At 31.3% G+C, this 57,671-nt stretch carries 61 protein-coding genes, 1 tRNA gene and 1 pseudogene (2 of these 63 only partly in view); 29 read left to right on the forward strand and 34 right to left on the reverse strand.

Features of this window, described 5'->3' with window-relative positions:
- Together ACXIHB_RS05265 and aroC are read right to left on the reverse strand one after the other, a co-directional pair.
- On the reverse strand, window positions 1-896 hold the 5' portion of the coding sequence (locus ACXIHB_RS05265; RefSeq protein ID WP_394421698.1) for a PA0069 family radical SAM protein. Its footprint begins 169 nt before the window's first position; 896 of the gene's 1,065 nt are visible here — the first part of the coding sequence; the start codon lies at window positions 894-896; its stop codon lies beyond the left edge, outside the window.
- 211 nt (window positions 897-1,107) lie between these two features.
- Window positions 1,108-2,169, reverse strand: a complete 1,062-nt coding sequence (aroC, locus tag ACXIHB_RS05270; RefSeq protein ID WP_462099113.1) for a chorismate synthase — start codon at window positions 2,167-2,169, stop codon at window positions 1,108-1,110.
- A gap of 294 nt (window positions 2,170-2,463) precedes the next feature.
- Here aroC and ACXIHB_RS05275 point away from each other — a divergent pair.
- Window positions 2,464-2,548 (forward strand) — tRNA-Ser (locus ACXIHB_RS05275).
- Window positions 2,549-2,663: 115 nt separating this feature from the next.
- On the opposite strand, the gene ACXIHB_RS05280 is transcribed toward ACXIHB_RS05275, so the two are convergent.
- From ACXIHB_RS05280 to ACXIHB_RS05300, 5 genes are all read right to left on the reverse strand, one after another.
- On the reverse strand, window positions 2,664-3,236 hold the full coding sequence (locus ACXIHB_RS05280) for a phosphatase PAP2 family protein (RefSeq protein WP_462099114.1): 573 nt from the start codon (window positions 3,234-3,236) through the stop codon (window positions 2,664-2,666).
- A gap of 2 nt (window positions 3,237-3,238) precedes the next feature.
- On the reverse strand, window positions 3,239-4,288 hold the full coding sequence (locus ACXIHB_RS05285) for a peptidylprolyl isomerase (RefSeq protein WP_462099115.1): 1,050 nt from the start codon (window positions 4,286-4,288) through the stop codon (window positions 3,239-3,241).
- Between the two features lie 88 nt (window positions 4,289-4,376).
- Complete coding sequence (locus tag ACXIHB_RS05290; RefSeq protein ID WP_159494562.1) at window positions 4,377-5,102, reverse strand: FKBP-type peptidyl-prolyl cis-trans isomerase; 726 nt, start codon at window positions 5,100-5,102, stop codon at window positions 4,377-4,379.
- Complete coding sequence (gene gldI, locus ACXIHB_RS05295; protein WP_047790442.1) at window positions 5,099-5,638, reverse strand: gliding motility-associated peptidyl-prolyl isomerase GldI; 540 nt, start codon at window positions 5,636-5,638, stop codon at window positions 5,099-5,101. Before gldI ends, ACXIHB_RS05290 begins: the two co-directional genes overlap by 4 nt.
- Complete coding sequence (locus tag ACXIHB_RS05300) at window positions 5,628-6,656, reverse strand: DHH family phosphoesterase (RefSeq protein ID WP_047790443.1); 1,029 nt, start codon at window positions 6,654-6,656, stop codon at window positions 5,628-5,630. Before ACXIHB_RS05300 ends, gldI begins: the two co-directional genes overlap by 11 nt.
- Window positions 6,657-6,737: 81 nt before the next feature.
- Here ACXIHB_RS05300 and ACXIHB_RS05305 point away from each other — a divergent pair, with 81 nt between their 5' ends.
- The gene (locus ACXIHB_RS05305) at window positions 6,738-7,745 is read left to right on the forward strand and encodes an alkaline phosphatase D family protein (RefSeq protein ID WP_349264314.1); all 1,008 of its coding nucleotides are present in this window, start codon (window positions 6,738-6,740) and stop codon (window positions 7,743-7,745) included.
- 108 nt (window positions 7,746-7,853) lie between these two features.
- On the forward strand, window positions 7,854-8,273 hold the full coding sequence (locus ACXIHB_RS05310) for a nucleoside-diphosphate kinase (protein WP_028892988.1): 420 nt from the start codon (window positions 7,854-7,856) through the stop codon (window positions 8,271-8,273).
- 137 nt (window positions 8,274-8,410) lie between these two features.
- On the opposite strand, the gene ACXIHB_RS05315 is transcribed toward ACXIHB_RS05310, so the two are convergent.
- The 4 genes and pseudogenes from ACXIHB_RS05315 to ACXIHB_RS05330 form a co-directional block, all read right to left on the reverse strand.
- Window positions 8,411-8,878, reverse strand: a complete 468-nt coding sequence (locus ACXIHB_RS05315; RefSeq protein WP_462099116.1) for a hypothetical protein — start codon at window positions 8,876-8,878, stop codon at window positions 8,411-8,413.
- A gap of 51 nt (window positions 8,879-8,929) precedes the next feature.
- A complete protein-coding gene (locus ACXIHB_RS05320; protein WP_047790444.1) occupies window positions 8,930-9,160 on the reverse strand; it encodes a YodC family protein in 231 nt (76 codons plus the stop codon).
- A gap of 86 nt (window positions 9,161-9,246) precedes the next feature.
- Window positions 9,247-9,723, reverse strand: coding sequence for an Hsp20/alpha crystallin family protein (locus ACXIHB_RS05325; protein WP_047790445.1), 477 nt, complete (start codon window positions 9,721-9,723; stop codon window positions 9,247-9,249).
- 400 nt (window positions 9,724-10,123) lie between these two features.
- Window positions 10,124-10,295: pseudogene (locus ACXIHB_RS05330) on the reverse strand (IS110 family transposase); the annotation flags it as partial.
- A 524-nt stretch (window positions 10,296-10,819) separates the two neighbouring features.
- Between ACXIHB_RS05330 and ACXIHB_RS05335 the strand changes: the two are divergent.
- The 4 genes from ACXIHB_RS05335 (at window position 10,820) to ACXIHB_RS05350 (ending at window position 13,752) form a co-directional block, all read left to right on the forward strand.
- Window positions 10,820-11,266, forward strand: a complete 447-nt coding sequence (locus ACXIHB_RS05335; RefSeq protein WP_462099117.1) for a hypothetical protein — start codon at window positions 10,820-10,822, stop codon at window positions 11,264-11,266.
- Window positions 11,267-11,400: 134 nt separating this feature from the next.
- Window positions 11,401-12,228: a hypothetical protein gene (locus tag ACXIHB_RS05340; RefSeq protein WP_462099118.1), complete on the forward strand. Its 828-nt coding sequence runs from the start codon at window positions 11,401-11,403 to the stop codon at window positions 12,226-12,228.
- Window positions 12,229-12,398: 170 nt separating this feature from the next.
- Window positions 12,399-12,959: a hypothetical protein gene (locus ACXIHB_RS05345; RefSeq protein ID WP_349264318.1), complete on the forward strand. Its 561-nt coding sequence runs from the start codon at window positions 12,399-12,401 to the stop codon at window positions 12,957-12,959.
- A gap of 109 nt (window positions 12,960-13,068) precedes the next feature.
- Window positions 13,069-13,752: a hypothetical protein gene (locus ACXIHB_RS05350; protein WP_462099119.1), complete on the forward strand. Its 684-nt coding sequence runs from the start codon at window positions 13,069-13,071 to the stop codon at window positions 13,750-13,752.
- 584 nt (window positions 13,753-14,336) lie between these two features.
- Here ACXIHB_RS05350 and ACXIHB_RS05355 read toward each other — a convergent pair.
- A complete protein-coding gene (locus ACXIHB_RS05355) occupies window positions 14,337-14,636 on the reverse strand; it encodes a DciA family protein (RefSeq protein WP_047790448.1) in 300 nt (99 codons plus the stop codon).
- Between the two features lie 37 nt (window positions 14,637-14,673).
- Window positions 14,674-15,753 carry a DNA replication/repair protein RecF gene (recF, locus tag ACXIHB_RS05360; protein WP_437824148.1) on the reverse strand — a complete coding sequence of 360 codons (1,080 nt, stop codon included), beginning with the start codon at window positions 15,751-15,753 and terminating at the stop codon, window positions 14,674-14,676.
- Window positions 15,754-15,866: 113 nt separating this feature from the next.
- On the opposite strand from recF, the gene ACXIHB_RS05365 reads away from it, so the two are divergent.
- From ACXIHB_RS05365 to ACXIHB_RS05420, 12 genes are all read left to right on the forward strand, one after another.
- Window positions 15,867-16,652 carry a tetratricopeptide repeat protein gene (locus tag ACXIHB_RS05365; RefSeq protein ID WP_437824146.1) on the forward strand — a complete coding sequence of 262 codons (786 nt, stop codon included), beginning with the start codon at window positions 15,867-15,869 and terminating at the stop codon, window positions 16,650-16,652.
- Window positions 16,652-17,158, forward strand: a complete 507-nt coding sequence (gene ribH / locus ACXIHB_RS05370; RefSeq protein WP_047790451.1) for a 6,7-dimethyl-8-ribityllumazine synthase — start codon at window positions 16,652-16,654, stop codon at window positions 17,156-17,158. Before ACXIHB_RS05365 ends, ribH begins: the two co-directional genes overlap by 1 nt.
- A gap of 177 nt (window positions 17,159-17,335) precedes the next feature.
- Complete coding sequence (locus tag ACXIHB_RS05375; RefSeq protein ID WP_462099120.1) at window positions 17,336-17,614, forward strand: riboflavin synthase subunit beta; 279 nt, start codon at window positions 17,336-17,338, stop codon at window positions 17,612-17,614.
- A 4-nt stretch (window positions 17,615-17,618) separates the two neighbouring features.
- Window positions 17,619-19,472: a DNA mismatch repair endonuclease MutL gene (gene mutL / locus ACXIHB_RS05380; RefSeq protein WP_047790453.1), complete on the forward strand. Its 1,854-nt coding sequence runs from the start codon at window positions 17,619-17,621 to the stop codon at window positions 19,470-19,472.
- An 8-nt stretch (window positions 19,473-19,480) separates the two neighbouring features.
- Window positions 19,481-20,206 carry a rhomboid family intramembrane serine protease gene (locus ACXIHB_RS05385; RefSeq protein ID WP_047790454.1) on the forward strand — a complete coding sequence of 242 codons (726 nt, stop codon included), beginning with the start codon at window positions 19,481-19,483 and terminating at the stop codon, window positions 20,204-20,206.
- A 42-nt stretch (window positions 20,207-20,248) separates the two neighbouring features.
- A complete protein-coding gene (locus ACXIHB_RS05390; protein WP_462099121.1) occupies window positions 20,249-21,109 on the forward strand; it encodes a rhomboid family intramembrane serine protease in 861 nt (286 codons plus the stop codon).
- Window positions 21,110-22,123 carry an endonuclease/exonuclease/phosphatase family protein gene (locus tag ACXIHB_RS05395; RefSeq protein ID WP_073184842.1) on the forward strand — a complete coding sequence of 338 codons (1,014 nt, stop codon included), beginning with the start codon at window positions 21,110-21,112 and terminating at the stop codon, window positions 22,121-22,123.
- A 55-nt stretch (window positions 22,124-22,178) separates the two neighbouring features.
- Complete coding sequence (locus ACXIHB_RS05400) at window positions 22,179-23,324, forward strand: geranylgeranyl reductase family protein (protein WP_159494571.1); 1,146 nt, start codon at window positions 22,179-22,181, stop codon at window positions 23,322-23,324.
- Between the two features lie 211 nt (window positions 23,325-23,535).
- A complete protein-coding gene (locus ACXIHB_RS05405) occupies window positions 23,536-24,552 on the forward strand; it encodes a helix-turn-helix domain-containing protein (RefSeq protein WP_462099122.1) in 1,017 nt (338 codons plus the stop codon).
- Between the two features lie 149 nt (window positions 24,553-24,701).
- Entirely contained in the window at window positions 24,702-25,454 is a 753-nt protein-coding gene (locus ACXIHB_RS05410) for a hypothetical protein (RefSeq protein WP_462099123.1), read from the forward strand.
- 157 nt (window positions 25,455-25,611) lie between these two features.
- Window positions 25,612-26,337: an aspartyl/asparaginyl beta-hydroxylase domain-containing protein gene (locus ACXIHB_RS05415; protein WP_462099124.1), complete on the forward strand. Its 726-nt coding sequence runs from the start codon at window positions 25,612-25,614 to the stop codon at window positions 26,335-26,337.
- Between the two features lie 22 nt (window positions 26,338-26,359).
- Window positions 26,360-27,355 (forward strand): SAM-dependent methyltransferase, encoded by a 996-nt coding sequence (locus ACXIHB_RS05420; protein ID WP_437824134.1) that lies wholly within the window; start codon window positions 26,360-26,362, stop codon window positions 27,353-27,355.
- Here ACXIHB_RS05420 and ACXIHB_RS05425 read toward each other — a convergent pair.
- The 5 genes from ACXIHB_RS05425 to ACXIHB_RS05445 form a co-directional block, all read right to left on the reverse strand.
- Window positions 27,352-27,894 carry a hypothetical protein gene (locus tag ACXIHB_RS05425; protein WP_462099125.1) on the reverse strand — a complete coding sequence of 181 codons (543 nt, stop codon included), beginning with the start codon at window positions 27,892-27,894 and terminating at the stop codon, window positions 27,352-27,354. The genes ACXIHB_RS05420 and ACXIHB_RS05425 overlap by 4 nt on opposite strands.
- A 165-nt stretch (window positions 27,895-28,059) precedes the next feature.
- A complete protein-coding gene (locus tag ACXIHB_RS05430; RefSeq protein ID WP_047790461.1) occupies window positions 28,060-28,479 on the reverse strand; it encodes a hypothetical protein in 420 nt (139 codons plus the stop codon).
- A gap of 37 nt (window positions 28,480-28,516) precedes the next feature.
- The gene (locus ACXIHB_RS05435; protein WP_047790462.1) at window positions 28,517-28,858 is read right to left on the reverse strand and encodes a zinc-ribbon domain-containing protein; all 342 of its coding nucleotides are present in this window, start codon (window positions 28,856-28,858) and stop codon (window positions 28,517-28,519) included.
- A 108-nt stretch (window positions 28,859-28,966) separates the two neighbouring features.
- Entirely contained in the window at window positions 28,967-29,611 is a 645-nt protein-coding gene (locus tag ACXIHB_RS05440; RefSeq protein WP_159494576.1) for a response regulator, read from the reverse strand.
- 3 nt (window positions 29,612-29,614) lie between these two features.
- Window positions 29,615-31,468, reverse strand: a complete 1,854-nt coding sequence (locus ACXIHB_RS05445; RefSeq protein ID WP_462099126.1) for an ATP-binding protein — start codon at window positions 31,466-31,468, stop codon at window positions 29,615-29,617.
- 228 nt (window positions 31,469-31,696) lie between these two features.
- On the opposite strand from ACXIHB_RS05445, the gene ACXIHB_RS05450 reads away from it, so the two are divergent.
- From ACXIHB_RS05450 to ACXIHB_RS05470, 5 genes are all read left to right on the forward strand, one after another.
- Window positions 31,697-31,930 (forward strand): thioredoxin family protein, encoded by a 234-nt coding sequence (locus tag ACXIHB_RS05450; protein WP_167714128.1) that lies wholly within the window; start codon window positions 31,697-31,699, stop codon window positions 31,928-31,930.
- A 68-nt stretch (window positions 31,931-31,998) separates the two neighbouring features.
- Window positions 31,999-32,262: a DUF2024 family protein gene (locus tag ACXIHB_RS05455; RefSeq protein ID WP_047790466.1), complete on the forward strand. Its 264-nt coding sequence runs from the start codon at window positions 31,999-32,001 to the stop codon at window positions 32,260-32,262.
- A complete protein-coding gene (locus ACXIHB_RS05460; protein WP_462099127.1) occupies window positions 32,262-32,864 on the forward strand; it encodes a MarR family winged helix-turn-helix transcriptional regulator in 603 nt (200 codons plus the stop codon). The genes ACXIHB_RS05455 and ACXIHB_RS05460 overlap by 1 nt, the downstream gene beginning before the upstream one ends.
- A gap of 89 nt (window positions 32,865-32,953) precedes the next feature.
- Window positions 32,954-33,697 (forward strand): AAA family ATPase, encoded by a 744-nt coding sequence (locus ACXIHB_RS05465; RefSeq protein WP_462099128.1) that lies wholly within the window; start codon window positions 32,954-32,956, stop codon window positions 33,695-33,697.
- Entirely contained in the window at window positions 33,672-34,406 is a 735-nt protein-coding gene (locus tag ACXIHB_RS05470) for a YggS family pyridoxal phosphate-dependent enzyme (protein WP_462099129.1), read from the forward strand. Before ACXIHB_RS05465 ends, ACXIHB_RS05470 begins: the two co-directional genes overlap by 26 nt.
- Here the strand turns inward: ACXIHB_RS05470 and ACXIHB_RS05475 are convergent.
- Genes ACXIHB_RS05475 through ACXIHB_RS05490 form a run of 4 tightly spaced genes read right to left on the reverse strand, consistent with a single transcriptional unit; the run spans window position 34,403 to window position 37,323 of the window.
- Complete coding sequence (locus ACXIHB_RS05475) at window positions 34,403-36,034, reverse strand: ABC transporter substrate-binding protein (protein ID WP_462099130.1); 1,632 nt, start codon at window positions 36,032-36,034, stop codon at window positions 34,403-34,405. The genes ACXIHB_RS05470 and ACXIHB_RS05475 overlap by 4 nt on opposite strands.
- Complete coding sequence (locus tag ACXIHB_RS05480; RefSeq protein ID WP_047790469.1) at window positions 35,991-36,503, reverse strand: DUF4442 domain-containing protein; 513 nt, start codon at window positions 36,501-36,503, stop codon at window positions 35,991-35,993. The genes ACXIHB_RS05475 and ACXIHB_RS05480 overlap by 44 nt, the downstream gene beginning before the upstream one ends.
- A 2-nt stretch (window positions 36,504-36,505) precedes the next feature.
- On the reverse strand, window positions 36,506-36,826 hold the full coding sequence (locus ACXIHB_RS05485) for an antibiotic biosynthesis monooxygenase family protein (protein ID WP_047790470.1): 321 nt from the start codon (window positions 36,824-36,826) through the stop codon (window positions 36,506-36,508).
- Window positions 36,823-37,323: a GNAT family N-acetyltransferase gene (locus ACXIHB_RS05490; RefSeq protein WP_173360427.1), complete on the reverse strand. Its 501-nt coding sequence runs from the start codon at window positions 37,321-37,323 to the stop codon at window positions 36,823-36,825. Before ACXIHB_RS05490 ends, ACXIHB_RS05485 begins: the two co-directional genes overlap by 4 nt.
- A 127-nt stretch (window positions 37,324-37,450) precedes the next feature.
- On the opposite strand from ACXIHB_RS05490, the gene mtaB reads away from it, so the two are divergent.
- From mtaB to ACXIHB_RS05515, 5 genes are all read left to right on the forward strand, one after another.
- On the forward strand, window positions 37,451-38,785 hold the full coding sequence (gene mtaB, locus ACXIHB_RS05495) for a tRNA (N(6)-L-threonylcarbamoyladenosine(37)-C(2))-methylthiotransferase MtaB (RefSeq protein ID WP_159494584.1): 1,335 nt from the start codon (window positions 37,451-37,453) through the stop codon (window positions 38,783-38,785).
- A 36-nt stretch (window positions 38,786-38,821) separates the two neighbouring features.
- The gene (locus ACXIHB_RS05500) at window positions 38,822-39,568 is read left to right on the forward strand and encodes a DUF6438 domain-containing protein (RefSeq protein WP_462099131.1); all 747 of its coding nucleotides are present in this window, start codon (window positions 38,822-38,824) and stop codon (window positions 39,566-39,568) included.
- Window positions 39,568-40,233, forward strand: coding sequence for an alpha/beta hydrolase (locus ACXIHB_RS05505; protein ID WP_462099132.1), 666 nt, complete (start codon window positions 39,568-39,570; stop codon window positions 40,231-40,233). Before ACXIHB_RS05500 ends, ACXIHB_RS05505 begins: the two co-directional genes overlap by 1 nt.
- Window positions 40,234-40,269: 36 nt before the next feature.
- Complete coding sequence (locus ACXIHB_RS05510) at window positions 40,270-41,172, forward strand: lytic transglycosylase domain-containing protein (protein WP_047790474.1); 903 nt, start codon at window positions 40,270-40,272, stop codon at window positions 41,170-41,172.
- Between the two features lie 212 nt (window positions 41,173-41,384).
- The gene (locus ACXIHB_RS05515) at window positions 41,385-41,960 is read left to right on the forward strand and encodes a helix-turn-helix domain-containing protein (protein ID WP_047790475.1); all 576 of its coding nucleotides are present in this window, start codon (window positions 41,385-41,387) and stop codon (window positions 41,958-41,960) included.
- A 34-nt stretch (window positions 41,961-41,994) separates the two neighbouring features.
- On the opposite strand, the gene ACXIHB_RS05520 is transcribed toward ACXIHB_RS05515, so the two are convergent.
- The 12 genes from ACXIHB_RS05520 to nadC all read right to left on the reverse strand — a co-directional run.
- On the reverse strand, window positions 41,995-43,809 hold the full coding sequence (locus ACXIHB_RS05520) for a hemopexin repeat-containing protein (RefSeq protein ID WP_462099133.1): 1,815 nt from the start codon (window positions 43,807-43,809) through the stop codon (window positions 41,995-41,997).
- Between the two features lie 142 nt (window positions 43,810-43,951).
- Window positions 43,952-44,617 carry a phosphonatase-like hydrolase gene (locus tag ACXIHB_RS05525; RefSeq protein WP_281980677.1) on the reverse strand — a complete coding sequence of 222 codons (666 nt, stop codon included), beginning with the start codon at window positions 44,615-44,617 and terminating at the stop codon, window positions 43,952-43,954.
- 8 nt (window positions 44,618-44,625) lie between these two features.
- Window positions 44,626-45,777, reverse strand: a complete 1,152-nt coding sequence (locus ACXIHB_RS05530) for a TIGR03364 family FAD-dependent oxidoreductase (RefSeq protein ID WP_462099134.1) — start codon at window positions 45,775-45,777, stop codon at window positions 44,626-44,628.
- Complete coding sequence (locus ACXIHB_RS05535; RefSeq protein ID WP_462099135.1) at window positions 45,767-47,029, reverse strand: DUF5690 family protein; 1,263 nt, start codon at window positions 47,027-47,029, stop codon at window positions 45,767-45,769. Before ACXIHB_RS05535 ends, ACXIHB_RS05530 begins: the two co-directional genes overlap by 11 nt.
- A gap of 75 nt (window positions 47,030-47,104) precedes the next feature.
- Entirely contained in the window at window positions 47,105-49,960 is a 2,856-nt protein-coding gene (locus ACXIHB_RS05540; RefSeq protein ID WP_462099136.1) for a TonB-dependent receptor, read from the reverse strand.
- 313 nt (window positions 49,961-50,273) lie between these two features.
- On the reverse strand, window positions 50,274-50,966 hold the full coding sequence (gene folE / locus ACXIHB_RS05545; protein WP_047790480.1) for a GTP cyclohydrolase I FolE: 693 nt from the start codon (window positions 50,964-50,966) through the stop codon (window positions 50,274-50,276).
- Window positions 50,967-51,013: 47 nt separating this feature from the next.
- A complete protein-coding gene (gene hisS, locus ACXIHB_RS05550) occupies window positions 51,014-52,378 on the reverse strand; it encodes a histidine--tRNA ligase (protein WP_462099137.1) in 1,365 nt (454 codons plus the stop codon).
- A gap of 116 nt (window positions 52,379-52,494) precedes the next feature.
- On the reverse strand, window positions 52,495-53,430 hold the full coding sequence (locus ACXIHB_RS05555) for a YihY/virulence factor BrkB family protein (RefSeq protein WP_047790482.1): 936 nt from the start codon (window positions 53,428-53,430) through the stop codon (window positions 52,495-52,497).
- A 153-nt stretch (window positions 53,431-53,583) separates the two neighbouring features.
- Window positions 53,584-53,961, reverse strand: a complete 378-nt coding sequence (locus tag ACXIHB_RS05560) for a four helix bundle protein (protein ID WP_047790483.1) — start codon at window positions 53,959-53,961, stop codon at window positions 53,584-53,586.
- 103 nt (window positions 53,962-54,064) lie between these two features.
- Window positions 54,065-54,634: a pentapeptide repeat-containing protein gene (locus ACXIHB_RS05565; RefSeq protein ID WP_462099138.1), complete on the reverse strand. Its 570-nt coding sequence runs from the start codon at window positions 54,632-54,634 to the stop codon at window positions 54,065-54,067.
- A complete protein-coding gene (locus tag ACXIHB_RS05570; RefSeq protein ID WP_462099139.1) occupies window positions 54,635-56,737 on the reverse strand; it encodes a M3 family metallopeptidase in 2,103 nt (700 codons plus the stop codon).
- Window positions 56,738-56,820: 83 nt separating this feature from the next.
- Window positions 56,821-57,671: the 3' portion of a carboxylating nicotinate-nucleotide diphosphorylase gene (gene nadC, locus ACXIHB_RS05575; RefSeq protein WP_462099140.1), read on the reverse strand. Its footprint extends 10 nt past the window's final position; only the last 851 of its 861 coding nucleotides appear in the window; its start codon lies beyond the right edge, outside the window; it ends in the stop codon at window positions 56,821-56,823.

The following is a 57,671-nucleotide window of genomic DNA, read 5'->3' on the forward strand; positions in this document are numbered from 1 at the left end:
AACGAGCCTTTATGCGTGTCTTCTATTTGATGTAGTATTTTGTTTGCTCTATCTGGGTAGGTTTTTCTTACCCAATTGGTAAAAATTTCCCCTATCGCTCCATTCAAACGTACTATTGTATATGCAACTGATGTTGCTCCTAACTCACTTACTTTTTTTACTAATGGTAATATTTCATGACTATTGATTGAAGGTATAATTGGCGCCATCATAACATTAACTGGAATATTATTTTCCGCTAGCGTCTTAACTGTTTCTAATCTTTTTTCGATTGTTGCTGTTCTTGGCTCTACTACTCTTCTTGTTTCTTCTAACAACGATGTGATTGATATATTCACTCTCACTAAATTCATAGCTGCCATTTCTTTTAAGATATCTAAATCACGAAGTATTAGTGCATTTTTTGTTATCATACTTGCTGGATGCTTTAACTTTAACAGCACTTGTAGCATTTTTCGTGTGATTTCAAGCTTCTTTTCTATTGGTTGGTAACAGTCTGTATTTCCTGAAAACATAATATTTTGGGGTTGCCAATTACGACTTCGCAGTTTTTTCTCTAATAGTTCTGGTGCATTTGTTTTATACAATATTTTACGTTCAAAATCTAATCCTGCTGAATACCCCCAATATTCATGCGTGTTACGTGCATAGCAATATATACATCCATGCTCACAGCCTTGGTATGGATTCATTGAATATGAAAATCCAATGTCTGGACTTTTTACTTTATTTAAAATTGTTTTGGGATAAATTTCTAAATAGGTTGTTTTATTATTATCTGCTGATTCATTTTCAGCTTCGCAATAATTTAAAAAGTCATCTAACACCTCGTGTTGATGTTGTATAAATTTATTGTGCGTGTTGTGTTGTGCACCACGCCCTTTAATATAGTCCATAATCATATCTAAATAAAATATTATAAAATTGTCTTTAGAATGACTTTATCGAGAACAGGTTCGTATAAACTTCTCGATACAATTTCGATAGAGTAACGAAATCATCCGAAGTGACTTTGTAAAGTTACTTTAAAATAAAATGATTTATTTAACAATAGGTAAAATTGTTATAAACAAAAAACACCATTTTAAAAAAATGGTGTTTTTAATTTTAAATTCTTCTAGTTTTATTCATTAACCAAAAATCGGCGAGTACTAAAGCTGTTAATGCCTCTACAATAGGTATTGCTCTTGGTACTACACAAGGGTCATGTCTCCCTTTTCCGTGTATCTCAGTAGCCTCTCCTTTTGAGTTTGTTGTTGCTTGATTTTGCATTATTGTCGCTACGGGTTTGAATGCTACCCGAAAATAGATATCCATTCCGTTAGAAATCCCTCCTTGAATTCCTCCTGACAAGTTAGTTCGTGTTGTTCCGTCTGGATTAAAAATATCGTTATGCTCAGAACCTTGCATTTTTGCTCCACAGAAACCACTTCCAAACTCAAATCCTTTTACAGCGTTTATAGATAACATGGCTTTTCCTAACTCTGCATGTAATTTATGAAAAATAGGTTCTCCTAAACCTACAGGTACATTTTGTGCTACACATGTTATTGTTCCTCCAACAGTATCACCTGCTTTACGTATTTCATGAATTTTAGCAATCATCTTTTCTGCTGATACTTCATCAGGACAACGGACAATGTTACTTTCAATTTTAGAAAAGTCTAAATCTTGATATGGCTTTACCATAAAAACGTCTCCTACTGATGATGTAAATGCATTTATATTAATGTGATTGATTAATTGCTTTGCTAGCGCTCCTGCCACAACCCAATTGGCTGTTTCTCTTGCTGATGTTCGTCCACCACCTCTATGATCTCTAATTCCGTATTTTTTATCATACGTGTAATCGGCATGTGAAGGACGGTACACATCTGTATTATGGTTATAATCTTTACTTTTTTGATTTGTATTCTTTATTGCAAAACCTATTGAGGCTCCTGTAGTCACTCCATCAAAAATACCCGACAAAAACTCAACTGTATCTGGTTCTTTACGCTGTGTTACTATTTTAGATTGCCCTGGCTTACGACGATCTAACTCTTGCTGAATAGCATCAAAATTAACTTTTACTCCTGCAGGGAATCCATCAATCACACCTCCAATCGCTATTCCATGAGATTCACCAAATGTAGTTAACTTTAAAATATTTCCGAATGAATTAAACATACCTTACTATTTAATAAGACGAAGGTAGAATTTATTTACTAAAAACGATAATTTTCATTCTTATAATTATCGATTAATCCATTACCTCATCCTATTATGTATTCAGTTTATTTTTTATTTAAATTTTTTTTAATTTTATTTCACACCAAACTTATTGATAGCAAAAGCATTACGTTTCACAACACTTTTAAAGCTTAAATTTTATTAAAAAAAGTATCAAAAAACTTTTTTAGAATTGAAAAAAGGTCATATATTTGCACCCGCAATCAGGAAATATATCTGATGAGGCACTCAGGAGAAATGGCAGAGTGGTCGAATGCGGCGGTCTTGAAAACCGTTGTCTGTAACAGGACCGGGGGTTCGAATCCCTCTTTCTCCGCAAGTCCGAAGCGAAAGCTTCGGATTTTTTTTTAGGGGATTAAAGAAAAAAAGCTTACAAATTTGTAAGCTTTTTTTATTAATTAGAAACAGTAACGTTTCTTATAATCTTAATACTATTCTTTCCCTAACCCAACTCTCTTCTCAAGAGCTAAGTATCCAAAATAAAATAATGTTCCTAAAATTATACCTGAAATATATCCTGTAGCGACGTCTACTGGAAAATGTACACCTAGGTATATCCTACTGTATCCGAAAATCAAAGGAAATAAAACCATTAAATAAATTAACCTAATGTGCTTTCTCAACAATAGAATTATAAAAGTTGTTATTGTAGTAGATAACGAAGCATGACCAGACCAGAAACTATACCCTCTTGGCCTATATGTAAAGTTTCTCAAATACTCTTTCAAGCCTTCAGTATTACATGGTCTAATTCTTTCAGTAGAATTTTTAATCAAGTTTGTAAATTGATCAGAAAAAGCAACAATAACCGTTATAAATAATATCGTAAATAATCCTTTTTTCCACCCAAACTGTTTAAACACTAAAAACAGCAGAAAAGCGAACAAAGGTGTCCAAGTAAATTGATTGGTTATTGTTAACCAAAAACTATCCCATTGCTCATTTCCTAAGCTATTAAGATAAATTAAAAGCTCTTTATCTTTTTGTATAATATTTTCTATCACGATTACTTTCCTACTTTTAATACTTCTATTTCAAAAATTAAATCCGATTTTGGAGGTATCGGTCCTACTCTACGGTCTCCATATCCTAGATAAGAAGGTATAAACAATCGTACTTTATCTCCTTCTCTCATTTTTCTCACTCCTTCTTTCCAACCTGCTATTAATGGAAAGTTTTCGTCATCTACAGTAAAAACAAAAGCTTCTCCTTTATCTAAACTAGAGTCTATTTTTCTTCCATCTGCTAAATACAGCGTATAATGCGCTGTTGTTGGTAATGCTGGATTTACTTTTTTTCCACTTCCTTTTTGTAATGACAAAATTTTCAAACCAGAATCAGTTGTAATTGCATCATTAATTCCTTGTTCTTCTTGATACTTTTGTTTTAACTCTTCTAGCTTTTTCTTTCTCTCTTCTTCTTTCTTTTCAACGTTTGCTAATTCATTTTCAAAAACTACTGGAGCATCAAACTTAGCCGCCTCTTCTCCTATTCTTAAAATTTCTATCTGTTTTATATAGTCATTTTTCTGAATGGCATCTACTACTGACTGACCTTGCAAAACACGACCAAAAACCGAATGCCCACCATCTAACCAAGGTGTTGCTTTGTGTGTAATAAAAAATTGACTGGAATTGGTAACTGGTCTTGAGTAGTTTGCCATAGACAACACCCCTGGTCCGTCGTGCTTATACAACAGCTTTCCTTGTTCATCCATTGGGAATTCATCAGCAAATGTATAACCCGCATCACCAGCACCTGTTCCTGTTCTATCCCCTCCTTGTATCATAAAATCTTTAATAACCCTATGAAACTTCGTTCCATCATAAAACGGTGTTCCTTTTAACGAATCTATCATTTTAGGATGTGTTCCTTCACTCAAGGCTACAAAATTCGCTACTGTCATTGGAACTTTATCATAAAAAAACTTTACTAAGATATCTCCTCTGTTTGTTTGGATATCTGCATACAACCCGTTTTCTAAATTAGGGTATTTCGCTGATTTACATGATACAAACATTATCAATACAACAAATACAATTTTAAATAATTTCATTTATTTCGTTTTTATTTTCTCATATAAACAATTAATTAGGTTAACAACAAGTGCTAACCTAATTAATTATCAACTATTTAAGTTTTATTTATTTTATCTCTAATAACTCTACTTCAAAAACTAAAGCTGAAAAAGGCTTAATATGTTGTCCTCTTTGTTGCGCTCCATAGGCTAATTCTTGAGGAATAAAGAATTTATATTTTGCTCCTGGCTTCATTAACTGTAAACCTTCTGTCCATCCTTTAATTACTTGTCCTACTCCAAATTCAGTTGGTTCACCTCTTTCTACTGAGCTATCAAACACAGTTCCATCAATTAAAGTTCCATGATAATGAACTTTTACTCTAGAGTTTGCTGTTGGAACTTCGCCTTCTCCTTCTTTTAAAACTACATACTGTAAACCACTCTCTGTAGTTTTTACTCCTTCTTTAGCTTTATTTGTTGCTAAAAACTCTTCTCCTGCTTTTTTGTTATCTCCAAATTCAGCTTCTGCTTTTTTAGCTTGCTCTTCTTGCATTTGTTTCATTTTTTCTTGTTGCTTCTTTTGAAAAAATGCTCTTAAAATATTGTTTATATCTTTTGACTCTACTAATAGGTTTGTAGAATCCATACCATTTTTAAAACCTTGCACAAATAAATCCTGATCCATATCATCAAAATTCATTTTTATTTTATTAGCCATATCTAAGCCTAAAGCGTAGCTTACAGAGTCTACTTCTGTTGCTAATGAACTTTTTTGTTTAAACTGACCGTTACTGCATGAAACAATTGATAAACCTACAACTGTAGCTGCTAAAATGTTGGTTAATTTCATTCTTCTATTTTTGATTTTATATCGATTAATGTTACTGTACTTTGTATTGGCTGATTTACAGCTATTTTATTTCCATCTCCAGTAACTCCAAAAGCTCTGTATGATGGAATGACAAATGTAATAGTTTCTCCTTTTTTCATCAACTTTATTCCATCTTGTAATGCAGGAATAAAATCTTCTTTATCTACTTTATAACTTCTCTCCTTTGTTTCATAAAGAACATCTCCATTCAGACTTACTATATTGTAAGACAACATAACTAAATCTTCAAACTTCGGAGAACTTGAGTTTAATGTATCTTTAGTAATATATGTATACCAAAAACCGTTAGGTGAAGTTTTATATTCTTTAAGAGTATCTTTAGCCACCCATTCTTCTAAACGTTTTTTTTCTAAAGCGTTTAGTTTCTTATTCTCTTTAAGAACTTCTTTATAAAAATTTGTTGTACCGTGTTGCTTTGGTCTTCTTGCTTGCGGCTCTTTACAAGACACTATAAGTATAGCTGTAAAAACAAAAAGTATTATTTTATGCTTCATACGATTTTTCTAACTCTTGTTGGTATGTAGGTAATAACGACTTAAATCTTGCTATCGTATTTTCCAAGCTATCATCACTTCTACCTCCAGCTGCATTATCATGTCCTCCTCCATTAAAATAATTACGTGCAAACTGGTTTACAGAGAATTTTCCTTTTGAACGAAAAGATATTTTCACAATTCCTTGTTCTTCATCTTCAATAAAAATGGCAGCAAATACAATTCCTTTCAAAGATAATGCATAGTTTACTACCCCTTCTGTATCTCCTTTTTCGTAATTAAATTTTCTCTTTTCTTCCTCAGTAAGTGTTATAAATGCTGTTTTATATTCTGGTAAAACTTTCATATTACTAAGTGCTTGCCCTAACAACAATAATCTATTGTAAGAGTTTGCATCGTGTACATTACTGTGAATCTTATCATTTTCAGCTCCTTTATCTATTAAATTTGCTATAATTCTATGAGTGGTACTTGTTGTAGATCTAAAACGGAAAGAACCTGTATCGGTCATAATACCCGTATATAAGCAAGTTGCTATATTTTTATCTATTAACTCTACATCTCCCATCATTTCAATAAAGTTGTATACCATTTGACAAGTTGAAGACATGGAAGTATCTGAATACATATACATGAAATCGTCTGGTTGTTGATGGTGATCTATTAAAGCAAAATCGTTTTCGTATTGCTCTAAAGTGTTTTGCATATCACTTCCTACTCTATGTAACGCATTAAAGTCTAGTAAGAAAACAATGTTAGACTTCGCTAAAGCTTTGACAGATTGGTTGTTTTGACGATCAAAACGCTTAACAGTTTTTGACCCTGGAACCCAATGCAAAAAATCAGGATATTCGTTTGGCATTAACACTTGTGCCGTATGTCCTTTTTTGTCTAAATAATGTTTTAAACCTAATGTTGAACCAATTGCATCTCCATCTGGGTTTCTATGTCCAATTATTACAATATTCCTAGGTTTAGATAAGAACTCTTTTAATTCTGTAAAATGCTTTAAAATCATAAGTGGCGAAGATACAAATTAATGCTATATTAACCTTTTTATGTATTGCTTTTTGTTTCTTTGCTATAAAATTAAAACTTAATGAAATATACTAAATTTATTACCCTATTAACCTTTTTGCTAAGTATCCCTTTTCTATCTTTTAGTCAAGATACATTTTCCATTGCTTTTGGATCTTGTAATAACCAAAAACTTAACAATCCTTTTTGGGAAAACATTCTATCACTTCAACCCGATGTATGGATTTGGGGTGGAGATAATATTTATGCAGATACTAATAACATGCGTAAAATGAAACGCATGTATAAAAGTCAAAAAAAGGTTAAAGGATATAAAGAACTAACTACCAAAGTTCCAATTCTTGCTACATGGGATGATCATGATTATGGTAAAAATGATGCAGGTGTAGAATTTGAAATGAAAGACGAAAGTCAACAATTATTTTTAGATTTTTTAGATGTCCCTAAAGATTCTCCTAGAAGAAAACAACGAGGCGTTTACCACTCTAAAACTTTCAACACAAAAGATGGTAGTGTTAAAATTATTGTTTTAGATACTCGCTATTTTAGAACTTCACTTACTAGAGGTACTAACGGACAACGTTTTCAACCTAACGAATACAACGAAGGTACTGTTTTAGGCGATACACAATGGAAATGGCTTACAAATGAACTTACAAACTCTACTGCTACTTTTACTATAATTGTAAGCAGTATTCAAATCTTATCAAAAGAACATGGTTTTGAAAAATGGGGTAACTTTCCTCATGAAGTAGCTAATTTATTCAGTTTAATTAAAAAAGCTAAAAACACCAACGTAATTCTTCTTTCTGGAGATAGACATATTTCTGAGTTTTCTAAAACAACTATTGAAGGACTTGCTTATCCTCTTATAGATTTCACTTCAAGTGGGTTAACACATGCTTATTCTTCATTTTCTTCAGAAGAAAACAACTTCAGAATAGGAAATGTTGTAAATTCTTTAAGCTATGGAACGTTGCTTTTAGATTTAAAAACTAAAAAAGTAACCTTTCAAATGCGTGGTAAAAACAAATCTATCTTACAAGAAATCAACCAAGTATACCCTTAACTTGCTAATAACATTAAAAAGTGTATTTTTGCGCCGATTTATGCAAAGTTTGCATAATCAACAACAATTAAGAAATTTATCATATACTGATATTTATTACATTTAATAATGGCAACAAATAGAACTTTTACAATGATTAAACCAGATGCTGTTGAAAACGGACATACTGGTGCAATTTTAGAAAAAATTAATGCTGCAGGTTTCAGAATCGTAGCTATGAAAAAAACACAAATGACGAAGCGTGATGCTGAGACTTTTTACGGGGTACACAGCGAGCGTCCTTTCTTTGGTGAGTTAGTTGAGTTTATGACTCGCGGACCAATCATCGCTGCTATCTTAGAAAAAGACAACGCTGTTGAAGACTTTAGAACTTTAATTGGTGCTACAAACCCAGCTGAAGCTGCTGAGGGAACTATCCGTCAGTTATATGCTACTTCTATTGGAGAAAATGCAGTACACGGTTCTGATTCTGATGAAAACGCAGCTATCGAAGGTGCTTTCCACTTTTCTGGTAGAGAAATGTTTTAATCTTTAATTTAGATTACTGAATTTATAGATATTATAAAGGCTCGCTACAGTTTTGTAGCGAGTTTTTTTATAAATATTTCTCTAATTATTTTCCCTTTACTAAGCAAAATGCATCCTTTTAGCTAATTTAAATTAGCTTATTTAGGGTTTATAAATTCAGACTGATATTTTTCTAAAAACTTCTTCTGCTTATCTTCCATTTGTTTTATTATTTTATCTATCTCCATAAACTCTCTACCAAAATTACTTTTAAAAAAATCATTACTAAAATAATGTTTACTAAAAAGAGAGTCTTCAGAAAAGACATCTTCAAATCCTTGCGCTTGAAATTCTGAAAAGTTTGTAAAAAATTTAGATTTAAATGATTTTAACAAACTATCTCTGTCTATAGAAGAAAGATTTGTTTCATTGTTGTTAAGTGACCAGGTATAAATACTATCATAACGTATCAAGTTTCCAATTTCATCAAACTCTTTATCAACTTTCCAACTTCCTTTAGGTTGTTTTTCTATACGCTCAACACTTTCTTTTTGTCTGTGTTTTTGACCATTGCAACTAATAGTTGACAAAGCCAAGACCATACATAACATATACTTTCTCATCATTTTTAATTTTTTGTTAAACAATTCGTAAACTCAATAAGGTTAATTAAACTTCTACACCTTATATAAACCTCCTGTTTCTGGTGACTTCACTAAATTGTTTTGATGAAATATTTTTGATTTTCGTTCACCTTCTTTATACCAAACACACTCTAAATAAGTATCATTATTATTCACCCCTAATAAGGCATCCTTCTTTAGGATGTATTTGAGCACTTCCATCTTTGGAGTTTTATTACTACCTTTTAATCTCACCCAATCTCCTGATTTAAATTTTCTAGGCATATGATTGTATATTAAATTAATAGGAAAATATTTATAAAGAAGGCTGATAATTCAGCCTCCTTACCTCCTTTAAGGATAAAAAACCATTATGAAATTTTAATTGTTCTAGCTGGTTTTTGTTTTGCTTCATCTTTTTTAGGTAAAAAGATGTTTAAGATACCATCTTTGTAGCTAGCATTAATCTTATCATCATTCACGCTTTCTGGTAGCGTAAATGTTCTTTTAAACGAAGAATATCCAAACTCTCTACGAGTATAGTTTTCTTGTTTTTCTTCATTTGTTTCTTTTATTTCTGTGCTAATAGATAATATTTGATTATCAATATTTATATGAAAATCAGATTTGCTTAAACCAGGAACAGCCATTTCTACAATATAACTATCTGCTGTTTCTTTAATGTTTACTTTAGGTAAAGTAATTCCTGTATTAAAGTTTGATGTAAACACAGCTGGAAGATCTCTATTAAACACATCATCTAGCCAACTAGACAAGTTAGGGAAGTTTACGTTTGAATTAGTGCTTGTTAAACTTCCGTTTTTAGGAACATTAATTAAATTGCTCATAATTACAAAATTTTAATTAAACATTATTTCAAATACGAAACCTTAAGTGATTTCAATCACCTATTTTGCAAATAATGAGCCAAAATAAAAAACGACACAACTTCTTTTATTAACTTTTAATTTTCTTTAACATACGACTGTTATTTTTACAGTCACCTATTATTTTTTATTAAAAAAAGGTCATTTTGTCATATTAAAAACTTATCAACACACTAAAAAACAGACACTTAGCTTGTTTTAAATTTAATTCACAATAACTTCGTTAGTATTGAGCATAAATCATTAAAACGGATTCGGGTTCTTAAAAAATTGTCATTAATTTAAAAAATAGTGTGAGAAAAATATTACTATAGTAGTATTAGGAAGAACTGAAGTAAAAACAAGTAAATTTTATTTTTTTTTAAACCAACGTGCTTTTGTAATTTTCATCATAAGGCAAACCACTTTTTACTATTGCAAAAGCTTGTTTTAGTAGCTTATTACACACCGCTATTAAAGCAAGTTTTTACTTTTACCCTAGCAATAATTCGGTCATAAAGCTCTCTACACTCTTTATTGTACTTACATATTGATGAGGAAAGCTCAACGAAGCTCGCTAATGGTTTCGTTGCCTTGAGGAAAGACCAGCGAAGCTCGCTGATAGTTTCGTTGTGTTGAGGAAAGCTCAGCGAAGCTCGCTGATGGTTTCGTTGCCTTGAGGAAAGACCAGCGAAGCTCGCTGACGGTTTCGTTGTGTTGAGGAAAGCTCAGCGTGACGCGCTGATGGTTTCGTTGGGGAGTATTCAATAAAGTGTGTCAACAGCTAGATATAGCACTGTTGCTACTCCGTAAAACATCTTTTATCCCCTAAATAACTTAGCTTATGGTATTCCGTAAGATTTTGGACACATCTTGTAGTAAGTTTGTTGGAGTTGTATAACTAATTAACAAATAGTAATAACTCGTTAATAACTTTATTTTAAGTAACCTGTTGATTTTAATATATTTGAAAACGTATAAAAATTGCTAAAAGTTCCGCTTATCCTACCGTTAAGAGAATGTAACAGTAATTTCATTACGTATATAAACTAGTTACCCAACATTTGACCAATCAACAATGAGAAGGAAAAGACTTCAACATCATACAGATATTTTTTGCGATATGTTCGCAGGTTGGAAACTAGTGAACGATATGAGATCTTTGGTTGAATTGGAAAGTGGAATTATTGAATTTGATTTCCTGAATAGAACTCAAAAACTCAACAATGCGGAATCGAAAACTGACTTTAATATGTTTTATGAAATTTCGGAATGGTTTGCGGACGATTTAAAAAAGCACAATATCGAAACGGAATTTATTAAAGAAGCAAAAGTAAAAGCCGAATTTAAAGTTGAATTCACTACTGGAAAAATGAAGTCTCGAACGAAAGGAATTACAGAACTATATCTGAATTTAAAGTCTTGGATACTAACGGACGAAAAAGAATATAAATCGGAAAAGGAAGAAACTCAAGAATTTCACCATATTGAACGGAAAGAAAAAACGTTGGGTAACAATGTATAACCGCAATTACGGCGGATTCGACTACGTCCGAATCCACTCAGAATTGCTTAAACTAGTAAATAACTAAAAACTTTTGGCTAAATTAGTCCGATAACTGACGGGTTATACGAAGCCGTTGGGCACAATTAAAGAAAATGAAATTTGAATCAATAGAACATATAAAAGAGGAGTTCGAGCTGAATGGAGTTGACAAAAACGACATCAAATCTGAACTTAAAAAAAAATTAGCAGAAGCACATCCAGATAAAGTTGGTGAGGAAAATTTTGATGGCGAATATTTTGAAAAAATTAAAAGCGGGCTTGAGTTTTTCAGTAATTCTACTTCGACTGATTTAGTAACCACTGAACAAGTTACTGACTTAATAAAAATTGTAAAGGATTTAACCGCTAGCAATTCTAACAATGTAGCAGAAAAACAGTTTGCAGATAGTCTGAATGAATACTATAAAGAGAAAAGAGAAGCTCTTTTGCTTCCGAAAATATCTTTATCAGTAGTTACAGGGCTGTTATCATTTCTTTGGTTATTTCCTCAAACTGTTGAAGACCATCCTGTACTCAGCAAGTATATACGTTTTGAGAATAGCACATCTACATTGATTTGGGCTTTGATTTTAGTTTACACATTAATGTTTTGGATGCTAATTTCAATGAAAGAAACAAGGGAGAAAAACCTTTCCAAGAGACTGAAAACTGAGAGAACTCAGAATAAAATACTTAATGACTTTAACAAAGAAAACGGAAACTTAGTATTCTCGAAATCAGACTTGACCGATTTCATTCTTGAAGAATATGGTGCTCGAAGACAACAGCCAATTTGGATTGCATTCATGGGAAGAGCAGGTATTGACCAAGAATCTGCCGAAAGCTTAGCTAATCATTTAATTGGGAAAGCCGAACGCAAAGGTTTAATAAAGGAAATTAAGGAAAGTAGAACACTTGATGAATCGTACAAATGGGAATAAAACTGTGCCCAACAATGGCTATAAACAATTGGGGTGAAAGTGATAAAACGAAAGTATAAACATGTAACAAAGGTCGGTGCAAAACTGAACAGTTAAGGCTTGAAATCCCCAACTGCTCATAGCCCAACCGTTAGATGTAATTAAAACCACATATAAATCGAAATATAAATATGGATTTTATAAGAGAAAACTGGGATTGGATTGCCGAAAATATTGGGAAAGTGATCACAATTGCAACAATATTTTTTGCCGCAGGTTGGGGACTTGCAGCTATATTTTATAAAGAAAGAATAGAGATATTAAAAGAGCAAATAAATTCAAAAGAAGATAGTCCTTCAAGTGATGACCCAAGTGAATTTGTATATCCAGAAACAGGAAAAAATGGTAGAAATATACTTGCAAATTCAACGTTAAGTGTCCAAAAAGGCGAGAAAGTTTCTTTGAGGGCAATTATACCAAAAAATGAAAAAATACTTGTAGAATTAAAAGGACCTAAACGACTTCACAAACAAGACGACGGTGCATCATGGAATTTTTCAATAAGTCAAATACGAAATTGGACTGCAAAAACCTATGAACCTGAAAATGGAGGAAGACAGGAATTTGATGCCGAGTCTGGAAGTGCTGATATGGAAGTAGCATTTCAAAGGGAAGGAAAAGTAATTATTTCTGTCTTTGAAGGTGACATTCGTTCTAATATATGGAAAAAAGAAATAACCATTAGAAATTAAATAACTACACCTAATAAGGTGTATAAAACATAGCTAATAAGTGCTTATTAACTCCCACACTAATTATATCCAAAACCGTTTGCTGTAATTAAAAAATAAAGAGAAAAAGATGCGATTAGCAGAAATAGCAAAACAATTAGGAACAAATAAAGAAATAATGGATTCATACTGGGAATACCATGAAAAAAAACAGAATTGGTTTTTTTCTCCAAATCCAAATTTAGATGGAGCTACAAGAAGACCTATGTTTCCAAGTCTTATAGATTGGAAAAAATTAAAATCATCTGAGAGAAAACGAAAATGGAATAACCTTAGTATGAAGCAACGAATGACAATTTCAACTCTTGCTGGATTTGGATATGAAGGGAGAGGAATTAACTTAGACAATATATCTCACTTTTCTAGATTAAGAGAAGCTTGTATGAGTAAATGGAAAATAAACTTATACAGTGTGTTCTGGAGTGATTTAGGAAACGGAAAACGTTGGCTTTGTAATGTTTTTGTTGGTGATGCTATTTATTTATACGGTTTAAATAACTTTACTTCATCAAATAATCATTATTATGACCCAGAACAAATCTATATGGGTAAATCTTCTTTAAGAAAAAGAAAAAATTATAAAGATGTTAAAGTTGGAGATATTGTTGTTTTTGGAAAAGGACATGTAGAAATTATTACAAGTATTCAAAAATATTGGGTTGCTGATGATGGGTTTTGCTCTATCGGCGCAGGCAGAGGTAGGGGTAGATCTTATATGGGGAGTATAGAATGTGATGGGGCATTAACACTTTAAGGAAAAAGAGAACTAAATAATAGCAATCACACATACTTTTATATACAGAATGCGAAAATTTTATTTTTTATCTTGTTTGTCTAATTTTCTAATACTGCTTTTAGTTGGACAGTTTGTTTTTCCTTTAATCGAAGGAATACTTAGTAATCACATAAAAGAATTTACCGAAATCAGTTGTTACGTAAATTATAGTTACTATTTCTATTTTTTTATGTTTTGGTGGCTTGCACCACTTTCAATACTTTTAATAAAAAATTACTTAAAACATTTATTACTTTTTATTACAATAAATATATTATTAGCGGTCATAATTTTAATAAGCTCTTTTAAATATGGTTTTGAAATAATTTTATATGACCTACTGTTATTTATAGTGCCAAGTATGGTAATTTCTATTTCGGTTTATTATTCTCAAATGATAATTGGAAAAAAACTACTACCAACAAAGTATAAGCGTAATGCGGAGTAGAGTGTTAAATACGAAAAATAGACTATTATAACCTTAAGGTTAAACAAAAGTGAAGTGCTCCTAACCTCGCACTACGCTTATACAATCACGTTAGCTATAATACACACATTATACCCTACACCAACATCAATTTTTTAACAAGCTCCTCTCCTATTTCCTCATTAATCATACGTATTATCTTATCTTTACCGTAACTTAACTCTTCTCGTAGTACCGAGGAAGACAAACGAACAATTAAAGTGCCGTTTTGTAGTTTTACTTCACTGGTATACGAAGCCACTCCTGCACCCATCAATTTTTCCCAAGCTTCGTCAATATGAATTTTTTGAAATCCTTTTTTCAACTTATTATTCTCTTGAATAAAGCTTCCCATTAAATCTTTGATTGAAAAACTATCGTTTTCTCTTTTAGCCATTTGATTTGCTTTTTGCCTTGTTTTCTTGCAACTAAGATTATAATTTAAAAATCTGATACTCTTGGTTACTCTTTTTTATCACTTCCTCTGTTCTATCGGCATGTGTATCTGTAATAAAAATTTGTCCAAATTCATCACTATTCACTAAATCGACGATTTGAGCAACACGGTTTTCATCTAACTTATCAAAAATATCATCCAATAACAAAATAGGGGTTACATTAGATTGCTTTTTAATAAACTCAAACTGCGCTAATTTTAATGCTATTAAATACGATTTTTGTTGTCCTTGTGAACCAAATTTTTTAATAGGATGTTCCTCTATTTCAAAATTTAAATCATCCTTATGAATTCCAACAGATGTATACTGCAGCATCTTATCTTTTTCTAAGTTTTGTTGCAACAAAACTTCTAAAGACACCTCGTGCAACTGACTTTTATAACGTAAATTTACCTCTTCGTTTGCTCCAGAAATAATTTTATGCTTATCGTTAAAAATAGGCACAAACTCTTCTAAAAAAGCTTTTCTTTTGTTATAAATAACCGTTCCATACTCAATTAACTGCTCATCGTATACTTTTAAATTTAACGCATCAAATGTTCTATTGGCAGCAAAATACTTCAACAATGCATTTCGCTGACTCACCGTTTTAGTGTACGAAATTAACATTTGCAAGTACTTTTTATCTTGTTGAGAAATTACTCCGTCAATAAATTTACGACGAGTTTCGCTTCCTTCAACAATTAAATCCCTATCCGCAGGAGAAATAATCACCAACGGTAGCTGCCCTATATGTTCAGAAAATTTTTCGTAGGCTTTTCCATTGCGTTTCAATACTTTTTTCTGACCTCTTTTTAAGGAACAGATAATTTTTTCTTGTCGGTCGTTTAACAAATAATCTCCTTCAACCATAAAAAAATCTTGACCGTGTCGGATATTCTGTCCTGCAATCGAATTAAAGTAACTTTTAGCAAATGACAAGTAATAAATTGCGTCTAACACATTGGTTTTTCCAATACCGTTATTTCCTACAAAACAGTTAATTTTCTTTTGAAAATCAAAAGTTTGAGATTCAATATTCTTAAAGTTTACCAAAGAAAGTTTTTGTAAATACATGAATGAGCCCTGTTACTAAAAGAAAGCGCAAATTATCGAAAATTTACGAAAAAACGACTTTTAAAATCCAATTAAAAAAACTATTTTTGTCGCCACTAATTTTTTAAGCAATTATGGCTACATACAAGAAAAGAGGTTACAAACCTAAGAAAGAAAAGGTTACACAAGAAGTAGAAGAAACATTTGATGAATCTCAAAGTACTACTGCTGAAGTATTTAATACTTTAGATGATACGGCGAATAAATCAGAAGAATGGATTGAAAAAAATAGCAAGCCATTATTTTACGGATTGGTAGCTGTTGCAGCTTTAATTTTAGTGTACTTAGCTTATAACAAGTTTATTGCTGAGCCAACACAACAAGAAGCTTCTAACGAATTAGCATACCCTAGAGCTTTATTTGATGAAGCTTCAACTTTTGCTGGAGCCAAAGCTGATTCTATCTATAACCTAGCTCTTATAGGAGGAGTTAATGGAAAATATGGTTTTATTGATATTGCTGATCAATTTAGTGGCACAAAAGCAGGAAACTTAGCAAACTATTATGCAGGTATTTCTTACCTAAAAATAAAAAAATACGAAGAAGCTATAGAGTATTTAAGCAGCTTTAGTTCAGATGATGAGCTATTAGGGCCTACTGCTTTAGGAGCTATTGGTGATGCTTTTGCTGATATCAATCAGCCAAAAGATGCTTTAGACTATTACCAACAGGCAGCTAATAAAAAAGACAATCAATTTACTACGCCTTTATTTTTATTCAAAGCAGCTCAAATTGCAATGGATTTAAAAGAATACAGTAAAGCTGAAAAATTATACACAACCATTAAAGAAAAATACGCTGATTCTGATCAAGGAAGAGATATTGAAAAGTATATCAACAGTGCAAAATACGCTCAATAATGGCAACAACAAATTTATCTTATTACGATAAAGCAACAATCCCAAATGCGAAGTCTTTTCGATTTGGGATTGTTGTTTCAGAATGGAATCCTGAAATCACTAAAAACCTTCATAAAGGTGCTATTGAAACTTTATTAGATTGTGGAGCTACAGAGGAAAATATTGTTTCTTGGGATGTTCCTGGTAGTTTTGAATTAGTGTACGGATGTAAAAAAATGATCGAAACACAAAAATTAGATGCTATTATCGCCATTGGAAATGTTATCCAAGGTGAAACCAAGCATTTCGATTTTGTATGTGAAGGAGTTACTCAAGGAATTGTAGATTTAAACATTAAGTACGATGTTCCTGTAATTTTCTGTGTATTGACCGATAACACCAAACAACAATCTATTGATCGTTCAGGCGGTAAACTAGGTAACAAAGGAATTGAATGTGCAGTAGCTGCAGTTAAAATGGCAGCAATTAAAAATCAAGAACGTCCATCAAAATCATTAGGTTTTTAATTAATTCTGTTATAGTTAAATATTATTAAAAAGCGTTTAGATTTTGGAATCTAAACGCTTTTTAACTTTAATTTATACACATTTTTTGACCACCTCTCTATAATTCAGTAACTTTGGAATTCGTCTTATTTGGTGTGATTTTTGTTCCACTTAAGCTATTAAAGAAGCAACAATTTTATGGGATTTATCAAAAGAGAAAATAAAAAGTTCGATTACAAACCTCGTTATTATCAAGGAGAAGGAAATCCTTATGAGATAAAACAAAAGTTTGATGAATACAGAACTACTGTTGGAAAAAGAAAAAGTTTAAAGGGAAAGTTTAATGCTGCTTTTGACGAATTTAAAGAGTCTGGTTACAAACTGAATAAAACTATAGTTATTATAGCGTTAGTTTTAACGCTTATTTTCTTGTTTATTATCGACTTTGATCTTACAATCTTTTTCCCTAAAAAATAATTAAATGTCAGATATTATACAGTTACTACCTGATCATGTTGCAAACCAAATTGCTGCTGGAGAAGTTGTGCAACGCCCTGCTTCTGTAGTAAAAGAATTGATTGAGAACTCTATTGATGCTGGTGCTACTTCTATCACCTTATTGTTAAAAGATGCTGGAAAAACTTTAATTCAAGTAATTGATGATGGTAAGGGAATGAGTGCTACGGATGCTCGTTTAAGTTTTGAACGTCATGCCACTTCAAAAATTAAAGATGCACAAGATTTATTCAACCTAAATACTAAAGGTTTTCGTGGAGAAGCTTTAGCTTCTATTGCTGCCATTGCGCATGTTGAGTTAAAAACGAAACAAGAAGATGACGAGTTAGGAACGCAGATAAAAATTGAAGGTAGTGAAATAACTTCTCAAGAAGTGGTTTCAACTGCAAAAGGAACTAGTATTGCTGTTAAAAATTTATTTTTTAATATTCCTGCACGTCGTAACTTTTTAAAATCTGACACTGTTGAAACCCGTCATATTGTTGATGAATTTCAACGTGTAGCCTTAGCGCATCCTACTATTTCTTTTTTATTACATCATAACAACAACGAGGTTTATCATTTAAAAAAGAGCAACTTACGTAAACGTATTGTAGCTATTTTTGGAACTAAAATGAACGAAAAATTAGTTCCTATTAATGAGCAAACAGATATTATAACTGTTAACGGTTTTGTTGCTAAACCTGAATTCGCAAAGAAAAAACGTGGTGAACAATTCTTTTTTGTGAATGACCGTTTTATAAAAAGCTCGTACTTAAATCATGCTGTAGTAAATGCTTTTGAAGGTTTATTAGAAAGTGGTTCGCATCCTTCTTATTTCTTGTATTTAGAGGTGCCTCCTAATACAATTGATATTAACATTCACCCAACAAAGACGGAAATTAAGTTTGATAACGAAAAAGCATTATACGCTATTTTACGTGCTACTGTAAAACATAGTTTGGGGCAATATAATGTAGCTCCTGTATTGGATTTTGACAGAGATGCTACTTTAGATACTCCTTACGATTATAGCAAAAAGAGTAACTCATCTGTTCCTCCAATAACTGTTGACCCTACATTTAATCCTTTTAAAACGGAAACTAATTACAAAGAGCCGTCTAATACAAATAGCTCACCTAAAAGTAGCACAACGCACAGTTATCAATCTAACTTTAAAAAAGATACTGGAAGTTGGGAAGCTTTATATACAAATACTGAAACCATTGAACCTATTCAACAAGAACAACTTTTTGAATCTGAGCAAGAAACTGAAACTGGAAAAACCTTCCAAATTCAAAAAAAATACTTGTTGAGTTCTATAAAATCAGGCGTGGTATTAATTCATCAATCTTTAGCACACCAACGTGTTTTGTATGAAGAATTTTTAGAGAACATTACTGTTAAAGAAGCAAGTAGTCAACAATTGCTGTTTCCTGTAAATATTTCTTTTTCTTCATCTGATATAGAAATGATATACAGTATAAAATCTGATTTAGAGAGTGCTGGTTTTATGTTTGATGAATTCACCAAAGAAAGTGTGGTAATTGCCGGAATTCCTACTTCAATAAGTGAAAGTCAAATCACCCTTATTTTAGAACAGTTATTAGACGATATTAAACTCGAAGTACCTGATAGTAGTTTTAGTCACTTTGACGTGATGGCAAAATCATTTGCTAAATCATTAGCTATAAAAACAGGAACTTCTTTAAGTGCAAAAGAACAAGAAAATTTAGTAAACAACTTATTCTCTTGCAAAGAACCTAATATTTCACCCTTTGGCAAACCTACATTTAAAACATTAGCTTTAAATGAAATTGATGCCATTTTTAATAAATAAAAAGTAATATGCCTAGATTAACACAAGCCATAAAGCATTTAATAATCATTAACGTGATTATGTATTTTGCTCCGCAGTTATTAAACATGGATTTAACTAATCTATTTGCTTTACATTATCCCAAAAACGAACATTTTGGGGTTTGGCAATATGTTACACACATATTTATGCATGGCGGACCAGCACATTTACTTTTTAACATGTATGGTTTATGGGCATTTGGTACCCCACTTGAACAAATGTGGGGACGAAATAAATTTTTATTCTTCTATTTTTCTGCAGGAATTGGTGCAGGTTTAATTTACACTTTCGTGAATTACTATCAATTCAATGGAATATACGAACAGCTAATTGGTATGGGAGTTTCTCCTGCTGAAATTCAAAATATTTTAAGTTCAGGTCAGTATAACGATAGCTTAATAACTTTGTCTAATAAAACTATGAGTGAATTTTATAGTTTATACCACACCCCTGCCGTTGGTGCCTCTGGTGCTATTTATGGAATTTTAGTTGCGTTTGGGTTAACTTATCCTGACGCTAAACTAGCATTGATTTTCTTCCCTGTTCCTATTGCTGCCAAATACTTTATTCCTTTAATTATTTTAAGTGATTTATTCTTTGGTATGACTAGTTATTCAATTGGTAACATTGCGCATTTTGCGCATATTGGTGGTGCTATTATCGGTTTTATCATTGCTTGGTACTGGAAAAAAAATCAATTTAAATTTCGTTAATTTAGTATCTTAACTTGTCTTTATTCAAGAAGTCATAAAAATATGAATATACTCGAAAACTTAAAATATAGATTCAAACATGCTGGAATTGTTGAACAATTAATTTACGTAAACTTAGCTGTTTTCTTACTTGTTTTTGTGACCAATACTTTTGGGTTTCTTTTTCAATCAAAAACAAACTTTTTAGTAGAATGGCTTGCGTTACCTGCTAACTTTGATGATTTTATTGTTAAACCATGGACAATTTTCACTTATGGCTTTCTACACACTCGTTTCATACATATCTTGTTTAATCTTATAATTTTATTCTTTGTTGGTAATCTTTTTTTAGATTATTTCACACAAAAGCAACTTTTAACTTTTTACTTACTAGGAACACTCTTTGGTGGACTTGTTTTTATTTTAAGCTATAATTACTTTCCTGCATTAGTAAACAGCTCCCATATTAATCTTTTATTAGGAGCTTCAGCAGGAACATCTGCGATATTAATTGGAATAGCAACTTACATCCCTAATTATTCATTTAAAATTCCTTTAATTGGCTATGTTAAATTATGGCATATAGCAGCATTTTTGGTTCTAATAGACATAATACAAATTGCGGGGAATAATACTGGCGGGCATCTAGCACATATTGGAGGCGCTTTGTTTGGTTTTTTCTATGTTCGTAGTGCTAGTAATAAAGAGTTGGATATTTTTAAATCGATAAACAAACTTTTTTCTAAAAAAGAAAGAAAACTCAAAACAGTTTATAAATCTGGTAATAAAACACCAAAACCTAACGTTGATAAGACTAGAAACCAAGAAGAAGTTGACGCTATTTTAGATAAAATTAGTAAATCTGGATACGATACTTTAAGTAAAAGTGAAAAAGAGTTTTTATTTAAACAAGGAAAAAATTAGATGAAAAAGTTTTCGATAGCTCATAAGTTTATATTCTTTATCAATTCAGTTTTTGCAGCTGTTTTATTGCTATCATATGCACTTCCGTACGTATCTCCACAAACAATTCCTTTCCTTTCTGTTTTTGGGTTGTTTGTTCCGTTTTTAGTTATCGTAAACATTGCTTTTTTTGTGTATTGGCTTATTAAAATGCATAAAAATGCTTTTTTATCATTACTTGTTTTAGCCATAGGATGGTTTGTTTCTACTCCATTAGTTAAGTTTTCTAATAAGGAGGTAATTTTAAATGATGATTTAAAAATAATGAGCTACAATGTCCACTTGTTTAATCATTATAAACATGAAGAAGATGTTACTACTGAACAAAAGATTTATGAGTTCATCAATAATGAAAATCCAGACGTTATTGCTGTACAGGAATTTTACAATTCTAAAATGTTAGATATTAAACTTCCTTATAAATACATCAAAACGAAAACGAAAACGAATAAATTTGGATTAGCTATTTATTCCAAACACCCAATTATAAACTCTGGTTCTCTTGATTTTAAACAAAGTGCTAACAACACCATTTTTGCCGATATTCTTGTAAAAGATGACACCGTTCGTGTTTATAATGTGCATTTAGAATCATTAAAACTAAATCCGAAAAAAGAAAATTTTGGAGAAAAAAGTTCTGAGCGTTTATTTAAACGTTTAGAAAATGGTTTTGTAAAACAAGTAAGTCAGGTTGAATTAATTCAACAGCATGAGTATTCATGGAAAGGTAAAAAAATTGTTTGTGGCGACTTTAATAACACCGCTTATTCTTGGGCTTATAAACAATTGGCTTCTGATAAAAAAGATGCTTTTATTGAATGTGGAATTGGTTTAGGCAAGTCTTTTAGGTACATTTATCCTATGCGAATCGATTTTATTTTAACAGATAAAAAAGCTACTGTGAATCAATTTAAAACCTACGGAGACATAAAACTATCTGACCACTACCCTGTTATGACTCGTTTACATTGGTAAATTAATTTTTAATTCGGTATAAAAGTGTATTTTTAACCGAACTAAAAATAATACTATGAAACAGCATTACCATGTTGCTATTATTGGCAGCGGACCATCAGGAGCTTCAACAGCTTTTTACTTAGCTCAAAAAGGAATTTCAACAGTTATTATTGAAAAAGAAACTTTACCACGCTATAAAACATGCGGTGGAGGTTTTGTTTTTAGAGGTCGCAAAAACTTACCTTTTGATATTAAAGAGGTCGTTGAAAAAGAGTTTCATACTGTTGATATTTATTTGGGAGAGAAACTTCACTTTAAAACGCATAGAGAAGAACCAACTATTTCTATGATTATGCGTGATTCTTTTGACAATCTTATCACGCAAAAAGCAAAGGAGTTTGGTGCTACTTTACTAGAAAACCATAAGCTAAAAGGACTAACTTTTTCTGATGATATTATTACTCTTGAAACTTCTCAAGGTAATTTTACTGCTAATTTTGTTATCGCTGCCGATGGTGCTTTGAGTCCTACAGCTAAAATGGCTGGGTGGAAAGAAGATACTCGTAAATTAATTCCTGCTTTAGAATATGAAGTAGAAGTTTCTGACGAAGACTTTAAACGTTTATCAAAAGAAGTTCGTTTTGATATTGATGCTATTCCTTACGGTTATGCTTGGAACTTCCCAAAGAAAAAGCATTTATCTATTGGGGTTGCCTCTGCTAGAAGAACTAAAATTAACTTGAAAGAATATTATCAAGAATACTTAAAAACATTAGGAATTACAAATATTGTTAGCGAATCACAACATGGTTTTCAAATTCCTGTTGCTCCTCGTACAGATGGTTTTGTTAAAAATAATGTGTTTTTAATTGGTGACGCTGCTGGTTTTGCTGATCCTATTACTGCTGAAGGAATTTCTAATGCTATTTACAGTGGTAAATTGGCTGCTGAAGCTATTATTGAGAGTGAAAAAGAGCCTGAATTAGCTACTAAATTATATTTAGAAAAAATATCAGAAAGCCTACTTCCTGAAATAAAAACTGGTTTATGGCTTTCAAAATGGTTTTACGAGCAAAAGAATATCCGAAATATTGTATTAAAAAAATATGGTCAGCAGTTTAGTGAAGCGATGGCCGATGTTTTTCACGGGGATAGAAGTTATCCTAAAGATATTAAAAAAACAATTACGAATCGAATTAAAGATTTAGTTTCATATTAACAAAGAGATTGCTTATAGCTACTATCATTTTTGATTAGCAATACAGTTTTAAAATTTAAATACTATTATTTACACTTCTTATTTGTAAAGAAGAATATCTAATTTTGTGTTTAATTAGAACAGTATTATGAATCTAGATAGTTACTTAATTCCTATAATTTATTTACTCGGCCTTATTCAAGGAATTATATTTAGTATACTTTTAATTTACTTGGATAAAAAAAATAATCGCCCTACATTACTTTTAGGGTTATTTATTTTTGCTTACTCCATAAATTACCTTAAACCAATAGCTAAACTTTTAGATTTAGATAAAAATTACTCTTTTTTAAATAATCTTCCTGTTGATTTTACTTGGTTACTATTCCCTCTTTTTTATGTTTATATAAGAAATATTTCTATACTACCTAAATCTAATAAAGTCTATTTTTATTTATTACCAGGTTTGTTAATGTTAATTATAGATATATTGGTTTATCTTAATTTATCATCAGGGTTAGAACAGTTAAAACTTTCAAAAGAATTTCGTTTTGTAAATCATATAGGTGGGCATTTATATGATATTTTTATATACTACAAAACTTATACTTTTATAAAAAAACATACCGAAGAAACTAACAATCAATACACTTCTACTACAGGTAAAGAGCTACAATGGGCTAAAACATTTATGTCAATTGGTCTCTTTTTTACGCTCACACTTCATTTTTTACCTGAAATAACAAATAAAACTCTCAATTTATTTATTATTTTAATTGATGTTGGGCTTTTATACTGGATTAGTATTTATGGGCTACAACAACAAACAATTAAAAACTTGACTCAACAAAAAGACTCTAAGATTGAAAAGAAGAACAATTTTAATAGCGAGAATAAAATAAGTAAAGTTGATACAGATTTATTTAACCATATTCAACAAACTATAATTTTACATAAAAAATATAAAGATCCAGATTTAACCATTGCTGATGTAGCTAATATTACAAATCAACACCCTAAAAGAATTTCTTTTGTTATTAATGAAATTTCAAATAAAAACTTTAAAACTTTTATAAATGGTTTTAGAGTTAATGAAGCTATAGAAATTTTAAAAAGTAATAATTCAAAAAACTATAGTATTGAAGGTATTAGTTTAGAGGTTGGTTTTAAAAGTAAAAGTGCTTTTTATAGTGCCTTCAAGAAAGAAACTGGTACTACTCCTACTAATTATAAAAATAGCTTTTTCTAATATTTAACCTATAAAAACCTGTTTCTTTCATTTAAAAAAGAGTTAATTAAAGTTCTATTTTCTGATTTTCGAACTCATTATCTCTTTATCTTTCATATTTAAATGATTTAAAATATTGAGTTTTGCAAAAAATTAAAAATTAAAACTACATGAAAATTAAACATTTTTTAAAACCTCTATTTTTTTTATTTATCTCTATTATGCTTACTAACTGCTCTAGTGAAGAAAACGAAATAGAAATAATACCAACTAGTTTCAATACTAGTAATGATTTTAATTATTTTATTAACCACAATAATACTCTTAAAATATATTTAAAAGGCACTTTTAAAGATGGTAATGATTTAGCTGATGTAACTGATAGAGGATTTGTATATGGAAAATCATCAAACCCTATTCCTAATAGCAACAATACTGTGGTTGCCGCAGGTCCTGCTGACAATATTACTGGTATAGTCGACAATTTACAAAAGGAAACAACTTATTATATTAGAGGTTATTTTAAACTAAGTGATAACACATATTTCTATGGAAATGAAATTAAAATAAACACTAGTATAGACGCTAGTGAAAGTAGGTCAATTAACATGATAATCAAACCGAAACTATTCTTTAAAAATTCAGAAGGTATTACCCCAGAATTAGAAGTAATTTCTATAGAAAAAGAATCTCCTAAAGAAATTGGTTTTGAATATAGTTTAAATGAAGATTTTTCTAACAGCTCTATAGCCTTAGATACTGATGTATCTGGTAATATTTTTAAAAATATTTATACTGAATTTATTGAAGAATTAACACCTGAAACCACTTATTACTTTAGACCTTATGCTAAATACAATGATGGTAGTGTTACAAATGGAGGAACTAGTGTTGCTTCTTTTAAAACAAATAAAGCATTTTAATTAAAAAATATTTTCTGACTAGTGCTAAATAATTATTATAGTTATTTAGTACTGGTCGTTATTTTTTCATTTATGCCTAAAAAATAAACACCTATTCTAAAAACGATTTAATCTACAATTTTTCTAGTAACTTGCTGTAGAACAATTACACATACAAGTGAAAGAAATTAAAACTACTACTTTTTTAAAACTTCCTTTTCTGTTTGATACAGATAAACTATTACATGATTATTCTTTAGTTGTAAATCAACATTGGATTCCTCATTTCAACACATCTGGATATCAAGGTGAGTGGAAAGCAATCTCTTTGTATGCTGGCAATGGTGATGCTTCTAATATTTTTGCTTTTCAAAATGATAATAGTACTATTAAGGAAACTCCGATAATGAATGATTGCAATTATTTTAGAGAGGTTATCAACTCTTTTCAATGCCCTATTTCATCTGCTCGCTTACTACGTTTAAATGTTGGTTCAGAAATTAAACCTCATCGTGACTACAAACTAGGTTATGAAGATGGCAACTTTCGCTTACATATTCCGATTATTACGAATAATAAAGTTGAATTTATTTTAGATGATGAACAATTGAAAATGTTACCTGGTGAGTGTTGGTATACGAATGTAAATTATATACATTCAGTTACTAATAAAGGAAATGAAGACCGTATTCATTTAGTTATCGATGCTGAAAGGAACGAATGGTCTGATACTTTATTTTTTTCTCTTGCTCCAAAAGAAAGTTTTCAACCTAAACAAGAAGAAATTGATTCACCAGAAACAATACACCTTATCCTAAACGAGCTAAAACGTAGCAATGAACCTGCTTCGAAAAAACTTATTAATGAAATGGAACAGAAGTTATCAAAGCTTACATCAAAATAAACAACTCTTATAATAGCTTGTAATGAATTTAAAAAAAGAGTTACTACATATTACTTCTAAATTCTTTGATGAAACATCTAATTATTCTTCTTCTTTAAAAGATTATAAACAATTACTCTTTAGAATTTCAAATGAAGCTATAAATCATGAAGAGCATCGAAATAATGTTCAACTTGAAAATGGTGTAGCAATAGGTACTTTATGGGCAGCTAATTGCCTTGATGATTTAGAAAGAACTCTAAAATTTATCAAAGGAATTGATATTGCTATTCAAGAGAAAATCTATCAAAAAGACTCATTACATATACTTTATGCTGGTACTGGTCCTTTTGCTTCGCTTATACTTCCTTTTATATTAAAGTATGCTGATTTGAATATAACATACTCACTTTTAGAGATAAACCCTCTGAGTTTTGAAACTTTAAAAAGTACAATTAAAAAATTAGATTTAGAAAACCATAATATCAACTTTATAAATCAAGACGCTACAAAATATAAATTCCCTAAAAACTTTTCTCCAGATATTATTTTAAGTGAGACGATGCAACGTGCATTGGATAGTGAGCAACAAGTTTCTGTTTTTTATAATTTAATGAAGCAGTCTAATTCAAATACTGTTTTTATTCCTGAGAAAATTACATTAGCTATTGGTACTAGCTCATACAAAAACGATGAACCTAACATTCAACAAAAATATTATCGTGAACATCATAAGGTTTTTGAAGTTAGTAAAAAAGCACTGAATTCGAGTGAGTGGTTGTTTGAAAAAAATTCAAACAATTTAAATTTTATTGAAAAACGTACAGTTTTAAGAGAGAAAGAACTTTCTACAGCTAGTGAAATTGTGGTGATGACAGAAATTACAATTTATAAAAATGAGAAGCTTATGATAAATGAAAGTGGCTTAACTGTTCCTAAGTACATTCAGGATGTTTCCAACAACGAAAAAGGATTCTTAACTATCAAGTCTAGATATATAATTGGCTCTAATCCTAAACTTGAGTTAAAAATTATTTAAACAAACTTTAAGTTTACTCCTTTTTTCTCAGCATATTTTTTTGCTGCTTCTTCTAGCTCTAAGTTTTTTTCTTTAAACTCTTCAAAACTTCTTAATTTAAACTCTTTTATTAACTGATTAATTTCTTGTTGAGTTTTTCCTTCATCGTACATATATGCTATTTCTGCATAGTCTTTTTTATAAAAGTCTATACAAAACTCAAACAATTCAATTGAAGCATTTATTAAATCTTTTGAATCTTCGTTTACTTCTAACTTCTGAATGTCTCTTAAACTTCTTTCAAGGTTTGGTATTGTTACTCTGTGAAGATATTGAGAGTATGTTGCGGAATATTCTTCTCCATCATTATCATAATACTTTAAATATTCATTTTTTTGTAATTCTTTAAGTTGTTTAAAATATCCTATGCCATAATTAACAGTTAATAAATTGGCTTTGAGTACTGTTTTTTCAACTACCTTTTGCGGAGTTTCTTTCTCACACCCTGTTAATAAGATACATACTACAATAATTCCTAGAATATTTTTTATACTTTTCATTTCAACTACCTTTTATTGTTCTAAAAAATAATTTCAGTTTTATACAAAAACATTGCAAACAAGGCTTTTTTTTGATTTTTTGATAGAAACCCCACACCCCTACCTTATTTAAGCCTTCGTTTACAATGTTATATTTTATGTTTTCTCTTTCTTTATTTTGTTAGTTTATATGAAAATGAATGAAGCTACAATCATCCATATTCCAACAACGATTCCTAATAATCCTAATTTTCCTTGTTTCGGTGCAATCTTCCCTCTCAATATTTCTGCTTTTTCTCTAGCTTCTGGATTTTTTGATAGTAATAATTTGTTTATCATTCCGTATCCTAACATAAAACCTAACCCTGCTTCTACAATGCTTCCTGCTAAAAAGGTTCCCCACCATATTGGTGCTGTAGTTAACCAACCTAAGTTTAAAATAGCTGAAATAATTCCCCAAATTCCCCAAATACAGAAAATAAGACCAATCCATCCTTGGTAAGGCTCTATTTTTTCTAATAATTCTTTAGCATTAGGCTTTTTTGATAAAATTAAAGATGGTACCGCTACAATACTTAAAAATACTAATGAGATTCCGTAAATCATGTTTGATTAAAATTTAAATGGTTTATATTGATTTTTATTATTTATGTATTAAAAGTGCTGAAGAAAATATAAACAGCATTAAAAAAGTTACGATGATAAGCCCCGAAAACATCCACCAAGGAGTTTTACTTGTTTGCTTATATTCTTTCGCCTTTCGTTGTAAGTCTGGTGGCATTTGGCTTTTGCTCATTTCCAGTTTACAATGACCACAAATACTATATGTTTTTTTGTATAAAGGAATAACAGGAATCCAAAATACATGTACATACAATCTATTTACCTGAATAAATAAACGTTCTGGTGTATTGCAATAACTACAACTATGATTGTTTACTGGCTGTATACTTATTTTGGCTTCTCGCCATCCAAAAATGACCATAACTTTATTACTTAATAATTATGGTACAAAGATGCGTTGGATGTGATTCTTAAAATAGACTGAAACTAGTGAAAGTTACTACCCTGTTTTCAGGGGGTGGTAAAATTACTACTCTACTAAGCCCAGTTTTATTGCGTATTTTGTTAATCCTGCAAGGTTTTTTACGTTAAGCTTAGATATTAAGTTTTTTCTATAACTCTCAATAGTATGCTTGCTTAAAAAGAGTTTATCTGCAATCTCTTGTGTAGTATATTCTTCTGCAATTAATTTAAGTACATCTTTCTCTCTAGCTGTTAACATTATTGACGTTTCCTTTTTTTTATTAAAAACATTTTCCATGTAAGCTTCTCGCACAGATTGTGAAAAATATTTTTCTCCATTAAGAATAGTTTGTACTGCTTTTAGTAGTTCAGATTGAGTTGCATTTTTAGATAAATATCCGTCTACATTATTTTTGATTAATGTATCTATCATTCCAGCATCTGTATGCATGCTAACAATTAATGTTTTAATATCCGAGCGTTCTTTTTTTATATAATCGTTTAACGTAATACCATCTATATCTGGCATAGAAATATCACTAATAACAATATCTATATGTTGATTCGGATTTGTTTTTATGTACTTTATTACATTTTCACCATTATTTGCTGTAAGCAAGATATTGTACACATCTTCATTTTTAAAAATATTTACCAACCCATCTAAAAACATTTTATGGTCGTCAACTAAAATAATATTGTAAGTCATCATATATTAATTTAAAGGTACATTAATATCTATCACTGTTCCTCTACTTGGAAAAGAGTTAATTAAAATATTTCCCTTAACTGTTTTTAATCTGTCTTTTAAATTCTGAAATCCTAATCCATATTTTACTTTTTCTTGATCAAATCCAACACCATCATCTTCAAAAAGTAGTTGTATCGTGTTATTAAACAGAGAAAGCTGAATATCTATTTGTGTTGCCTTCGCATGTTTTAATGCATTGGTTAATAATTCTTGAATTATTTTATAAAGCTCTACTTTTAAATTCTCATTTATTTTATCTACCTCTTCCGTTGGATGGATTTGTAACGTTATTTGTTCTTTAGATAGCGCTTTTACATTATTTATATATTCTGTTATTATTGTTGTAAAAGCAGAATCTTTAAACTTTTTAGGCATTAAGTTATGAGATAACTCTCTTACCTGATTATAGGTTTCATCTACTTGTTTAATTATGCTTTCTTCCTCTAATTTACTCTTGTTTGATAGTTGTAACTTTATGGTTGCTAAATTCCCTCCAATACTATCGTGTAGCTCTCTGGCAATACGTTTTCTTTCATTATTCTGCCCTTCTAATGATGCTTTTACTAACTTTAATTCTTGGTCTTTAAGTAACGTAGTTATTTTTTGTTGGTTTACTTCTTCTAAAGTCTTATTAAGTTTACTTTGTGTTTGAAGCTTTTGATAGTACACATATAATAAAGCAAGTACAGGTATTAATACTATAAGAAAGGCTATTAGTATGTATGCTTTCATTGTTTTTTGTCGCTCAATCTCTTGCTTTTGCTCCAGTGTTTTATACTGTACTTCAAGCTCATTTACTTGCTGTTTATTTTGACTTACTAAAATTTCATTATTAACACGATTTAATTGCGTCATTAAAGCATGTGCATTTTTATAATCTCCTGTTGAAGCATAGGCGTTTTGAAGTCCTAAAATAGCTCTTCTTTCTATCTCTAAATTTGCCCATTGTATGGAATTTATATATACTGTAGAAAGTATTTTTTTAGCATTTTCATAGTCTTTTTCTTTTAAATAAAGAATGCCTAATGTATTTCCTGTCTTGGCATACAATGTAAAAAAACCTTTAGATAACGACTCATTAAAAACATAATAACAAACATCTAGAGCTTCTGTTATTTTACCTTCTTCTTTCAATACTTTTCCTAGCCACAAATCAGTTTCTAAAGCTTCTTTCACAAACCCCTCGGCCACGTAGTGTAATCTAGCTTTATTATAATTTTCTCTTGCTTTCTCATACTCTCTTTGAGTATAATAAATAAACCCTAGTTCATAAAAAGCATCGTGTTTTAATTTTTCGTTTGGAGCATTTTCAATGCATTCTTCTATAATTGCCTTTCCTTCCTCTTCTTTTCCTCTAACATACTTTACAGCTCCTAATCCTATTCTATTTTTAACAAATAATTCATCATCCGGTTTATTATTTGAGTGCTCTATTCCTTTAAAATACCATTTCAAAGCTTCATCAAAAAGTCCCTTTTCTAACTTTCCTTCAGCCACTATACTAGAAACCTTTGATAAATGATTTTCTTTATCTATCAATTTATTCTTAGTTGTTTCCGTGTACAGTTTATTTCCATAGTATATAATGGAATCTAAATTTCCTTTTTCTCGATGAAACTCTATAAGATCAAATGTCGCATCATATTTAGCTTTGAAGTCTTTTGCCTTATTTATTTTTGAAAAAAGAGAATCATTAGGTATTGTGGGGTTTACACCAAAAGCCTTAAATCCTTGTACTCCCACCGACTGCGACATTCCTTCTAAAGCAAAAAACAAAAGAACTGTGATTATAACTTGTTTTACAAAAAACAATCTCATTTCTTTTTTTAAGTAGCCTATTCTCATCTCAATTATTAAATCTTTTCTATAAACAATAAGAACCGCTAAAATTACATAACATTTTTATTTCTTAATTAACTATTAACAACTTTATTATATACTCTTCATTTCCAAAACAGAAGCAGTTTTTATAAAAAAAACAAAAATTATTTTTTATAGTTAGGAAACCTAACTATATTTGTATCAAAATTTAAAATCAATATAATTATGAGTAAATCTATTTTTTATCACGCAGGTTGCCCTGTTTGTGTAAGCGCAGAACAAGACATTATTAACTTAATTGGTTCTGATAATGTTGAAGTAGTTCATTTTGGAGAAGACAAAAGTCGAATTTTAGAAGCAGAAAATGCTGGTGTAAAATCTGTCCCTGCTTTGGTAACTCCTACTGGTAATGTTCTCCATATTAATTTTGGAGCATCAATGGAAGAAGTAAAAGGATAATTTTTTTGCTCTATAAAGTTAGGATTCCTAATTTTGTAGAGCTTTTAATATTATAAATATATAATAAAATGAAAGCAGCTGTTTGGGATACCTACGTAACTAAAAAAGATAATACAATAATGCATTTTGATATTATTGTGCCTTCTAGCAATAAAGACACTAACATAATTTTCAACTATGGTAAGGAATATTTAAAAACTAAAGGATTAGAAAACCTTGAACTATCTTCAAAAGAATGTGTATTTTGCCATATTGAAATACTCAAACCCGAATGGGAAGATGCTATACATAAAAAAGGGTATTTTATATACGAAATGGAAAATTGTAATTAATGAAATCTCCTTTTGACTTAAACCAGCAAAACACTAAAATTGAAAGTAAAATAGTTGTAGCTTTAGAACGAATTTCTGAAGCTTTTAGAGTACTTCTTTGGAGCGAAAGCAAGGAGAATTCTTTAAGTCCTATCCAAATTCAACTTCTAATCTTTTTACTCTTTCACTCAGAAGAAAAATGTAAAGTGAGTTATTTAGCTGAAGAGTTTAACATGACTAAAGCTACTGTTAGTGATAGTATTAGGGTTTTATTAAAAAAAGAATTAGTTCAAAAGTTTCATAACCCTAACGATACTAGAAGTTATATTATTGGTCTAACTGAGCAAGGAAAACAAATAGCTCAGAAATCAGCTAACTTTACTTTCAATATTGAGAAACCTTTGAGTTCATTACCTGAAGATCAAAAAAAAGACATACTAACAGGACTCTTAAAAGTAATATACCAGCTTAATAAAGCAGGAGTTATAACTATTCAAAGAATGTGCTATACTTGCTCTTATTACCAACATGAAAACAATGAACATTTTTGTAATCTTTTACAATCTAAACTAGCTTCTAAAGAGTTAAGAATTGATTGCCCTGAACACGAATTTAAGAGTTAATAATTTAAAGCATTAACTTTATTTTTTTGGGTATACTAAAAAATTAATTTTATTACATACAACCTTTTATTTTTGACAAAAAAACACAAATGGCTATACATAACTTGATTCTTCAATCGAAAGAAACAACTATAGAACTAGATAAAATTCATTTTAGCGATGAAAACAAAAATACGCTACATCAACTATTAAAAGAATTTAAACACGTTGCTGTTTTAGATAAATACAAACTGCCTGTTGATAATAAAATTTTATTATTCGGACATACTGGTTGTGGTAAAACTACCACCGCTAAGGCTATTGCCAAAAAGCTTGATAAAAAAATTATCATACTTAATTTGGGTAGCATTGTTTCTTCAAAACTAGGAGAAACAGCTAAAAACATTTCCGAAGTTTTTAAAAAAGCTACTAGAGAAAGCGCTGTTTTATTTTTAGATGAGTTTGATTACATCGGTAAAGCTCGTGATTATGATAGCAAAGATTCTAGCGAGATGAAACGATTGGTAAATACTGTTATTCAACTTGTAGATCAACTTCCAAATGACGTTTTATTAATTGCTGCCACAAATCACTCTAGTGTTATTGACACTGCTCTTTTAAGACGTTTTCAATTAAAACTAAAATTCGAAGCACCTAGTGAATCGGATTTAGATAACTATTATGAGACTTTGCTGCAACAATTCCCGGAAGAGTTTAGAGAAGTAAATCGTATGTATGATATATCGTATGCAGAAGCTAAAGACATTACTCTTCGAGCTGTAAAAAATAAAATTATTGAAAAAGAAGAACTAAACAATCAATTAGTAAATGGATACTATTCAAAAAAACCTTAGCATTATTCATCAAAGAATACAATTTGCTTGTAAGAAAGCTAATAGAAACCCAGAAGATGTTCGTTTATTGTTAGCTACAAAAACAGTAAATACTGATAAAATAAATTTTGCTTTAGAACAAGGTGAAACTCTTGTAGGTGAAAATAAAGTACAAGAATTAAAACAAAAATGTAATGCAATAAAACAACTGCAACCTGAAGTACATTTTATCGGTCATTTACAAAGTAACAAGATTAAAGAAGTTATAAAATGGGCTAGTTGTATTGAATCTATAGATCGCTTATCTGTCGCTCAAAAATTGCATCAACGCTTAACTTTTGAGGAAAAAGAAATTGATGTATACATACAAGTAAACACCTCTTTTGAAGAAAGTAAGTTTGGAGCCAAACCAGAAGAAACTATTGAATTAGTAAAAAAGATATCTGAATTCAAAAATATTCATATCAAAGGATTAATGACCATTGGTTTGCTAAGCTCGGAATCAGATGAAGTTCGAAAGTGTTTCCAACTTTTAAAGCAACTTCAAGAAGAAATCAAGGCACTACAAATTCCTAATGTAGAAATGAATGAACTCTCTATGGGAATGAGTGGCGATTTAGAAATTGCTATTGAAGAAGGCGCTACTATTGTACGTGTTGGAACAGCTATTTTTGGAGAACGAATACATCCTGACAGCTATTACTGGAACGAAACAAAAAGTAATACTTAGTTTTTCTGTACTCTTTTTAGGTTTAACAAATCAATCGGATTAATTCCTAAACCTGTAACATTTTTCTGTGTAAAGCGAATTACCTCATCATAATATAACGGTACAATTGGTGCTTCTGCAATAATAATGCTATCCATTTTTTGATATAGTTTATAGCGTTTTTTCACATCTACTTCTTTGATAGATTGTTCATACAAAGTATCAAAAAAGTCATTTTTAAAATGCGTATAGTTAGGTCCATTAGGAGTAAAATTTTTGCTGTAAAATAGCGACACATAGTTTTCCGCATCAGGGTAATCAGCAATCCAACTTGCTCTAAAAATAGGCAACTTTCCATTTGCTTTTCCTTGACGCAAGGTTGAAGGCGGAATCACATCTACTTTGGTAGCTACTCCTATTTTTTGTAATTCACGTTGAATAAACTCGCACAAATCTAAATAATTGCTGTTCGTTGTAATGGCTATTTGTGGATTCTCATCTCCTGTCTCTTCTTTGTATTGTGCTACTAACCTCTTCGCTTCTTCAGGTTTGTATGAATATCCTTGTTGGTTATTGAATGAAGGCAATCCTTTCGGGATGAATCCACTTGTAGCAGGACTCCCAATTCCGTTTCTTAAGAACTTAATCATCTTCTCCCTATCAAAACCATAATTGATGGCTTGTCGTATCAATTTTGATTTTGTTGGATGTTTCTCTTCTCCATCTAAGTAAATTCCTAAATATTCTGTGTTTAAATACGCTCCTGTTTGCATATTGATTGTAGAAGCATATTTCTCTTTTAAAGTTCCATCAGTGTTTAGAATATCATCTTTATACGAAGCATCTAAACTCTTCATAAAGTCGATATTTCCTTGAATAAACTGTAAAAACTCACTTTGTTTGTCTGGTAAAAAAGTAACCGCTACTGCTTCTAAATACGGAAGTTGTTTTCCATTTTCATCCTTTTCAAAATAGAATGGATTTTTTCTCAATACCAACTTAGTATTTTCAACCCAAAGTTTAAAATGAAAAGGTCCTGTTCCTATCGGATTTGCTCTAAATTCATTCCCAAAATAATCAACTGCTTCTTTTGGTACAACCGAACAATATTTCATAGCCAGCAGTCCTAAAAAAGGTGGAAAAGGTTGCTTTAAATTGATGGTAAAGACAGAATCGTTCTCTGCTTTGAATTTTTCTACATTTTGTAATACCCAACCTCCTGGAGACGCTACATTCTTATCAAGTAATCTATTAAAAGAATATTCAAAGTCTTGGGCTATTACATTTCTCGTAGAATCTTTTCCAAATAATTCATGCTTATGAAATAACACGTCATTTCTTAACTCAAACTGATAGGTTTTTCCATCTTCAGAAACTGTCCAGTTTTTTGCTATCGAAGGTTGTACTTGTAAACTATCATCTAATTCTACCAATCCATTATATAGTTGGTTGACTCCCCAAATATTTCGCTGATCTTTTGCAAAAGCAGGATCTAATGAAGTAATATTTGAGTGCTCATTATAACGAAAAACCTGGTTGTTTGTATATTTTGATTTCTTTTTAGTACAAGAAAAAAGAAACAATAAGGCTATTAAAACAACTAATTTATTTCTTTTTACGTTTATTTTTATAGTAGGTTTTATCTGCAATGTATATGGTTTTAGAAACTTCTGCAAAAACAACAGTTTTATCTTGGTTCGTTATTTTAATATCTTTTATTAAATTGATTTCCTGTTCATTTTTAACCTGCTTTTTTATTTGTTTTATTTCATCTTCAGAAAAAATAAAATCTACATAAGCGTCTTGCTTTACAGGTCTTTTAAATAATATTGTTGCAGCTTTATCCCAAACTACATAAGTATCTCCAAGAATATTTATTAACTGAATCATAAAAATAGGATCGGTTGCAGAAAATAAGCTCCCTCCAAAAATAGATCCTACGTAATTCTTATTCTTATAAGTAATAGGAATTTTTACTTGCGCTTTTAACAAATCTTCAGAAACATAATTTATTTTCCCAGTAGATCTTCTATACATGGGAGAAATATTGAATCCATACTTAAAAATAGTACTTTGTTTAAAAAACCTTTTTAAAAAATTAGAAATTGTTGCGTACATACCTATCCTTTTTCAAAACCATACTCTCGTTCTACTTTACATATACGTAGTTGATATTTTTTATACCACCTTTCTCTTCCTTTATTTCTAGCTTCAGTATGCTCTACATTATTTTTCCATTTTACAATAGCATCCAAACTTTCCCAATAAGAAACCGTAATGCCTACATTGCTTCTTGTCGACTCAACACCTAAATACCCATCTTGTTCTTTAGCTAAATTGTCCATTTTTTCAGCCATCTCATAATATCCTTCTGTATCATCTGAAAGAGTTGTCGTGAAAATTACTGCGTAATATGGAGGTTTTAAATTATCTACTATCATAAAATTAGTTCATATTTTGTTTCTGGTAGACCAATATCGTCACTTATAAATTTCTCTATCGCAACAAAGTTGAATCGTTCTAATATTTTAGCGGAAGCAACATTTTTATCCACCACACACCCTATAAGTTTTTTCATTCCTATGGATTTACAGTACTGTATTAATCCTTCACAAAGTTCAGTTGCAAAACCATTTCCCCAGTATCGTTCTATAAACCGATATCCTATTTCATCATTTCCTTCTTCATCTTTTACCAAAGCAACCGTACCTACAAATTCATTGTCTGACTTACGTTCTATGGCATATATCCAAAAATCATTTTCTTTATTAGTGTATCGTGCTATAAGCTGTTCTAAATCCTCTTTACTTTCTTCTAAATCTTTAGGTTCCCCAGTGGCGTATTGCAATACTTTCGGATTGCTTTCTAGCTCATAAAAAGGTTCTATATCAACAACTTGAAGCTTTCGAATAAGTAATCTTTTCGTTTCAAAAATCATGAATATTATCGTACTTTTGCAAACCCAAAACTGCTTTAAGCAGTCGTAGATTAAATAAACTATACGAACTTCTAAAAAATTAAAGACTTGTACAAGGCTTTTGTTTTTTATTTAGGATAGAGAAAAGATGAATGTAGATAAGAAAGTAGCTTTTTACACCTTAGGTTGTAAATTAAATTTTTCAGAAACCTCAACTATTGCCAGAAACTTTGTTAATGAAGGATTTGAACGTGTCGAGTTTGAAGAGGAAGCAGATATATATGTGATTAATACTTGTTCGGTAACAGATAATGCTGATAAACGCTTTAAGAGTATTGTAAAATCTGCTTTAAAGAAAAATGAAGAAGCTTTTGTTATTGGTGTAGGATGTTATGCACAATTAAAGCCAGAAGAATTAGCTGCAGTTGATGGGGTAGATTTGGTACTGGGTGCTACGGAAAAGTTTAATGTAACTAGCTATATTAACGACTTAACCAAAAATGACATTGGTGAAGTACATTCTTGTGAAATTGAAGATGCCGATTTTTATGTAGGTTCGTATTCTATTGGAGATCGTACTCGTGCTTTTTTAAAAGTGCAAGATGGTTGTGACTACAAATGTACTTACTGTACGATACCGCTAGCTCGTGGAATTTCTCGAAGTGATACGTTAGAAAATGTATTGAAAAATGCCAAAGAAATTTCAGAAAAAGGGATTAAAGAAATCGTTTTAACAGGAGTAAATATTGGTGACTACGGAAAAGGTGAATTCGGTAACAAAAAGCACGAACATACCTTTTTAGAGTTGGTACAAGCTCTTGATAAAGTAGAAGGAATTAACCGTTTACGAATCTCTTCAATTGAACCTAACTTATTAAAAGATGAAACAATTGATTTTGTTTCCAACTCAAATACGTTTGTTCCTCATTTTCACATTCCTCTACAATCAGGAAGTGACACACTTTTAAAGAAAATGAAGCGTCGCTATTTACGTAAAGTATATACTGATAGAGTTGCAAAAATTAAGGAAGTAATGCCTAACGCTTGTATTGGTGTAGATGTTATTGTTGGGTTCCCTGGTGAAACAGATGAATTGTTTTTAGAAACCTATAACTATTTAGCTGATTTAGATATTTCTTACTTACACGTTTTCACGTATTCTGAAAGACCAAATACTGAAGCTAACGAAATGGATGGTGTGGTTCCAAAGAAAACACGTGCAAAACGAAGTAAAATGCTGCGTGGATTATCTGTTAAAAAACGTAGAGCTTTTTATGAAAGTCAGTTAGGTAACACGTTAACTGTTTTATTTGAAAGTGAGAACAAAGAAGGGTATATCCACGGGTTTACAGAAAACTATGTAAAGGTTAAAGCTCCTTGGAATCCTGAATTAGTGAATACATTACATACAGTTACGTTAACAAAAATTGATGAAGATGGTTTAGTTCGTTTTGATTTTGTGGATACTGAAGTTATTGCTTAACTTGTCAACTAGTTCACTCAATCAAAAAATCTACCTATGAAGTACCTATTATATTCTTTTTTAGCCTTAGGAATCTCTTGTGGTATTCCTAAAAAAGGTTCTGAAACTAAACTAGCTGAGCCTACTGAAAAAGTAATAATTGCTAAAGAAGAAGCTACTAAACCTATGGCTTCTCAAAATCAACTGATTGTTGTTCTTAAAAACGCTAAAAGTATTGATGATGTAAAATCACTTATAAAAAACAGCGGTTTAACTTGGAGTAAAATGGCTTATGAAACAGATGCTTCAAAAATAGGTATTGTTGAAGTTCCAGAAGGGAAACGTGATTTTTGGATTGATAAATTACAAGAAAGTGGTGAGTTCAGATTGATTGATGCCAACACCGATGAAAAATTAACTAACATTATTTCCGAAGAAAAAAACAATCTATTAAGAATTACTAAAACTCAATGTTTTGGTGACTGCCCAGTATATACTGTTTCCATTGATAAAAAAGGAAACGTTGTTTACAACGGTGTAGAATATGTACTTGTAAAAGGTATTCAGAAATTTACGCTTTCTGAAAAACAATTACAAGAGTTAAACGAAAAACTTGCAAAAAAGGATTTTAAAAATTTTAAAGACGCTTATAACAATCCTAGAATACCTGATTTATCTAGCACTTACATAGTTCATGATGGAAAACAAATTTTAATTCGCTTATGGAAAGATATTCCTGATGAACTTATTGATATACATGAATATATAGATGGTATTTTATTAGACAAAAAGTTTATTGAATAATGCCTAAAACTCACTTATATTTTGTTCCTGGTTTAGCTGCCAATACCAAAATATTTGAGCGTATTTCTTTACCAGAGGAACATTTTGAATTACACTTTTTAAACTGGATGCTTCCAACATCTATCGATGAAAGTATTCAAGACTATGCGCAAAGACTATGTGCTAAAATCCAACATAAAAACCCTATCTTAATTGGGGTCTCTTTTGGGGGAATTATCGTACAAGAGATGAGTAAAATTATTGATTGTAAAAAAATAATTATAATTTCTAGCGTTAAAAACAGCAAAGAATTCCCCAAACGTTTTAAATTAGCACAAATAACAAAAGCCTATAAGCTTTTCCCTTCTAAAGTTATTTCAAATATTGAAAGTTATGAACGCTACTTTTTTAATGATTATTTAAAAAAACGAGCTGAGTTATATAAAATATATTTATCCATAAGAGATAAAAAGTATTTGCAATGGGCTATATACAACGTATTACATTGGGAGCAAGAAAAATCGATTCCTGGAATAATACATATTCATGGAAAAAAAGACGAGGTTTTTCCTATAAAGTATATCAAAAACGCAATTGAAGTTGAAAATGGTACACATGTGATGATACTGACAAAGGCAAAAACTATTTCTGAAATATTAAAAAAGGAATGTTTTTTGATGGATTAATACCATTACACAACTTGACAAAAACTAAAAGAACAAATGAACAAATCAATCCGTTTCTTATCTATCTTAACTATAGTATTTGTTGGAATTTTATTCACCAATACTATAAGTAAATCAAACGAACCTACCATTAAAAATGTGGCAGAAAGCTATGAGGTTAAAGCTTTAAAACTACCTAACGATTTAAATTTAGCTGGAGAACGTGTTCCTATTGAAAAACCTGACATTAGAGAACGAATGGATCGCGAGCTTTTAGTAAACACCTATTGGCAATCTAATGGATTGTTACTAATAAAACGTGCTAATAAATACTTCCCTATTTTAGAACCTTTACTAGAAAAGTATGGCTTACCTGACGATTTTAAATTTTTAGCCTTGGCTGAAAGTGGATTCATTGATGAAACATCACATGTAGGAGCTGCTGGTATGTGGCATTTTATGAAACAAACAGGAAGAGAATATGGATTAGAAATTAATAGTAATGTTGATGAACGTTACCATATTGAAAAATCTACTAAAGTAGCTGCTGAATATTTAAAGAAATCAAAAGAACGTTTTGGTTCTTGGACACTTGCAGCAGCAGCTTACAATGCAGGTAATTATGGTATTTCTAAAAGATTAGATGCTCAAGGTGTAACCAGTTATTATGATGCTTTATTACCAGATGAAACTGAACGTTATGTGTTTAGAATTTTAGCATTGAAAGAAATTATTTCAAACCCTAAGGAATACGGTTTTGTTTTTGACCAAGAAGATTTATATACACTACCAGAAACCTATACTGTTAAAGTAGATACTGCTATTAGTAATATTGCTTTATTTGCTAAAAAATTCGGAATTACCTACAAAGAGCTTAAGCTACATAACTCTTGGTTACGAGAAAACAAATTAAACAACCGTAGTAGAAAACTATACGAAATTAAAATCCCTGTTAAATAGTGAAAAAAGTACTTCCTTTTATATATTTATTCATAGGTATATTTATTTTAATTAATACATTTTCTATCTTTTTTCAAAAAAGAGAAGTGTATCGACTATTATTCAGCTTTACAACCGAAAACCAATATGTTTTTCTACTCTTTAGAGTATTATTTGCTTCTTGGTTTATAGTGGATGGCGTTAAAAAACTAAGAAAAAATCAGTAAGTATTTATGGATAATTTTTTAATCGGAATAGGAAAACGAATTAAAGAAATTAGAAAAAAGCAACATATTACTATCAATACTTTAGCAACCAATGCACAAGTAAGTAATGGTTTAATTTCAAGAATAGAAAACGGAAGAACCATTCCATCTTTACCTGTTTTATTAGAAATTATAAGTGCTTTAGAAATAGATGCCAGTACTTTTTTTGAAGGTGTTGAGAAAAAAACTGGTTCAAAATATATTCATATTAAAAAAGAGGAACAGCAATTAATAGAAAAAGAAGTAGAAGCTGAAGGGTTTACGTATTATCAAATTTTTGGTAAAAGTTTAAATGCCGTTGGTTTTGAAGCTGTTTTATTAACTGTATCTCCCAATTCTAAAAGAGAAAAAGTAATTACTGATGCTTGGGAGTTTAAATACATTATGAGTGGTGAATGCACCTACCTTATCGATAATGTTGAAGTTACAGTTAAAGAAGGTGACTCTTTGTATTTTGACGGAAGACTTCCTCACGTACCTGTTAATCGTACTCAAACACCTTGTACCATGTTGGTCCTATATTTTTATTCAGAAAATAATTAAGTAGGGTGCTCTCACACCCTACTTATTTTACCTTTTAGTTTTTTAATCCAGGCCAAGTGCTATTGTTAACCTCTTTAGGATAACCTGACACTGCACTATCTGTTGATTTGTTATATTTAATGTATGTATTATCATCAAGGAAGAAATAACAATAAGTTACACCCCAATCTACAGCTGCTGTAATCTTTGTTGCGTAATCTCCTAACCCTGGCCAGCTTCCATTGGTAATAGCTACAGGGTACCCAGAATCTACAGAGTCATTTGTTATACTATATCTTATATAAGTTCCATCATTTAAAAAGAAATAAGCTTTACTATTATTTCTTTTAAAAGCTGCCACAATTTTATCCTTGTATGGTTCCAACCCAGGCCAATTTCCATTTGTTATGTTTGCTGGATACCCTGAATCTACAGAATCATTATTCATATCGTAACGTAAATACCTTCCATCTTTTAAGAAGAAATATCCTTTATGATTATGCCATTTAAAAGCTGCACTAATTAAATCTTTATACTCCCCTAACCCTGGCCAAGTACTGTTGTTTACCTCTTTTGGGTAACCATCATCAGACTTATCTAACAGTTTGTCATAACGTATATAACTATTGTCACTTCTAAAAAAATAAGCTCTATTGTCTGCAAAATCATTCCAATCTAATCCTGCTATTATTTGAGAATTATTATAAGCTACAGAACCTGTTTGCCCATCAAGTAACAGGGTGTAGTTAATACTTCCATCAGAATTGTTAGCATCGGTAAAATACCCTTGTGAAGCAGGTACCGTTGCTACGTATGCATTGTTTTTATAAACATCAACATTGTTAGATGCGTTAGAACTCCAATAAACTGTATTGGTATTTTGCATCATTACCTTCCTAGTACCCACACTCCCTACTAAAGAAGTACTATTTAATTGCCATTCTTTTTGAATGGGGATATTTAAGTGAGTTAAGATAGAAGGAACGATTGCTGTTTGTGCAACATGACCGTAAATTCCGCCAAAATCTTGATTTGGTACATTTGAAACATATGAGTTGAATTCAGCGTTTCCTTCTTTGTTCATTCCTACAAAAATTGTTTTTTCTTGCGTTGTTTGTCCTCCATGGTTAAATCCACCAAAACCTCTTCCGTGATCTGTTACTACTAATATTAACCAATCTTCGTTCGTTCTTTTTTCTACCTCAGCTACAATTCTACCGAACTGTTCGTCTGCTTTGGTAATAGCATTATTATAAGCACTACCAAAACCTAACGAATGCCCTACACCATCTACATCATCAAGATGCACAAAAACCACGTCTGAATTTTCATTATTAATTGCATGAATGGCTCCTGTGACCGTATTTTCATCTCCTCCACTTTTTGAGTGGTAATCAATATAGTTCAGTTGCTCTCTAAAAAAATCATGAATAGGTCCCCAAGTAACAACACTAGCAGTTTTTAGCCCTGAATTTGATTCTTTAATTAATTGAAAAACACTTTTCGCTTTCGAAATATGAGAAGTATTGTTGTCTGTAACTCCGTGTTTGTTTACCCAAACACCTGTTAAAATAGTTGACCACCCCGGTCCACTACTTGTTTTTTGTTCAGAAGAAGTATTATCGATACCTCCTGCATACCCTTTTACAATACTCAGCTTATCTAAATTTGGAGTGGAAGTTCCTGCAATTTTCTCAAATTGGATTCCATCAAAGCCTACAACAAGTACCTTTTTCTTTAAAGAAGATTTTCTTTGTCGTTCTAGTTTTCCTTTTTTTTTGGATACCTCATCCAAGTTGTTCTCTTGACAGCTCGACAATGCGAACAATAAAATTAAAGCGCTTAGCTTTACTAAATAATTGGTTTTCATTTTAAAAAGTTTACTAATAGTTAATTTACTAATCAAAAATACACTATTAGTAAACTTTTGAAAGACAGTTTTCGAGTCTTAATACAAAGATAAATTAGCTAACATTAAAGATATATTTAGCAAACATATCATTTACATTTTATTAAACTAACTCACTTAAAGACAACAAAATATAATCTGGATTTTGGACTTCTAATTGTTCTTTTGTTTGCGCTCCTGATAAAACACCGATGGTTACACCACAATTTGCATTTTTACCTTCCTCAATATCGATGGCTGAATCTCCTGCTTTTAAAACAAAACTAGCATCAGTTATATTAAATGTTTCCATTGCTTTTTGTATCATTTCTGGATGAGGACGTCCATTTTCTACATCAGAGGCTGTTAATAACATATCGTAATGTATATTCTTGTCCCATGCTAATTTTTCTAACAACTTTTCTGCTACTTGTCTGTTATAACCCGTATTTAAAACTACTATTATTCCTTTTTGTCTTAAATTAAGCAATACATTCTCTACGCCTTTTATAGGCTTTACTTCTAAGTTTTCATAAGCTTCATCCAGCATTTTTTTGAATTCTTCAAATATTGCTTCAGACTCCCCCAGTTTATTCGGCTTGAATTCAACTAAAACATCTTTTATTGCTTGATGTTTTTCTTTTCCTGCTCCAATTTTTAAAACGGTATTTAAATCAACTGCTACTCCGTGTGTATTTAATGCTTTATGTAAGGTTTTATACACTACATTTTGCTCATCTACTGTTGTTCCTGCCATATCAAAAACAACCATTTTAATATTTTCTAACATCTATTTACTTAAAATAATTTATTAATACTTTCTTTTGAAAAGCCTGCGCTACCTGTCATTCCTTTCCCTCCAATTCCTGTTACAATGTGTATATTTTCTCCTACCGAATGTTCAAAAAGATCTTTGGTTTTACATTGGCTATAAAATCCTGCCCAACGATGCTGAATTTCGTACGTTGGTAAATCGATAATTTTTTTAGCTTCTTGAATCATGAAGTTATCTATATCTTCATTCAAGTCAAATCCAAGATCATCTATATTTTTTGCCGTTGCATATTCGTGTGAATCACCCAAAATAACAGAACCATCTGTTGCTTGCTTAAATAAAATATGTACTCCGTATTTTTTCTCAAACGAATTCGGGTCTTCATTAGCTTTTATTGTATTCCACGAAGCACATTCTTCAAAAGCTTCGTACCTTCTAATAGTCAATCCTGTTAAAATAGATCCGTCTAGTTGGTAATTCTTTTGTCGTTTTGTTTGCATCATTTGTAGCTTCGATACAATTAAATCACTTTCATTATATATTGACGGATACAGTGTTTTAAAATCACTTCCGTTGCAGATGATTACTTTTGACGCCAATACTTCTTCGGAATTTGATGTTAACACTGATACACCACTGGTAACATTGTTTGTAGCCATCACCTTAGTATTATAGTGTATTGTTACATTCAATTCTTTTTTCATGAACTCATGTAAACGAAGAATCATAACTCTAGGCTCCACAGTTACTTCTTCAGGAAAAAATAACCCTGCTTGACAATAATCACTACACAAGCCAGCATATTTATCTAAACATTGTTCTTTGGTTAACAGCTGTGACGTATAGCTATTATTCTTATTAATTTGATGCAATTCTTCTATTAACTGAACTTCTTCTTCGTTTGAAGCAATATATACGGTTCCGTTTTGACGTATGGAAACATCAAACTGTTCTTGAATGCTTTTATAAATAGCTAAACTTTCTCTTCCATAGTTTTGCCATTTTTGATTCATTCCTGAAGGCACTACTTGTCCGAAATTACGAACGGTAGCTCCTTGTGGTTTGTTATCTTTTTCTAAAATAGCTACTGACAACCCTTTCTTTGCAGCATGATAGGCATGAAAAGTTCCTAAAACTCCCCCTCCAACAACAATAAGGTCATATTTATGATTCATATACTAATTGATTTATTTTTTGTTCTTTGTTTTTTTTAGCTTTAAAAAAGTAAAAGCTATATAGTGTTATAAATATTCCTATAAATGCTAAAATGTAAAGTGCGTATGTAAAAAAGCTTAGCCATGAAATATCTCCTTTTCCGAAGTTTTTATATAAAAGAATTAATATACTTCCTAAGTAACCAAAAGCATCAGCTATATAGATTAAGAACCCAACATTTCCGTTTATTTTAAAAGTAGCTATCATGCGGTCGAAAAATATTCCGTTAAAAGGCACATAGCAACTATACAATCCTAAACCAGAAATAATCATCCACGTTAATGCTGAAATTTCATTGTACTGAAATAAATAAGTACTAATAATCACTGCTAAGCACGATACAAACAACACATAATGATAGTAAACAAATGCTTTGTAGTTTTTGCTAATACTTCCTATTACCCCTAAAATAATGAGTACAATAATGGCTATAGGAATTTCTGAAATACTATAAATTGAAGCATCTTTGTACCCTAAAGAGTCCCAGATTTCTCGTGCAAAGTTGTCTCTAAAATCTCTCAATGCTGTGAGTAACATAAAAAAGAAAACAATGAGTATTAAAGGGCCTGAAAATTCTTTGAATAACTTTTTTCTTCCTGCTGAATCTAATGGTTTACGTACTACTTTAAGTCGTGTATCTTCTGCTGTTGGTTTGGGTAACTTCTCTAATAACCAAGCAAAAAATATCAACGGAATTATAAAAAACAACCCTGTTATAAAAGGCATCCAATATTCGTTAAATCCAAAACTATCTAACACTATTTTTCCAACTGATTTTACAGCTCCTGAAGAAACTATAAAACTTGAGGACAAAATTACTCCTAATAGTTCTGTGGCTTTCCTTCCTTCTAAATAAGAAAACACAATTCCCCAAACCATACCTAAAGGTAATCCGTTTAAAAACAGGAATAAGATATTGTAGGGTGCGGGGGTTATAGCAAAACCTAACAAGCTTACTTCAGCAAATAGAATAAAGCTAACTAAAGCTAGCATCCTTTTACCTGATTTCATTTCGGAAATGACTTTTATCCCTATAAACTTTGATAATGTATATCCAATTACTTGGGCTATTATCAAGAGAATTTTATAATCAATTCCCCAAAAACTTTCATCGGCAAAAGTGGCTACTGTAAATGGCTTTCGAAAAGCATACATACAAAAGTACGTACCGAAAGCTGCTATAGAGGCTCTTGCTATAAATCTTATATTCATACTAACTTTTTTAATAATGCAAGCCCTCATAAAAATGAGAGCCCGCATTGCATTTATAAACAGAAAACAAGTTCATTACAGATTATACTTTACACCGATGCTTCCTTTTATCCCGTAGAACTCTACTTGCTTAGGACGCTCTTCAGTTTTTCCATAATGATAAATTAAGGGATTGTTTAATAGGTTATTTACATCTGTAAAAATGGTCCAGTTTTTACCTATTTGATATGAGGCTGAAAAATCTAGTGTATTGTATTTTCCATAGTAAATATCATCAATATCTCTTTCTCCAAAACCAATTGCATAGCTTCCTTTATGGTTATAGGCTAATCGTGTATTGAATCCTCCTTTTTCAAAGAATAACTGTGCGTTAAATAAGGTATTGGCTTGGTATGCAATAGATACTTTTCTTCCACTTGGTTTTGTCATTTCAGAATCCATAAACGTTGCATTTAACTGAGTTCCGAAGTATTGTAAGAATCCTGGTAAGAAGTCAAATCGTTTGTTAATTCCTAATTCTATACCGCCAATCCAAGCGTCTGCTCCATTTACAGGTGTACTAAACTCTACTCCTGTATTTCCGTTGTAAGTACCTTGATATGTATCGTTGAATACAGGATCGGTAATTGACTTATAGAAAAAACCTGCATTTATCACACCTACATTTTTAAAGTAGTACTCTCCTAATAAATCAAAGTTCCATGAGAATGTAGGGTTTAAGTTTGGATTCCCTCCTTTAAACTCGTTATCAAATGAGATGAAAGTACCTCCTGGAGCGATATCTCCAAAGTTTGGTCTTGAGAAACTTCTTGTTGCTGCAAAACGAATGTTTAAATCAGTTTTAGGAGAGTATTTTACATGTAACATTGGTAATACTGCCCAATAGTCTTTTACATTTCTTACAGCGTTTAATTGGCTTTGATTAGCACCCCAAACATAACCGTTTACTTCTGTTTCTGTTTTGGTTGCTCGTAAACCTCCCAATATCGTGAATTGGTCTGATAATTTTAAGGTTCCCATTCCGTAGAATGATAAATGAGTTTCATCTACATTAAAGTTTCTTCCTAAACCTCCACCGTTCTGTAAAATTTCTGAATCTCCTTCTAAAACAGTTAGGTTATTTTTATTGTTTTTCCAGAAGTTTACCATTCCTTGTTCTGACAATACTGATCCGAAAGTAGACTGAATATTAGACCCCATTTCGTTTAAAAAATCAGCTCTTCCTGGTTGCTCAATGATATTTTGAGAGTAATTCGACAAATTAGGTGTTGTTCCTGCGTTTACCTCATCCCAACCATAATACACGTCCTCAAACTTAGCTCTACGATCTTTATCTCTAAACTTAGTACCTACTTTTATTTTAAAGTTGTCATTAAAAGTATGTTCATAGTTTAAAGACGCTACAATATTGTCACGCTCTTTAATTGATATTTTATACAACTCTAAATCTGCAAATGACATTTGAGATGCATCCATTTTAAATGAAGGATCACTAAAGAAACCAAATAAAGCATCTGTATCGTTATAGTCTAACAATCCACCATCTGCTTTCCAGTAAGCTCTATCGTCTCCTGCTCCACCAGCTGCTTCTGGTCTATTCTGTATATATTCAGGTTTCATTCCTACGCCATCTTGCTTAAACTTCACTACATAGTAGCTCTTGTCTTGCTCTGTTGGAATTCCTCCGTATCTAAACTCATTATTATAATTAGCTATACTCCAATCAAACTTACCATTACCTGTAATATGTCGCCCTCCAATTTCACCACCAATCATTTCAGTAATTAATTCATTGTAGATATTTTGTAACTCAACCCTTGCTGTGTTTGTTCCTGAATCAAACTTATCAAAACGTACTCTGTGCTTGTAGTGTGTTTCGGTATCTGACAATGTTCCGTACACTCCCCTAAAGTGCATTTTATGCTCTGGTGTAAAATTATACTCCATCGCTCCATTTAACCCTTTGGTTATTCTTACACCGTTGTAATCTCTTAACTCCATTCTAAACACACCTTCATCACCTTTTCTTCTCGCTTCAAAATTGTCCGTTCCCCAGTTTCTATTCCAATATGAACCGTTTACAATAAATCCAAACTTTCCATCTTTACTTCTATTTCCATACGTTAATGAAGCATTGTAAATAGGCTCTCCAGATTTTTCATTATAACCACCACCAACATTTACGTTTAAAACTCTTTTTGCTGGTGCTGTTTGTGTAATAAAGTTTACTCCTCCACCAATACCATCAGCTTCCATATCTGGTGTGTATGCTTTTGCTGCTTGTACATATGAGATTAACTCTGATGGGAAAAAATCGAAAGCCGTTGCTCTTGAAGTTGTTTCTTCTTCTGCGGTAGGAATACGGTTTCCGTTAATTGTTGTAGAAGCCCAGAATGGCGGCAATCCACGAACTGATACAAAACGTCCTTCTCCTTGATCTCTTTCAATAGATAATCCTTGAATACGTTGTACCGTTTCCGCTGCATTTCTGTCTGGTAATTTCCCTATTCCATCTGCTGCAATCACATTCATAATACTCATTGATTTCTTTTGAATACTCAATGCTCTTGCTTCACTGTTTCTTCTTCCTGAAGAGGTAATAATTACTTCTTCTAAATTTTGGTTAGATGGTACTAACGTAATTACACCTACATTTTTCTTTACATTCGTGTTAATTGAAACTCTTTTTGTTTCAAAACCTATGTAAGATATTTCTAAGGTTACTTCCCCCTTTTTGACATTAGACAACACAAAATTTCCATCAAAATCTGTGTTAACGCCTTTTGTTGTTCCCGACAACATAACACTAGCACCAGGCAAAGGATAATTTCCATCATTTACTATTCCAACAATAGTAGCCCCCTGACCTAAAGCTGCACTACACGTAAAAAGAACAAATAGTGAACTTAGTAAAAGTTTAAAATTATTCATTGGTTTATTATTTACAATTATTAAAATTAATATTGCAAATCACTATATTATTTTACTATTTGTAAACTTTTAAACATTAAGAAAACTTTTACGAATTGCTATTATAGCGTAACAGAATTGTTAACACCAAAGGTTTTAGTTTTAACTAAACGTAAATAACACTGTATTTCAACTAGTTAAAAACTAATTTAAGTATAGATAAAAACAAAAAACTCTCAACCTTAGTTGAGAGTTCTCTTGTTATACTTTTTTACTAGAAGTAAAAAAGCTCATTCTAAAGAATGAGCTTTTTAATTTATTTACTACTTATTTTCTATTGAAAATCAGTGTTTAATTTTATGTAATCTAAGAATTCACGCTTAGTTTCTTTGTTTTTAAATGCTCCACCAAACTCAGCAGTTACTGTACTACTTTCAATATCTTTAATTCCTCGTGAGTTAACGCATAAATGTTTAGCATCTATAACACAAGCAACATCTTGCGTTCCTAATGCTTCTTGCATTGCTTGTACTACTTGCATTGTTAAACGCTCTTGTACTTGCGGACGCTTAGCGTAATACTCTACAATACGATTCATCTTAGATAAACCGATTACTTTACCATTTGAAATATACGCAACGTGAGCTCTACCAATAATTGGTAATAAGTGGTGCTCACATGTTGAATATACAATAATGTTTTTTTCAACTAACATTTCACCATACTTGTATGTATTGTCAAATGTTGATGCCTTTGGTTTGTTTTTTGGGTTTAAACCCATAAACAACTCATTTACGAAAGCTTTTGCAACTCTTTTAGGAGTACCTTGCATGCTATCGTCTGTTAAGTCCATTCCTAGAGTTTCAAGAATTTCTTTAACACTTTCTTGAATTCTTTCTATTTTTTCGTCGTCAGAAATATCGAAAGCATCTGCACGTAAAGGTGTTTTAGCCGACGTAGCAATGTGGTTCTCTCCTATTTCGTCAATTCTATCGTCATTCATTTTGTTGTTGTTCACTTCAAACATTTCTATCTAAAATTAGTAGGGCGCAAATTTACAACATTGTTGGTAATTTACTGCACTTTATTTATCAATTCGTCTAAAGAACAAGTAGTTTGCTCTCCTGTAGACATATTTTTAACAACAAGCGTACTGTTTTCAACAGTTGTAACTACAAACTCTATTTCTCTATTTGTAGCATACTTCCATTGCTTTTTTTGCTGATTGTTACTGCTTGCCACATCTGGATACATTTCTGACTTAATATTGTTTTGTCTTAATGTTTTTATGGCTTTTATTTTATCTAAACTCTCGTTTTCGTCAAAGTTTAAAAACAATACTTTCGGTTTTGGTAATTCTACTGCTTCAAACAGTCCTAATTCTTCCATCACCAAGTAAATTCTATCCAATCCGAAAGATATTCCTACTCCAGAAACATCTTTTAAACCGAAAATACCTGTCAAGTCGTCATAACGACCTCCACCACCAATAGAACCCATTTTTACACCTTCAGGTGCTGCTACTTCATAAATAGCACCTGTGTAATAGTTTAATCCTCTAGCTAAGGTTACATCTAATTCTAAACTTGCCGAATCTAACCCAATACTTTCTACATTATCAACTACGGTTCTTACATCAGCTACTCCTTGTAATCCTTCTTCCGATCCTTGTAACATGGCCTCTAAAGAAGCTAACTTATCTTGATTACTTCCTGAAAAGTTAAATAACGGATCCACTTTTTCAATGGCTTCAGCTGAAATTCCTTTCTCCAACATCTCCTTAACCACACCCTCTTTTCCTATTTTATCTAACTTATCTAAAGCCACTGTAAAATCAATCAATTTGTCTGATGCTCCAATTACCTCAGCTATTCCAGACAAGATTTTTCGGTTATTGATTTTGATAGTCGTACCATTTAATCCTAACTTACTAAAAACGGTATCATATAATTGAACGAATTCAACTTCTTGCCATAGTGAAGTACTTCCTACTACATCGGCATCACATTGATAAAACTCACGGAAACGTCCTTTTTGAGGTCTATCAGCTCTCCAAACTGGCTGAATTTGATAACGTTTAAACGGAAATGTAATTTCGTTTTGGTGTTGTACTACGTAACGTGCAAATGGCACTGTTAAGTCGTAACGTAAGGCTTTTTCAGAAATTTTTGAAGTAACTTTTTGACTGTCTTTATTTGCCAATAAGTTTTCATCTACTTTCTTTAAATAATCACCAGAATTCAAGATTTTAAAAATCAATCGATCCCCTTCTTCTCCATATTTTCCCATTAATGTAGAAGAGTTTTCAAAACTTGGCGTTTCAATAGGTTGAAATCCGAAATTTTCAAACGAATGTTTAATCGTATTAAAAATATAGTTTCTCTTTGCTACTTCCGTTGATGAAAAATCTCTTGTTCCTTTTGGGATTCCTGGTTTCATATTCTTTTAATTATCATTTATCAATTACCAGTAATCAGTTTATGATTGTTGTTAATTGACAATTGTTTATTGTTCTATTTAGCCTGCAAATATCCGAAAAATTATGAAGAAAAGTGTTATTTAGCTCTCGCTTTATTTTTGCGTTTTAAACGGTAAATTGTAGCGTTTAGCTCAAAGCCTAAGAGTAGAATAATGGCGTTTAACCACACAAAAAGCATTAAGATTAACAGCGTACCAATTGAACCGTATAGTTGGTTGTATTGTGCAAACTTTACTACATAAATTCCAAATAAGTAAAAAGTAAACATGGATACTACGGTAGTTAAAATAGCTCCTGGTGAAAAGAATTTTACTTCTTTCCCTTGTTTGGTTCCGTATCTAAAAAGTAGCGATACAATTGTAAAAATCATTACTAAAAACAAGAAACCTCTTCCGTAATAAAACAAATCTAAATCTCCTGTGTTTAGCCATCCTATTTTATGGATTCTTGTTAGCGCTATTTGATAAAAAATAATCAATGTTACCGTTACAATTAAGAAGAAAGACATGAGTAATGATACCGCTAAGGAAACAAAATAAGCTCTAAAAACGCTTCTCATTTCTGTTACATGGTAAGAATATTCAAATCCACCAAATATTGCGTTTACACCATTTGTCATTAAAAAAATAGAGGCTAAAAAACCGAATGATAACAATCCTCCGTACTGATTGTTAATAATATCTTTTATCACAAAATCTACCGCTTCAAAGGTTTTTGGTGGTAACGCCTCTTGCATTAATGAGAGTAATCCGTCTTGGAATCCATCAATTGGAATGTATGGGATGAGTGTTAGAATGAATAATAAGAATGGAAAGATTGCCATAAAGAAACTAAAAGCAATACCTCCTGCCCTTGTTGTTAATGCTCCTTTTACAATACCGATAACATACATTTCGAGTACATCATACAAAGACATTCCTTCTAACCCCGGAATTTTAATTTTCTTTCCAAAGGCTACGAGCCAGTTTATTACTGGAATTTTCTCAAGGCTTTCTTCTATCTGTTTAGTCATTTTCTTTTTAGTTGCAAAGTGTTTCTAGTTTCAGAGATTCTAAGATGCAAAGTGTTTTTAGCTGCAAAGTATCATTAGTTCCTGAGGTTTAAAGATGCTAGTTTTTTTAGTTTCAAAGTTGAATAGTGTTACTATATCAAAGTTGCATAGTTTTTATCGTTTTTCCTTTAGCTTTCTTATTAAACTTGATAACATTCTTTCTTTCTCTCTTGATTCTTCATAAAGCCTGTCAAAAGATTCTTTTGAAATATACTCTAAGTTTGAAGAAATTTCAAGTTGCGTTTGTAATTCAAACAACGAAGCTATTCCAATATTTAAAAACCGAATAAAATCTCCTAAACTTTGTCTTCCAAACCCTTCAGAAATATTACTTGGTACTGAAACTGCGCTTCTTCTCATTTGTGAAGTTAGTCCAAAAACTTCTTCCTTAGGAAAATTATTAGATATTTTATAAACCTCTGTTACAAAACCCATCGATTTTTGCCAAACCAATAAATCTCTGAATGTTTTTATACGTGTTTTCTCTTTCATTTTATACTTTTCTTTTTCACTTTGCTTCTATAACTCTTAGAAACTTTGCCTCTTTCTAACTTTACTTCTCAGCATCTTTGCTACTTCAATAACCCCAACCACATTACTCCACCACAATATCATATTTATATAACAATCCTACAATATTCTCATTGGAAAATTTAGCTTTTTTAATACTATTATTTTCAGGGTCGATCGCAAAATTAGTGGCAGTTGTAAGATCTGCTTTTTCTAAATTCGTCTGATCAAAAATTGCTCCTTTTAAATCACAATCTTCAAAAAGACTTTTGTTTACATCAGCTTCCGTAAAATCTACTTCTTGCAGATTACAATTTACAAATTTTGTGACGGGAATTTTTAATTGGTAAAAAGAAGATAAGTTTAGTTGGCAGTTATGAAAGCTCATTTGCAACAGAAAGTTATTGCATTCGTTAAACTTTACACCTAGCATCTTACAATTTTCAAAAGCGCAATCTTTAAAAGAAGTGTGGTCTACCACTGTATTGCTAAAATTACAGTCGATAAACTCACACTCTAAAAATTCGATATTAGAAGCATGTACGTTCTCGAAATTGCAATTCTCGAACGTACAGCTGTCATATTCTCCTTTGTTGATTTTTGTTAGTGTAAAATCAACTTTTGTAAATGTTTCGTTGTCAAAGAAATCATTCATTTATTGTAATCCTCTCGCTTTTAACATTGGTTCAGCTTGTGGATCTCTTCCTGCAAAAACTTTATACATTTCTGCATAATCCATCGTGTTTCCTTTCGATAAGATTTGTTCTCTAAACTTCTGACCGTTTTCTCTGGTTAACAATCCGTTGTTTTTAAACCAATCGTAGGCATCGTGACTTAACATTTCTGTCCATAAATACGAGTAGTATCCAGCGGCATACCCTCCACTAAAAATATGAGCAAAATAGGTTGAACGGTATCTTGGTGGTACCTCATCAATCTTTAACTTCATTTTAGCTAATGCCTCTTCTTCAAATTTAGCTACATCTTCAATGTTTGTATCTGCTGATATGGTGTGCCATTGCATATCTAAATTAGAAGATGCTAAGTTTTCAATAATTGAATATCCTTGATTGAACGTTCCTGCATTCTTAATTTTTTGTAATAACGCATCAGGAATCACTTCTCCTGTTTTATAATGTAAAGCATAGTTATTTAACACCTCTGGATGCGTTGACCAGTTTTCATTGAATTGCGAAGGAAACTCAACAAAGTCTCTTGCCGTACTTGTTCCTGAAATTGATGCATATTTTTGATTTCCGAATAAACCGTGTAACGCATGTCCAAACTCATGGAAGGTAGTTTCTACATTATCAAAGCTGATTAATGCTGGTTCTCCTTCTGCTGGTTTTGGGTAATTACAAACGTTGTAAATTACTGGTTTTTGACCTCTTAATTTCGATTGCTTTACAAAAGCTCCCATCCACGCGCCACCGCGCTTACTATCTCTTGCAAAGAAGTCTCCGTAGAACAATCCTAACTTGCTTCCGTCTTCTTCAAAGATTTCATACACTACTACATCTGGATGATAGGTAGGAATATCGGTACGCTTTTTAAAGGTGATTCCGTATAATTTTGTAGCCGCATAAAACACCCCTTTTTCTAATACGTTGGTTAACTCAAAGTATGGTTTTACCTCGTCTTCGTTTAGGTTGTATTTAGACTTACGTACTTTTTCAGCAAAATGATTCCAGTCGTATGGAGCTAAAGTAAAATCGTTTCCTTCTTTGTTGATTTCTGCTTGAATTTCTTTCATTTCAGCAGCTACTTTTGATAACGATCCCGGAATTAATCCGTTGAACATTTCAAATACTTTATCTGGTGTAGATGCCATTGTTCCTTGTAAACTCCAGCTTGCATAGTTGTCAAAACCTAAGATTTGCGCTTTTTTAGCACGTAACGATGCCATTTTCTTTACCAAGTCGCTTGTGTTATACTCACCTGCATCAGTTCTGTGAATTGATTTTTCAAACAATTCTTTACGAACTTCTCTATTTTCTAAAGTTTGTAATAGAGGTTGTTGTGTGGTATTAATCAGTTGGATTTCGTACTTACCGTCTTTCTCTAAACCTTTAATTGTTTCTTCTGAAAGTCCTTTTAACTGTTCTTTATCGGTAACCGTTAACCCTTCTTTTTTACTCGCATCTAGTAACTTTTTCCCGAAGTCGTTAGATAAACTTGCTAATTCTGCATTGATTTCTTTTAACTCGTTTTTCTTTTCTTCAGATAAGTTAGCTCCTGCTTTTACAAACTTTTTATACTGTTCTTTAACCAAGTGTTTAGACTCAGCATCCAATTCTAGATTCTCTAAATTATCGTGTACCGCTTTTATTTTTTCAAATAACTTAGTGTTTAATAAAATTTCATCGTTGTGTTTAGAAAATTTAGGCGCTAATTCTTTTTGATTGTCTTTAATCGTATCGTTTGTATGTGCTCCTGCTAATGCATAAAAAACAGCCGTAGCATTATCTAACGTTTTACTACTTTCTTCAAGTGCAGCAATGGTATTTTCAAATGTTGGTGCTTCTGTGTTTGCTATAATTTTAGCTATTTCTTCATTTTGAACTTCCATACCTTTTAAAATTGCAGGCATAAAGTGTTCGTTCTTTATTTTAGTAAAATCTGGTGCTCCAAAGTCTAAAGAACTTTTTACTAATAATGGATTTTCTACCATGTTTGAAGTGGTTTCTTTTTTAGTTTGCTCTGTTTTACACGACATAGCTACTACTAGCGTTGCTATGAGTAATAGTTGTTTTTTCATTGGTCTGTTTTTTAGTATTTAAACAAAGTGAACGTAATTACCTGTTAAGATTACTTCGTTTCACTCGTAATGACGATTCTTTATTAATCAACAGCTTTTAAGCTTAAATCCATATTGTATACCGAATGTGTTAAGGCTCCAGACGAAATAAAATCAACCCCACACTCTGCATATTCTCTAATGGTTTTTTCGTTGATTCCTCCAGAAGATTCTGTTAAACATTGCTCTCCTATCATAGCTACTGCCTTACGGGTATCTTTATAGTTAAAGTTGTCTATCAAAATTCTGTACACACCTTCGTTTTGTAAAATCTCTTCTATTTCTGCTAAGCTACGTGCTTCCACAATAATTTTAATATCCAATCCTTTTTCTGCTAGGTACTTTTTGGTTTTGGTAATAGCTTGTGTAATTCCGCCAGCAAAATCGATGTGATTATCTTTAATCATTACCATATCGTATAAAGCAAATCGGTGGTTTTCTCCGCCTCCTATTTTTACCGCCCATTTTTCTAAAGCACGGATTCCTGGTGTGGTTTTACGGGTATCTAACACCTTGGTTTTGGTTCCTTCTAACAAATTGGCAAAAAACTTAGTTTTGGTTGCAATAGCACTCATACGTTGCATTGCGTTTAGTACCAAACGTTCTGCCATTAAAATAGACTGTGATTTTCCTGATACATAAAAAACAATATCTCCGTACTTTACGGGTGATCCATCATTAATCAACGTTTCAACTTTTAAATCGGCATCTACATAGTTAAACACCATTTTAGCAAACTCTACTCCAGCTATTATTCCTTCGTCTTTTACTAATAGTTTTGCTTTTCCTGTTGCATCGGCAGGGATGCATGATAATGATGTATGGTCTCCATCTCCTATATCTTCTCTAATAGCATTTGCTATAATTAAATCTAACTCTTTATTAAATTGTTCTT

This window comes from Tenacibaculum sp. IMCC1 (assembly GCF_054906355.1).

What these genes read in the sequence shown, in the direction of transcription:
- ACXIHB_RS05525 (WP_281980677.1), bottom strand. Translation starts at nt 44,617, where the DNA reads ATGTTAGAAAATATTAAAATGGTTGTTTTTGATATGGCAGGAACAACA.
- ACXIHB_RS05300 (WP_047790443.1), bottom strand. Translation starts at nt 6,656, where the DNA reads ATGATTTTAAAGCATTTTACAGAATTAAAAGAGTTCTTATCTAAACCT.
- ACXIHB_RS05555 (WP_047790482.1), bottom strand. Translation starts at nt 53,430, where the DNA reads ATGACTAAACAGATAGAAGAAAGCCTTGAGAAAATTCCAGTAATAAAC.
- ACXIHB_RS05480 (WP_047790469.1), bottom strand. Translation starts at nt 36,503, where the DNA reads ATGTACGCAACAATTTCTAATTTTTTAAAAAGGTTTTTTAAACAAAGT.
- ACXIHB_RS05365 (WP_437824146.1), top strand. Translation starts at nt 15,867, where the DNA reads ATGGCTACATACAAGAAAAGAGGTTACAAACCTAAGAAAGAAAAGGTT.
- ACXIHB_RS05430 (WP_047790461.1), bottom strand. Translation starts at nt 28,479, where the DNA reads ATGATTTACGGAATCTCATTAGTATTTTTAAGTATTGTAGCGGTACCA.
- ACXIHB_RS05490 (WP_173360427.1), bottom strand. Translation starts at nt 37,323, where the DNA reads ATGATTTTTGAAACGAAAAGATTACTTATTCGAAAGCTTCAAGTTGTT.
- ACXIHB_RS05340 (WP_462099118.1), top strand. Translation starts at nt 11,401, where the DNA reads ATGAAATTTGAATCAATAGAACATATAAAAGAGGAGTTCGAGCTGAAT.
- folE (WP_047790480.1), bottom strand. Translation starts at nt 50,966, where the DNA reads ATGTTTGAAGTGAACAACAACAAAATGAATGACGATAGAATTGACGAA.
- ACXIHB_RS05485 (WP_047790470.1), bottom strand. Translation starts at nt 36,826, where the DNA reads ATGATAGTAGATAATTTAAAACCTCCATATTACGCAGTAATTTTCACG.
- ACXIHB_RS05410 (WP_462099123.1), top strand. Translation starts at nt 24,702, where the DNA reads ATGAAAATTAAACATTTTTTAAAACCTCTATTTTTTTTATTTATCTCT.
- ACXIHB_RS05290 (WP_159494562.1), bottom strand. Translation starts at nt 5,102, where the DNA reads ATGAAATTAACCAACATTTTAGCAGCTACAGTTGTAGGTTTATCAATT.
- ACXIHB_RS05455 (WP_047790466.1), top strand. Translation starts at nt 31,999, where the DNA reads ATGAAAGCAGCTGTTTGGGATACCTACGTAACTAAAAAAGATAATACA.
- ACXIHB_RS05540 (WP_462099136.1), bottom strand. Translation starts at nt 49,960, where the DNA reads ATGAATAATTTTAAACTTTTACTAAGTTCACTATTTGTTCTTTTTACG.
- ACXIHB_RS05445 (WP_462099126.1), bottom strand. Translation starts at nt 31,468, where the DNA reads ATGAGATTGTTTTTTGTAAAACAAGTTATAATCACAGTTCTTTTGTTT.
- ACXIHB_RS05400 (WP_159494571.1), top strand. Translation starts at nt 22,179, where the DNA reads ATGAAACAGCATTACCATGTTGCTATTATTGGCAGCGGACCATCAGGA.
- hisS (WP_462099137.1), bottom strand. Translation starts at nt 52,378, where the DNA reads ATGAAACCAGGAATCCCAAAAGGAACAAGAGATTTTTCATCAACGGAA.
- ACXIHB_RS05465 (WP_462099128.1), top strand. Translation starts at nt 32,954, where the DNA reads ATGGCTATACATAACTTGATTCTTCAATCGAAAGAAACAACTATAGAA.
- ACXIHB_RS05450 (WP_167714128.1), top strand. Translation starts at nt 31,697, where the DNA reads ATGAGTAAATCTATTTTTTATCACGCAGGTTGCCCTGTTTGTGTAAGC.
- ACXIHB_RS05390 (WP_462099121.1), top strand. Translation starts at nt 20,249, where the DNA reads ATGAATATACTCGAAAACTTAAAATATAGATTCAAACATGCTGGAATT.
- ACXIHB_RS05570 (WP_462099139.1), bottom strand. Translation starts at nt 56,737, where the DNA reads ATGAAAAAACAACTATTACTCATAGCAACGCTAGTAGTAGCTATGTCG.
- mtaB (WP_159494584.1), top strand. Translation starts at nt 37,451, where the DNA reads ATGAATGTAGATAAGAAAGTAGCTTTTTACACCTTAGGTTGTAAATTA.
- ACXIHB_RS05335 (WP_462099117.1), top strand. Translation starts at nt 10,820, where the DNA reads ATGAGAAGGAAAAGACTTCAACATCATACAGATATTTTTTGCGATATG.
- ACXIHB_RS05320 (WP_047790444.1), bottom strand. Translation starts at nt 9,160, where the DNA reads ATGCCTAGAAAATTTAAATCAGGAGATTGGGTGAGATTAAAAGGTAGT.
- ACXIHB_RS05310 (WP_028892988.1), top strand. Translation starts at nt 7,854, where the DNA reads ATGGCAACAAATAGAACTTTTACAATGATTAAACCAGATGCTGTTGAA.
- ACXIHB_RS05470 (WP_462099129.1), top strand. Translation starts at nt 33,672, where the DNA reads ATGGATACTATTCAAAAAAACCTTAGCATTATTCATCAAAGAATACAA.
- ACXIHB_RS05305 (WP_349264314.1), top strand. Translation starts at nt 6,738, where the DNA reads ATGAAATATACTAAATTTATTACCCTATTAACCTTTTTGCTAAGTATC.
- ACXIHB_RS05355 (WP_047790448.1), bottom strand. Translation starts at nt 14,636, where the DNA reads ATGGCTAAAAGAGAAAACGATAGTTTTTCAATCAAAGATTTAATGGGA.
- gldI (WP_047790442.1), bottom strand. Translation starts at nt 5,638, where the DNA reads ATGAAGCATAAAATAATACTTTTTGTTTTTACAGCTATACTTATAGTG.
- ACXIHB_RS05345 (WP_349264318.1), top strand. Translation starts at nt 12,399, where the DNA reads ATGGATTTTATAAGAGAAAACTGGGATTGGATTGCCGAAAATATTGGG.
- ACXIHB_RS05440 (WP_159494576.1), bottom strand. Translation starts at nt 29,611, where the DNA reads ATGATGACTTACAATATTATTTTAGTTGACGACCATAAAATGTTTTTA.
- ACXIHB_RS05460 (WP_462099127.1), top strand. Translation starts at nt 32,262, where the DNA reads ATGAAATCTCCTTTTGACTTAAACCAGCAAAACACTAAAATTGAAAGT.
- aroC (WP_462099113.1), bottom strand. Translation starts at nt 2,169, where the DNA reads ATGTTTAATTCATTCGGAAATATTTTAAAGTTAACTACATTTGGTGAA.
- ribH (WP_047790451.1), top strand. Translation starts at nt 16,652, where the DNA reads ATGGCAACAACAAATTTATCTTATTACGATAAAGCAACAATCCCAAAT.
- ACXIHB_RS05560 (WP_047790483.1), bottom strand. Translation starts at nt 53,961, where the DNA reads ATGAAAGAGAAAACACGTATAAAAACATTCAGAGATTTATTGGTTTGG.
- ACXIHB_RS05420 (WP_437824134.1), top strand. Translation starts at nt 26,360, where the DNA reads ATGAATTTAAAAAAAGAGTTACTACATATTACTTCTAAATTCTTTGAT.
- ACXIHB_RS05435 (WP_047790462.1), bottom strand. Translation starts at nt 28,858, where the DNA reads ATGGTCATTTTTGGATGGCGAGAAGCCAAAATAAGTATACAGCCAGTA.
- ACXIHB_RS05505 (WP_462099132.1), top strand. Translation starts at nt 39,568, where the DNA reads ATGCCTAAAACTCACTTATATTTTGTTCCTGGTTTAGCTGCCAATACC.
- ACXIHB_RS05285 (WP_462099115.1), bottom strand. Translation starts at nt 4,288, where the DNA reads ATGAAATTATTTAAAATTGTATTTGTTGTATTGATAATGTTTGTATCA.
- ACXIHB_RS05350 (WP_462099119.1), top strand. Translation starts at nt 13,069, where the DNA reads ATGCGATTAGCAGAAATAGCAAAACAATTAGGAACAAATAAAGAAATA.
- ACXIHB_RS05500 (WP_462099131.1), top strand. Translation starts at nt 38,822, where the DNA reads ATGAAGTACCTATTATATTCTTTTTTAGCCTTAGGAATCTCTTGTGGT.
- ACXIHB_RS05515 (WP_047790475.1), top strand. Translation starts at nt 41,385, where the DNA reads ATGGATAATTTTTTAATCGGAATAGGAAAACGAATTAAAGAAATTAGA.
- ACXIHB_RS05565 (WP_462099138.1), bottom strand. Translation starts at nt 54,634, where the DNA reads ATGAATGATTTCTTTGACAACGAAACATTTACAAAAGTTGATTTTACA.
- ACXIHB_RS05535 (WP_462099135.1), bottom strand. Translation starts at nt 47,029, where the DNA reads ATGAATATAAGATTTATAGCAAGAGCCTCTATAGCAGCTTTCGGTACG.
- ACXIHB_RS05425 (WP_462099125.1), bottom strand. Translation starts at nt 27,894, where the DNA reads ATGAAAAGTATAAAAAATATTCTAGGAATTATTGTAGTATGTATCTTA.
- mutL (WP_047790453.1), top strand. Translation starts at nt 17,619, where the DNA reads ATGTCAGATATTATACAGTTACTACCTGATCATGTTGCAAACCAAATT.
- ACXIHB_RS05520 (WP_462099133.1), bottom strand. Translation starts at nt 43,809, where the DNA reads ATGAAAACCAATTATTTAGTAAAGCTAAGCGCTTTAATTTTATTGTTC.
- ACXIHB_RS05385 (WP_047790454.1), top strand. Translation starts at nt 19,481, where the DNA reads ATGCCTAGATTAACACAAGCCATAAAGCATTTAATAATCATTAACGTG.
- ACXIHB_RS05530 (WP_462099134.1), bottom strand. Translation starts at nt 45,777, where the DNA reads ATGAATCATAAATATGACCTTATTGTTGTTGGAGGGGGAGTTTTAGGA.
- recF (WP_437824148.1), bottom strand. Translation starts at nt 15,753, where the DNA reads ATGTATTTACAAAAACTTTCTTTGGTAAACTTTAAGAATATTGAATCT.
- ACXIHB_RS05510 (WP_047790474.1), top strand. Translation starts at nt 40,270, where the DNA reads ATGAACAAATCAATCCGTTTCTTATCTATCTTAACTATAGTATTTGTT.
- ACXIHB_RS05395 (WP_073184842.1), top strand. Translation starts at nt 21,110, where the DNA reads ATGAAAAAGTTTTCGATAGCTCATAAGTTTATATTCTTTATCAATTCA.
- ACXIHB_RS05315 (WP_462099116.1), bottom strand. Translation starts at nt 8,878, where the DNA reads ATGATGAGAAAGTATATGTTATGTATGGTCTTGGCTTTGTCAACTATT.
- ACXIHB_RS05375 (WP_462099120.1), top strand. Translation starts at nt 17,336, where the DNA reads ATGGGATTTATCAAAAGAGAAAATAAAAAGTTCGATTACAAACCTCGT.
- ACXIHB_RS05325 (WP_047790445.1), bottom strand. Translation starts at nt 9,723, where the DNA reads ATGAGCAATTTAATTAATGTTCCTAAAAACGGAAGTTTAACAAGCACT.